At 32.9% G+C, this 57,671-nt stretch carries 59 protein-coding genes, 1 tRNA gene and 1 other annotated feature (2 of these 61 only partly in view); of the genes, 57 read left to right on the top strand and 3 right to left on the bottom strand.

Annotation, left to right across the window (positions count from 1 at the left end; translation table 11 throughout):
* Window positions 1-281 carry the 5' portion of a nitronate monooxygenase gene (locus BCB69_RS02855; protein WP_022514123.1) on the bottom strand. The gene continues 670 nt to the left of window position 1, outside the view, so 281 of the gene's 951 nt are visible here — the first part of the coding sequence; the start codon lies at window positions 279-281; the stop codon falls past the left edge of the window.
* A gap of 290 nt (window positions 282-571) precedes the next feature.
* Here BCB69_RS02855 and BCB69_RS02850 point away from each other — a divergent pair, with 290 nt between their 5' ends.
* From BCB69_RS02850 to dapA, 56 genes are all read left to right on the top strand, one after another.
* Window positions 572-1,609, top strand: coding sequence for a sugar-binding transcriptional regulator (locus tag BCB69_RS02850; RefSeq protein WP_022514122.1), 1,038 nt, complete (start codon window positions 572-574; stop codon window positions 1,607-1,609).
* Window positions 1,610-1,633: 24 nt separating this feature from the next.
* Entirely contained in the window at window positions 1,634-2,650 is a 1,017-nt protein-coding gene (gene gap, locus BCB69_RS02845) for a type I glyceraldehyde-3-phosphate dehydrogenase (protein ID WP_069177387.1), read from the top strand.
* Window positions 2,651-2,654: 4 nt separating this feature from the next.
* Complete coding sequence (locus BCB69_RS02840; protein WP_069177386.1) at window positions 2,655-3,851, top strand: phosphoglycerate kinase; 1,197 nt, start codon at window positions 2,655-2,657, stop codon at window positions 3,849-3,851.
* Complete coding sequence (tpiA, locus tag BCB69_RS02835) at window positions 3,848-4,594, top strand: triose-phosphate isomerase (protein WP_083989992.1); 747 nt, start codon at window positions 3,848-3,850, stop codon at window positions 4,592-4,594. Before BCB69_RS02840 ends, tpiA begins: the two co-directional genes overlap by 4 nt.
* Window positions 4,595-4,605: 11 nt before the next feature.
* Window positions 4,606-5,898, top strand: a complete 1,293-nt coding sequence (gene eno, locus BCB69_RS02830) for a phosphopyruvate hydratase (protein WP_069176961.1) — start codon at window positions 4,606-4,608, stop codon at window positions 5,896-5,898.
* A 105-nt stretch (window positions 5,899-6,003) separates the two neighbouring features.
* The gene (rnmV, locus tag BCB69_RS02825) at window positions 6,004-6,549 is read left to right on the top strand and encodes a ribonuclease M5 (RefSeq protein WP_069176960.1); all 546 of its coding nucleotides are present in this window, start codon (window positions 6,004-6,006) and stop codon (window positions 6,547-6,549) included.
* On the top strand, window positions 6,542-7,405 hold the full coding sequence (rsmA, locus tag BCB69_RS02820) for a 16S rRNA (adenine(1518)-N(6)/adenine(1519)-N(6))-dimethyltransferase RsmA (RefSeq protein WP_069176959.1): 864 nt from the start codon (window positions 6,542-6,544) through the stop codon (window positions 7,403-7,405). The genes rnmV and rsmA overlap by 8 nt, the downstream gene beginning before the upstream one ends.
* 43 nt (window positions 7,406-7,448) lie before the next feature.
* Window positions 7,449-7,637, top strand: a binding site (T-box leader).
* 51 nt (window positions 7,638-7,688) lie between these two features.
* Complete coding sequence (gene serS, locus BCB69_RS02815; RefSeq protein WP_069176958.1) at window positions 7,689-8,993, top strand: serine--tRNA ligase; 1,305 nt, start codon at window positions 7,689-7,691, stop codon at window positions 8,991-8,993.
* 157 nt (window positions 8,994-9,150) lie between these two features.
* A complete protein-coding gene (locus tag BCB69_RS02810; protein ID WP_159049967.1) occupies window positions 9,151-9,693 on the top strand; it encodes a hypothetical protein in 543 nt (180 codons plus the stop codon).
* A 13-nt stretch (window positions 9,694-9,706) separates the two neighbouring features.
* Window positions 9,707-9,976, top strand: a complete 270-nt coding sequence (locus BCB69_RS02805) for a DUF4321 domain-containing protein (protein WP_022514113.1) — start codon at window positions 9,707-9,709, stop codon at window positions 9,974-9,976.
* 128 nt (window positions 9,977-10,104) lie between these two features.
* Window positions 10,105-10,788: a RadC family protein gene (gene radC / locus BCB69_RS02800; RefSeq protein WP_022514112.1), complete on the top strand. Its 684-nt coding sequence runs from the start codon at window positions 10,105-10,107 to the stop codon at window positions 10,786-10,788.
* A gap of 249 nt (window positions 10,789-11,037) precedes the next feature.
* Complete coding sequence (gene pdxS, locus BCB69_RS02795; RefSeq protein ID WP_069176956.1) at window positions 11,038-11,910, top strand: pyridoxal 5'-phosphate synthase lyase subunit PdxS; 873 nt, start codon at window positions 11,038-11,040, stop codon at window positions 11,908-11,910.
* Between the two features lie 185 nt (window positions 11,911-12,095).
* The gene (locus BCB69_RS02790; RefSeq protein WP_022514110.1) at window positions 12,096-13,313 is read left to right on the top strand and encodes an aspartate kinase; all 1,218 of its coding nucleotides are present in this window, start codon (window positions 12,096-12,098) and stop codon (window positions 13,311-13,313) included.
* 71 nt (window positions 13,314-13,384) lie between these two features.
* On the top strand, window positions 13,385-16,312 hold the full coding sequence (locus tag BCB69_RS02785; protein WP_069176955.1) for an insulinase family protein: 2,928 nt from the start codon (window positions 13,385-13,387) through the stop codon (window positions 16,310-16,312).
* Window positions 16,312-17,250 (top strand): glutamate--tRNA ligase, encoded by a 939-nt coding sequence (locus tag BCB69_RS02780; protein WP_022514108.1) that lies wholly within the window; start codon window positions 16,312-16,314, stop codon window positions 17,248-17,250. The genes BCB69_RS02785 and BCB69_RS02780 overlap by 1 nt, the downstream gene beginning before the upstream one ends.
* 160 nt (window positions 17,251-17,410) lie before the next feature.
* Window positions 17,411-17,848 (top strand): division/cell wall cluster transcriptional repressor MraZ, encoded by a 438-nt coding sequence (gene mraZ / locus BCB69_RS02775; protein ID WP_022514107.1) that lies wholly within the window; start codon window positions 17,411-17,413, stop codon window positions 17,846-17,848.
* Between the two features lie 8 nt (window positions 17,849-17,856).
* Window positions 17,857-18,789 (top strand): 16S rRNA (cytosine(1402)-N(4))-methyltransferase RsmH, encoded by a 933-nt coding sequence (gene rsmH / locus BCB69_RS02770; RefSeq protein WP_022514106.1) that lies wholly within the window; start codon window positions 17,857-17,859, stop codon window positions 18,787-18,789.
* Between the two features lie 31 nt (window positions 18,790-18,820).
* Window positions 18,821-19,207 carry an FtsB/FtsL family cell division protein gene (locus tag BCB69_RS02765; RefSeq protein ID WP_022514105.1) on the top strand — a complete coding sequence of 129 codons (387 nt, stop codon included), beginning with the start codon at window positions 18,821-18,823 and terminating at the stop codon, window positions 19,205-19,207.
* 146 nt (window positions 19,208-19,353) lie between these two features.
* Window positions 19,354-20,859 carry a UDP-N-acetylmuramoyl-L-alanyl-D-glutamate--2,6-diaminopimelate ligase gene (locus tag BCB69_RS02760; protein WP_069176954.1) on the top strand — a complete coding sequence of 502 codons (1,506 nt, stop codon included), beginning with the start codon at window positions 19,354-19,356 and terminating at the stop codon, window positions 20,857-20,859.
* Window positions 20,859-22,235, top strand: a complete 1,377-nt coding sequence (locus tag BCB69_RS02755; protein ID WP_022514103.1) for a UDP-N-acetylmuramoyl-tripeptide--D-alanyl-D-alanine ligase — start codon at window positions 20,859-20,861, stop codon at window positions 22,233-22,235. The genes BCB69_RS02760 and BCB69_RS02755 overlap by 1 nt, the downstream gene beginning before the upstream one ends.
* Window positions 22,232-23,206, top strand: coding sequence for a phospho-N-acetylmuramoyl-pentapeptide-transferase (gene mraY, locus BCB69_RS02750; RefSeq protein WP_022514102.1), 975 nt, complete (start codon window positions 22,232-22,234; stop codon window positions 23,204-23,206). The genes BCB69_RS02755 and mraY overlap by 4 nt, the downstream gene beginning before the upstream one ends.
* 56 nt (window positions 23,207-23,262) lie before the next feature.
* The gene (gene murD, locus BCB69_RS02745; RefSeq protein ID WP_069176953.1) at window positions 23,263-24,606 is read left to right on the top strand and encodes a UDP-N-acetylmuramoyl-L-alanine--D-glutamate ligase; all 1,344 of its coding nucleotides are present in this window, start codon (window positions 23,263-23,265) and stop codon (window positions 24,604-24,606) included.
* A gap of 15 nt (window positions 24,607-24,621) precedes the next feature.
* Window positions 24,622-25,743, top strand: a complete 1,122-nt coding sequence (murG, locus tag BCB69_RS02740) for an undecaprenyldiphospho-muramoylpentapeptide beta-N-acetylglucosaminyltransferase (RefSeq protein ID WP_069176952.1) — start codon at window positions 24,622-24,624, stop codon at window positions 25,741-25,743.
* 8 nt (window positions 25,744-25,751) lie between these two features.
* The gene (gene murC, locus BCB69_RS02735; RefSeq protein ID WP_069176951.1) at window positions 25,752-27,152 is read left to right on the top strand and encodes a UDP-N-acetylmuramate--L-alanine ligase; all 1,401 of its coding nucleotides are present in this window, start codon (window positions 25,752-25,754) and stop codon (window positions 27,150-27,152) included.
* A complete protein-coding gene (locus BCB69_RS02730) occupies window positions 27,142-28,080 on the top strand; it encodes a D-alanine--D-alanine ligase (RefSeq protein WP_069176950.1) in 939 nt (312 codons plus the stop codon). The genes murC and BCB69_RS02730 overlap by 11 nt, the downstream gene beginning before the upstream one ends.
* 12 nt (window positions 28,081-28,092) lie before the next feature.
* A complete protein-coding gene (locus tag BCB69_RS02725) occupies window positions 28,093-28,971 on the top strand; it encodes a cell division protein FtsQ/DivIB (protein ID WP_069176949.1) in 879 nt (292 codons plus the stop codon).
* 131 nt (window positions 28,972-29,102) lie between these two features.
* A complete protein-coding gene (gene ftsZ, locus BCB69_RS02720) occupies window positions 29,103-30,122 on the top strand; it encodes a cell division protein FtsZ (RefSeq protein ID WP_022513429.1) in 1,020 nt (339 codons plus the stop codon).
* Window positions 30,123-30,185: 63 nt separating this feature from the next.
* Complete coding sequence (gene nrdR, locus BCB69_RS02715) at window positions 30,186-30,644, top strand: transcriptional regulator NrdR (RefSeq protein WP_022513430.1); 459 nt, start codon at window positions 30,186-30,188, stop codon at window positions 30,642-30,644.
* 25 nt (window positions 30,645-30,669) lie between these two features.
* Entirely contained in the window at window positions 30,670-31,230 is a 561-nt protein-coding gene (gene gmhA / locus BCB69_RS02710; RefSeq protein WP_069176948.1) for a D-sedoheptulose 7-phosphate isomerase, read from the top strand.
* A 1-nt stretch (window position 31,231) separates the two neighbouring features.
* Window positions 31,232-31,774: a D-glycero-alpha-D-manno-heptose-1,7-bisphosphate 7-phosphatase gene (locus BCB69_RS02705; RefSeq protein ID WP_069176947.1), complete on the top strand. Its 543-nt coding sequence runs from the start codon at window positions 31,232-31,234 to the stop codon at window positions 31,772-31,774.
* Window positions 31,767-32,765, top strand: a complete 999-nt coding sequence (locus BCB69_RS02700; protein WP_069176946.1) for a glycosyltransferase family 9 protein — start codon at window positions 31,767-31,769, stop codon at window positions 32,763-32,765. Before BCB69_RS02705 ends, BCB69_RS02700 begins: the two co-directional genes overlap by 8 nt.
* A 21-nt stretch (window positions 32,766-32,786) precedes the next feature.
* Entirely contained in the window at window positions 32,787-33,578 is a 792-nt protein-coding gene (locus tag BCB69_RS02695) for a TrmH family RNA methyltransferase (RefSeq protein ID WP_069176945.1), read from the top strand.
* A gap of 37 nt (window positions 33,579-33,615) precedes the next feature.
* Complete coding sequence (locus BCB69_RS02690) at window positions 33,616-34,470, top strand: ChbG/HpnK family deacetylase (protein ID WP_069176944.1); 855 nt, start codon at window positions 33,616-33,618, stop codon at window positions 34,468-34,470.
* Between the two features lies 1 nt (window position 34,471).
* On the top strand, window positions 34,472-34,927 hold the full coding sequence (locus BCB69_RS02685; protein WP_022513405.1) for an ACT domain-containing protein: 456 nt from the start codon (window positions 34,472-34,474) through the stop codon (window positions 34,925-34,927).
* 82 nt (window positions 34,928-35,009) lie between these two features.
* Window positions 35,010-35,086: transfer RNA gene (locus BCB69_RS02680), tRNA-Pro, on the top strand.
* Between the two features lie 32 nt (window positions 35,087-35,118).
* The gene (locus tag BCB69_RS02675) at window positions 35,119-35,979 is read left to right on the top strand and encodes a zinc metalloprotease HtpX (protein ID WP_069176943.1); all 861 of its coding nucleotides are present in this window, start codon (window positions 35,119-35,121) and stop codon (window positions 35,977-35,979) included.
* A 13-nt stretch (window positions 35,980-35,992) separates the two neighbouring features.
* Window positions 35,993-36,409: a nucleoside-diphosphate kinase gene (ndk, locus tag BCB69_RS02670; RefSeq protein WP_022513406.1), complete on the top strand. Its 417-nt coding sequence runs from the start codon at window positions 35,993-35,995 to the stop codon at window positions 36,407-36,409.
* A gap of 117 nt (window positions 36,410-36,526) precedes the next feature.
* Window positions 36,527-38,944, top strand: a complete 2,418-nt coding sequence (locus BCB69_RS02665; RefSeq protein ID WP_069176942.1) for a U32 family peptidase — start codon at window positions 36,527-36,529, stop codon at window positions 38,942-38,944.
* Window positions 38,944-41,304, top strand: a complete 2,361-nt coding sequence (locus tag BCB69_RS02660; RefSeq protein ID WP_069176941.1) for an endonuclease MutS2 — start codon at window positions 38,944-38,946, stop codon at window positions 41,302-41,304. Before BCB69_RS02665 ends, BCB69_RS02660 begins: the two co-directional genes overlap by 1 nt.
* A 140-nt stretch (window positions 41,305-41,444) precedes the next feature.
* Window positions 41,445-42,275 (top strand): DegV family protein, encoded by an 831-nt coding sequence (locus BCB69_RS02655; RefSeq protein WP_022513409.1) that lies wholly within the window; start codon window positions 41,445-41,447, stop codon window positions 42,273-42,275.
* 15 nt (window positions 42,276-42,290) lie between these two features.
* Window positions 42,291-43,895, top strand: coding sequence for a DAK2 domain-containing protein (locus BCB69_RS02650; RefSeq protein WP_069176940.1), 1,605 nt, complete (start codon window positions 42,291-42,293; stop codon window positions 43,893-43,895).
* 58 nt (window positions 43,896-43,953) lie between these two features.
* Window positions 43,954-44,565, top strand: a complete 612-nt coding sequence (locus BCB69_RS02645) for a histidine phosphatase family protein (protein WP_022513411.1) — start codon at window positions 43,954-43,956, stop codon at window positions 44,563-44,565.
* 67 nt (window positions 44,566-44,632) lie between these two features.
* Window positions 44,633-45,688 (top strand): M24 family metallopeptidase, encoded by a 1,056-nt coding sequence (locus BCB69_RS02640; protein WP_069176939.1) that lies wholly within the window; start codon window positions 44,633-44,635, stop codon window positions 45,686-45,688.
* Between the two features lie 21 nt (window positions 45,689-45,709).
* Window positions 45,710-46,270, top strand: a complete 561-nt coding sequence (gene efp, locus BCB69_RS02635; protein ID WP_022513413.1) for an elongation factor P — start codon at window positions 45,710-45,712, stop codon at window positions 46,268-46,270.
* A 20-nt stretch (window positions 46,271-46,290) separates the two neighbouring features.
* Window positions 46,291-46,668 (top strand): Asp23/Gls24 family envelope stress response protein, encoded by a 378-nt coding sequence (locus BCB69_RS02630; RefSeq protein WP_022513414.1) that lies wholly within the window; start codon window positions 46,291-46,293, stop codon window positions 46,666-46,668.
* Window positions 46,661-47,014, top strand: a complete 354-nt coding sequence (locus BCB69_RS02625; protein ID WP_022513415.1) for an Asp23/Gls24 family envelope stress response protein — start codon at window positions 46,661-46,663, stop codon at window positions 47,012-47,014. The genes BCB69_RS02630 and BCB69_RS02625 overlap by 8 nt, the downstream gene beginning before the upstream one ends.
* A 17-nt stretch (window positions 47,015-47,031) precedes the next feature.
* Window positions 47,032-47,439, top strand: a complete 408-nt coding sequence (nusB, locus tag BCB69_RS02620; RefSeq protein ID WP_069176938.1) for a transcription antitermination factor NusB — start codon at window positions 47,032-47,034, stop codon at window positions 47,437-47,439.
* Complete coding sequence (locus tag BCB69_RS02615) at window positions 47,432-48,394, top strand: tRNA (adenosine(37)-N6)-threonylcarbamoyltransferase complex transferase subunit TsaD (protein WP_022513417.1); 963 nt, start codon at window positions 47,432-47,434, stop codon at window positions 48,392-48,394. Before nusB ends, BCB69_RS02615 begins: the two co-directional genes overlap by 8 nt.
* A 4-nt stretch (window positions 48,395-48,398) precedes the next feature.
* Entirely contained in the window at window positions 48,399-49,280 is an 882-nt protein-coding gene (locus BCB69_RS02610) for a polyprenyl synthetase family protein (RefSeq protein ID WP_173644814.1), read from the top strand.
* Between the two features lie 17 nt (window positions 49,281-49,297).
* Complete coding sequence (locus BCB69_RS02605) at window positions 49,298-50,173, top strand: TlyA family RNA methyltransferase (RefSeq protein WP_083989989.1); 876 nt, start codon at window positions 49,298-49,300, stop codon at window positions 50,171-50,173.
* Between the two features lie 5 nt (window positions 50,174-50,178).
* Entirely contained in the window at window positions 50,179-51,060 is an 882-nt protein-coding gene (locus BCB69_RS02600; protein ID WP_069176937.1) for an NAD(+)/NADH kinase, read from the top strand.
* Window positions 51,061-51,080: 20 nt separating this feature from the next.
* Window positions 51,081-51,530, top strand: a complete 450-nt coding sequence (gene argR / locus BCB69_RS02595; protein ID WP_022513421.1) for an arginine repressor — start codon at window positions 51,081-51,083, stop codon at window positions 51,528-51,530.
* A gap of 14 nt (window positions 51,531-51,544) precedes the next feature.
* Complete coding sequence (gene recN / locus BCB69_RS02590; RefSeq protein WP_069176936.1) at window positions 51,545-53,212, top strand: DNA repair protein RecN; 1,668 nt, start codon at window positions 51,545-51,547, stop codon at window positions 53,210-53,212.
* Between the two features lie 28 nt (window positions 53,213-53,240).
* Window positions 53,241-54,032 (top strand): 4-hydroxy-tetrahydrodipicolinate reductase, encoded by a 792-nt coding sequence (gene dapB / locus BCB69_RS02585; RefSeq protein ID WP_069176935.1) that lies wholly within the window; start codon window positions 53,241-53,243, stop codon window positions 54,030-54,032.
* A gap of 6 nt (window positions 54,033-54,038) precedes the next feature.
* Window positions 54,039-55,088 carry an aspartate-semialdehyde dehydrogenase gene (locus tag BCB69_RS02580; protein WP_069176934.1) on the top strand — a complete coding sequence of 350 codons (1,050 nt, stop codon included), beginning with the start codon at window positions 54,039-54,041 and terminating at the stop codon, window positions 55,086-55,088.
* A gap of 1 nt (window position 55,089) precedes the next feature.
* Window positions 55,090-55,980, top strand: coding sequence for a 4-hydroxy-tetrahydrodipicolinate synthase (gene dapA, locus BCB69_RS02575; protein WP_022513425.1), 891 nt, complete (start codon window positions 55,090-55,092; stop codon window positions 55,978-55,980).
* A gap of 34 nt (window positions 55,981-56,014) precedes the next feature.
* Here dapA and lexA read toward each other — a convergent pair whose 3' ends face one another.
* Entirely contained in the window at window positions 56,015-56,650 is a 636-nt protein-coding gene (gene lexA / locus BCB69_RS02570; RefSeq protein ID WP_022513426.1) for a transcriptional repressor LexA, read from the bottom strand.
* A 231-nt stretch (window positions 56,651-56,881) separates the two neighbouring features.
* On the opposite strand from lexA, the gene BCB69_RS02565 reads away from it, so the two are divergent.
* Complete coding sequence (locus BCB69_RS02565) at window positions 56,882-57,163, top strand: LysM peptidoglycan-binding domain-containing protein (RefSeq protein ID WP_022513427.1); 282 nt, start codon at window positions 56,882-56,884, stop codon at window positions 57,161-57,163.
* Window positions 57,164-57,186: 23 nt separating this feature from the next.
* On the opposite strand, the gene BCB69_RS02560 is transcribed toward BCB69_RS02565, so the two are convergent.
* Window positions 57,187-57,671: the 3' portion of a site-specific integrase gene (locus tag BCB69_RS02560; protein WP_083990055.1), read on the bottom strand. Its footprint extends 442 nt past the window's final position; only the last 485 of its 927 coding nucleotides appear in the window; its start codon lies off the right edge, out of view — the gene reads right to left on this strand; it ends in the stop codon at window positions 57,187-57,189.

Below are 57,671 nucleotides of genomic sequence, written 5' to 3'. Positions count from 1 at the left end.
AAAGGGACTTTTTCATCACATACTAATTGTGCAATGTCATCTTTGTTTGGTGATTGAAGCATTAAATTTACTCCAAATACAGCTTGTTTTCCGCACATATCACGTACTTCATGTATATATCGTTGTACTTCGTCTACAGAAAATCCGCCACTGGCAATAACACCGGTTCCACCTTCATGACAAATAGATGCTACGAGTTGTGATTCGGAAATATAAGCCATGGCACCTAAAATAATTGGGTATTTAATTCCTAATAGTTCTGTGATTCTCGTTTTCCACATTATTTAAAACTCCTTATAATTTTTATATATACTTTTATTATTTTCTATTTTAAACGAACATTTTTATTATATATTTTTTTATATATAGTATGCAAGTAAGGTTAATTTATTATAAAGAATTGGTAATTATAAACAATTGAATTCAGTCACTTACATAGATAGTATTGATATAGAGTATACTTATTTTTTATAAGATATACTGTTGTTGAGTTACTATATAGTCTGTGCTATACTATTGACAGGATTTTTATTTATTATATCAGGGCTAAGTAACTGTATAGAGGTAGATTATGCGTGACGATTATTTGCTTTTGATACTGGTGCCGGAGTTAATACAAGTTGCACAAGAAAGATATTCTATTCTGCAACAAATTTCAGAGTTAAAACCGGTGGGACGGCATTTGTTGGCAGTATCTACTAAGTTATCAGAAATTACTATACGTACACACTTAACTATTATGAAAGAACAAGGACTTATAGAAATACACCCTAGTGGAATTACATTATCACGTAAGGGCGAAACACTTCTTCTGTCCTTTTTTGATGCCTTGTATAAAGATCCTACTGTTGAAGAAATGGAAGAAGAATTAACAAAAATACTTTCTATGGAAAAGGTTATTGTTATAAAAGGAGATTCAAATTCTTCCAAGGATACACAGAAAAATATAGGATATCAGATGGCTTATGAGTTAACACGTGCTATTCGTGATGATAGCATTGTTGCCGTAGGTGGAGGTCCTATACTTTCTAGAATGACAGAATTACTTCCGCAATTAGCTGATTCCAGCTCAATGAAGGTTACAGTTGTGCCTGTTAGAGGCGGATTTGGAGCGGAAATAGGTTATCAAGCTAATATGATTGCAGCTAAAACAGCAAAAAAGTTAGGAGGTAACTATAAACTTCTTCATGTGCCTGATGGAATTAGTCCGAATTTGATTAGGCGAATTAGAGAGGAAGTTCCGGATACTGCAGAAGTGGAGTCCTTAATTCATCGTGCAGATGTATTAGCAATTAGTATAGAAAATGCACGAGATATGGCAAAGATTCATAAGTTACCATTACATGTCTGTGAACGATTGCATGATGAGGGGGTATGTGGAGAGACTCTTGGGTTATATGCAGATATTAATGGAAAAATAAGGTATCAAATGTATAATTTAGGTCTTTCTTCAGATGATTTACAGTCTGTTTCACATGTTTTAATTGCAGCCGGAGGTAAAAATAAAGGAGAAGCTATTTTAGCTATGGCAAGAGCAGGTGTTCGAGGGGTTCTAATTACAGATGAAGGTGCTGGAAAGCAGATTTTATCGTTGGTAAAGAAACAATAATTACAAATGGGAGATTAGATGATTATGACTAAAACAAAAATTGGTATCAACGGATTTGGTAGAATCGGTAGATTAGTATTTCGTGCTATGTTAGATAGAGATGACATGGATATTGTAGCCATTAATAATCCAAGTGGTGCTGAAACAGCGGCTTATTTGCTTAAGTATGATACTATTCATGGTCGCTTAGATCGTGAAGTAATTGTTGATGGAGATTCTTTACTTATTGATGGAAAACGAATTGTAGTATTTCATGATCGTGATCCTGCTAATTTAGATTGGTCTTCTTTAGGAATTCAAATTATTGTTGAATCTACCGGCAAAATTAAAGATAAAGAAAGTGCATCAAAGCATATTAAAGGAACAGTAAAAAAAGTAATTATTACTGCACCGGCTAAGAATGAAGATGCTACTATTGTTATGGGGGTTAATGAAGAAATATATAATCCTAAAACAGATCACATTTTATCTAATGCATCCTGTACAACGAATTGTTTAGCACCTGTAGTTAAAGTATTGAATAATGCATTTGGGATTAAGAGAGGGCTTATGACAACGGTCCATTCTTATACTAATGACCAAGCTATCTTAGAAAAAGCACATAAGAAAGACCCTAGAAGAGGTCGTGCAGCAGCAGAAAACATGATTCCAACAAGCACAGGTGCCGCTAAAGCTATTGGTTTAGTTATTCCTGCAATGAAAGGTAAATTGAATGGGCTTTCTATTCGTGTACCTACTCCAGATGTATCTTTAGTTGATTTAGTATGTGAATTAAATCAAAAAGAAGTTACAAAAGAAGAAATTAACACTGTTTTAAAGCAAGCTAGTGAAAATGAATTAAAAGGTATACTTGCATATACAGATGAGCCGCTTGTATCTAGTGATTTTAAGGGAACCAGTGTTTCCTCTACTATTGATTCTACGTTAACGATGGTTATGGAAAAGAATATGGTTAAAGTTATCGTTTGGTATGACAATGAATGGGGTTATTCAGAAAGAACCGTTGATTTAGTAGCTTATGTTGCAGCGAAAGGACTTTAATATTATGGATAAAAAGACCATATATGATATCTCAGTACAAGGGAAAAAAGTATATGTTAGAGTTGACTATAATGTGCCCCATGATGAAAAGGGAAATATTCTTGATGATAGAAGAATAAAATCTACTATTCCTACCTTGGAATATCTTTTAAATCAAGGTGCTTCGCTTATTATTGCCAGCCACATGGGACGTCCTAAAGGCGAAATTAAGTCTGATTTGTCTTTAACGATTGTAGCAGAACGTTTATCACAGCTTTTAAATAAACCTGTTAAGTTTGCCAACTGTTGTATTGGAGAAGAGACACAAAGAATGAAAGAAAGTCTTCTTCCAGGAGAAATTCTTTTATTAGAAAATGTACGTTTTCATAAAGGGGAAGAGAAGAATGAAGATGCCTTTGCTGACCAATTGGCACAAGGTTGTGATATAGCTGTTAATGATGCTTTTGGTGCTTCTCATCGTTCACATGCATCTATTGTGGGGGTTGGAAGACGCTTACCTATGGTAGCCGGATTTTTAATGAAAAAAGAAATTGAGTTTCTTAACGGTGTAATAGATCATCCGGTTCGACCTTTTGCAGCTATTATTGGTGGGGCTAAAATTAGTGATAAAATTCATGTTATTGCTAATTTAATGGAAAAAGCGAATGTCATTTTAATTGGTGGTGGTATGGCAAATACTTTTGTTGCAGCAGAAGGTTATGATATGGGAAAATCTTTGCAAGATAAAGATCGTTTTAATTTAGCCAGAGAATTAAAAGAGAGAGCAAAAAAAATTGGTTCTCGTATAATTCTTCCTGTTGATTTTATGGCTGGTGATGCATTCTCAGAAAAAGCCCAAACAAAAGTATTAACTGCTGAAGAATTTAGTGATCCATGGATGGCATTGGATATTGGACCTAAGACTATTGAGTTATATGTTGAAACTTTAAAGAAGATGAAAACTGTGGTCTGGAACGGACCGATGGGTGTATTCGAGATGAAACCTTTTGCTAAAGGTACTCATGCCATAGCTAATGCAGTTGCTAATCTTGATGCAACAACTGTTGTTGGCGGTGGTGAGTCAGCAGCGGTGGTAGATCAAATGGGAATTGGAGATAAATTCTCACATGTGTCTACCGGTGGAGGTGCATCTCTTGAAATGTTAGAAGGAATGATTTTACCGGGAGTAACAATTCTTTCTGATAAGGAGGAAATTCATTGAGAAAGCCTTTGATTGCAGGAAATTGGAAGATGAATCTGATACCGGAAGAAGCCGGCTTCATTTTAGATAAATTGATGACTGTGAAAGAAAAAGAGGTAGAATTATTAATTTGTCCTTCTTTTATTGCTCTTCCACTTGCAAGTGAAAAATTAAAAAATAGCTTTATTAAGCTAGGTGCTCAAAATATGTATCCTGAGATTAAAGGAGCTTTTACAGGTGAAATTTCACCGAATATGTTAAAAGCATTACGTTGTGAATATGTTATTTGTGGGCATTCTGAAAGAAGAACTCTTTTAGGCGAATCCAATGATTTTATCCGACGTAAAGTAAGTTGTGCATTATCACATAATATAATACCTATTCTTTGTGTAGGAGAATCACAAAAAGACCGTACAGAAGGAATGACAGAGGAGTGTATTCGAAAGCAGATTTTTACAGCACTTTCTGATTTAAAGAGAAAAGAACTTTCTAGAATTGTTGTTGCATATGAACCTATCTGGGCTATTGGTACCGGCATATCCGCGACTGCAACAGATGCTGAAAAAGTGGCTAAATTTATAAGAAATGAATTAACATGTGCATTTGGGAAACAAGTAGCAGAAGAGATACGTATCCTATATGGAGGGAGCGTAAATATTACTAATATTACTGATTTTATGCATTGTTCTAATATTGATGGTGCTTTAATTGGTGGAGCTAGTTTAAAACCTACTGAGTTTATTGAAATTTATAATAAAATTTAAGGAGTGTAATTATGGCAATCATTACTGATGTTTGTGCAAGAGAGATTCTTGATTCACGTGGAAACCCAACCATAGAAGTGGATTTAATATTAGAAGATGGTACTTTTGCAAGAGCTGCCGTTCCTTCCGGTGCATCTACCGGTAAGTATGAGGCAACTGAATTGCGTGATGGAGATATATCTCGTTACAATGGCAAGGGAGTTTTGAAAGCTATTCAAAATGTAAATAATGAAATTGCATCTCATTTGATTGGTATGGAGGCTACGGATCAAAGGGGTATTGATGAAATGATGATTGCACTCGATGGAACAAAAAATAAGAGTAGACTCGGTGCCAATGCTATTTTAGGTGTGTCTTTGGCAGTAGCTCAAGCAGCAGCTCAATCTTCCGGATTACCTTTATACCAATATTTGGGTGGAACTAATGCGCATGTACTTCCTCTTCCCATGATGAATATTATGAATGGTGGTGCACATGCTGACAATAATGTAGATATTCAAGAATGTATGATTATGCCTGTTGGAGCGGATACTTTCACTGAAGGGCTTCGCATGTGTGCAGAAGTGTATCATTCTTTGAAGAATGTTTTGGATAGCAAAGGGCTTAGTACGGCGGTTGGGGATGAAGGTGGATTTGCACCGGATTTACCATCTAACGAAGCTGCTTTGGAAGTTATTTGTGAAGCAGTGGAAAAAATCGGCTATAAATTAGGTACAGATATTGTTTTGGCACTGGATGTTGCAGCATCTGAACTGTATAAAGATGATGGAAAATATCATATGACAGGCGATAATAAAGTACGAACTTCAGAAGAAATGGTAGCTTACTATGAATACTTAATCAATAATTATCCAATTGTATCTATTGAAGATGGGTTGGATGAAGAAGATTGGGAAGGTTGGCAAAAATTTACTACTGTTTTAGGGGCAAAGATTCAAATTGTAGGAGATGATCTTTTTGTAACGAATACAGAACGTTTGGCAAAAGGAATTTCTGCTCATGTAGGTAATTCTATTTTGATTAAAGTGAATCAAATAGGTACATTAACAGAAACATTTGATGCTATTGCTTTGGCACATCGTGCGGGATATACTGCTGTTGTATCACATCGTTCCGGTGAAACGGAAGATACGACTATTGCAGATATTGCAGTGGCTGTTAATGCAGGACAAATTAAAACCGGTGCACCGGCACGTACAGAGCGTGTAGCTAAATATAACCAACTTCTTCGTATTGAAGAAGATCTTGGAAATCATGCAATGTTTGGTAGTTGTAAGATTAATAAATTGGTTGCAGATAAGTAGGATATTATAAAAAGAAGGAAGATTTTCCATAGGAATTCTTCCTTCTTTTGTTTTTATATGCTATGATTATACGATTATAAAATAAATGCAGTTGTGAGGTATGTAATGATAAAAGAAGTTATTATAGTAGAAGGAAAGTCTGATATAGCAAGAGTAAAATTGGCTGTAGATGCGGATATGATTGCAACAGGTGGCTTAGGACTTTCACGTGATACTATACATGAAATAGAATGTGCTTATCATACAAGAGGGATCATAATTTTCACGGATCCGGATGGACCGGGGAATCGTATACGAAAGAAATTAACTCACTTATTTCCCCATGCACTTCATGCATTTATACCAAAGTCGGAAGCTTCATCAATATCCGGAGTAGGAATAGAAGAAGCTTCTCCTCATGCAATTAAGCAAGCTTTAGAAAATGTACAAACAACACAATTTAATCCATCAAAAGAATTTAATATGTCGGATTTATTAAAAGCAAAAATGGTAGGAGATGTATCTGCTGCCAAACGACGTGAAAAAGCAGGCGCATTATTGCATATAGGTTATGGAAATGCTAAAACATTTTTAAAAAAATTAAATCACTTTAGTATATCGCGTGAAGAGTGGGATAAAGTAATAGCTGCTATGGAGGAAATTCATGTTTGAAGTAGAACTTGCAGATAAAAAGGTAATTTCATATATTTTAAAACGTTTTAACATTCATGCTAAACATAGACTGGGGCAAAATTTTTTAGTAAGAGCGGATGTTGTTAAGGCTATTGCAGAAGCAGCAGAGCTTACGGAAGAAAGTTGTGTTTTAGAAATTGGACCGGGTATTGGTATATTAACACAAGCCCTAGCTAGAACCGGAGCAGCTGTTACTGCAGTAGAAATAGATAAAAGTTTAGAAAAAGTTCTTTTGCATACATTAGAACCTTATGAAAATATAAATATTATTTATGAAGATATTTTAAAATTGAATTTATATGAATTAATGCAAGGGAAAATTTGGAAAATAGCGGCTAATTTACCGTATTATATTACTACACCGATACTCATCTATTTAATACAGACAGAACTTCCTATTTCTCTTTTTGTATTTATGATACAAAAAGAGGTGGCTGCACGTATTATGGCATCACCAGGAACAAAAGATTATGGTGCATTAACATTGGCGATTCAATTTTATTGTACAGCTGAAATTGTTATGGATGTACCTCCTTCTTCCTTTATCCCGAAACCGGCTGTTATGTCAACTGTATTAAAATTAAAAAAACGGAAAGAACCGGCGGTTAAAGTAAAAGATAAGAAATTATTTTTTAGTATGGTAAAAATAGCTTTTGGACAACGTAGAAAAGTGTTTACCAATGCTTTGAAAGCAGGTGGTATTAATAAAACTATGATTGATGAGATTTTAAGACGGACTCAAATAGATGGTACGCGACGTGGTGAAACATTTTCTATGCAAGAGTTTGGGCTATTAGCTGATGCATGGTATGACCTTATTCATGAAAAATCGTAAATTACATTATCTTTACAAAAGCAAAGAAGAAGTGTATAATTTTTTTAATACAATGATTGAGACTAATCTATTTAAATTATAAGCAGAGAGTAAACGGTTGGTGTAAGTTTACATGATTTAATAGAGTTCCACTCAGGAGTAGTCGATGAAGAATCGAACGGGGTACCCGTTATAGTACACAGAGCTGGCTTTATGCAATTTGGGTGGTACCGCGATTGACTTCGTCCCATGGGGATAGAAGTCTTTTTTATTTTTAATTATATTGTTTTAAGAGGTGATTTTAATGTTAGATATTAAATTTATTAGAGAACATGTAGACAAAGTAAAACAAAATTTAATTCACAGACATAATTCTTTTGACTTGGATAAAGTTATTGAATTAGATCAAAAACGTAGAGCACTTTTAGCACAGACAGAATTACTTAAAAGTGAAAAAAATGCAACTTCTAAAAAAATTGCAGAAGCTAAGAAAAATGGCAAAGATGTGCAAATAGTTATAAAAGAAATGAAAGAATTAGGAGAAAAGATTTCTGAAATAGATTACACGTTAAAACAAGTTGAAGAAGAATTAAACATAGATTTACTTCATTTACCCAATATGATTGATAGTAGTGTTCCATTAGGTAAAGATGATAGCGAAAATCCGGAAGTACGCAAATGGGGAACACCTAGAACTTTTAATTTTCCGATAAAAGCTCATTATGAATTAGGGAATGATTTAGGTATACTTGATTCTGAACGCGCAGGGAAAGTATCCGGAGCACGTTTCTGCTTTTATTTAGATATGGCAGCAAAACTTGAACGCGCTGTATATAGCTTAATGCTGGATATGCATACAGAAGAAAGTGATTATACAGAAGTAATATCTCCATATCTTATTAATGCATCTTCTATGCAAGGTACAGGGCAATTACCTAAATTTGCAGATGATATGTATAAAGTGGAAGGTGAAGATATGTACATGACACCTACTGCTGAAGTTCCTTTAACTAATTATTTTGCAGATGAGATATTAGATGCGAATATATTACCTGTACATATGGCGGCACTGACACCTTGTTTTAGAAAAGAAGCAGGATCTGCTGGCAAAGATACAAGAGGACTTATTCGTCAACATCAATTTCATAAGGTGGAAATGGTTAAATATTGTATACCGGAAGAAAGTTGGGATGAGCTAGAATCTTTAACAGCGGAAGCAGAACGTGTATTACAACGATTAGAATTACCATATCGTGTTGTTTGCCTTTGTTCCGGAGATATAGGCTTTTCTTCTGCTAAAACTTATGATATTGAAGTTTGGATGCCTGCACAGGACAAATATAGAGAAATTTCATCTTGTTCAAACTGTTTAGATTTCCAAGCTCGTAGAGCTAATATAAGATTCCGTCGTGAAAATGGTGCAAAGCCTGAGTTCGTTCATACACTTAATGGTTCCGGGTTGGCAGTTGGACGTACTGTAGCAGCTATTTTAGAAAACTATCAGCAGTCAGATGGCACTATTTTAATTCCTAAAGCTTTACAACCATATATGAATGGTAAAACTATTATTGAAAAAAGAAAATATTTTAAAAGCTCTACATGTGAATAGTTAATAATGTGAGAATCTCTTTCTATTTTATAGTATATTCATTATAAAACAGAAAAAGGACTTTTGCTTATAACAGGAGATATTATTTAGAATAAAATATTATAAATTTAATAGGTAATATAAAATGAACGTAAAAAATATAATATATTCGTTATTTATGGTATTTACCATTATATTAGCTGTGACAGGATGTGCTAATGAACGAATAGAAGATCAATTTGTATTTGGAAAAAGTAGAGTTCATTGTGCTAATACAACTATTACGGTAAATAGTCCTTTTGAGTTGGCTGTAAAGGGGAAACAGGCTGATATTGGAGACTTAATGTCTACAAAAGTGGTAGCTAGTGGATATAACAAGCATATTCAAATTAATGTAAATGGAGATCTATCTGATACAGAGCATACGGTTGATTCTTTAAAGAAAGAAACTTTAAAAATTATAGAGAATGATGCAGCGGTTTCTAACTTACAAGTAGAGGAAAAAACGGGAAAAGTAGGAAATATAACCACAGAAATATTAAAAATTGAGTTTATTGAAAATAATAAAGGAAAAAATATTGGAATAACAATTACTGAATACATTTTTGAGTATAATCACGTAATTTGGCGAGTTATTTATCAATACCGTACAGAGGATACAGTAGGTAAAGCTTTATCAGATAGATTAGCAGGACAAATTATTCCGGGAACTGTACTATAAAGGAGAAATATTTATGCGTATAGGTGGTTCTAGAGGGGTTATTTCTTTGATACTATTTTTGATTGTGGGGGCTTTTCTGGGATCTATCATAGGCGGTATCTTGGAATCCAGTTCTATCGAAGGAATTATGCCTTATTTAGTAACAAGTTATCAAGTCTTTGATTTAAAAGATATTATGGTTAATCTAGGAATTATAAAATTCCATTTTGGAATTCAATTTGCTCCCAGTTTAATCAGTATTTTAGGAATTTTTATTGCTGCTTGGATTTTTAATCGTATCTAATAAAAAGAGTATATTTATATACTCTTTTTTTATTATGAATATAAAGTATCTTTTTGGCAATTTATTATACATAAAAATGATATAATATACATTTAAAAGGGGAAGGTTATATAACGGGAGGGGATTTGATGTTAATAAAAGAAATGAGACCGGAAGAAAAACCTAGAGAAAAATTTATGCATTCACCGGATACAGTAGATTTGATTGATTTAATAGCTATTTTAATCCGGACAGGGAGAAAGAATCATTCAGTAAAAGATGTGGCTAGGGACGTAGTTAATTTTTTTGAAGAACAATATGGAAATACAGGTATGGATGAACCGTATTGGAAAGATTTAACAATCATACCGGGGATAGGGACAGATAAAGCAGTTACTATATGCGCAGCTATTGAGTTAGGTCGCAGATTGTCAGGACGGTTTTATAAAAGAAATTTACCGGATTTTAACTCTCCGCATAAAGTGGCAAATTATTTTATGGAAATGCTTAGGCATGAGAGTCAGGAACATTTGTATGCTTGTTATTTAAATACTAAGTATAAACTTATAGGGAAAAAAGAGATTAGTAGGGGGAATTTAAATACAGCACCTGCCGATATCAAAGAAATTATGCGATGGGGGATTCGTATGAAAGCAAAGGCTTTGATATTGGTCCATAATCATCCAAGTGGGTTTGCTGATCCTTCAGAGTCGGATAAGATTCTTACCTATAAGGTTTTTAAAGCTGGAAAATTAATTGATGTAACACTATTAGATCATATTATTATTGGTGATGGAATATTTGTTAGTTTAAAAGAAAAAGGACTCTTTTGATAAATGATTGTTTTTGGACTTCTATTTTGGTATTAAAATAGGCAGTATTTTGTGCGTTTTAATTAAAAAACAGGTTTTTGGTTATATAAAATATTGAAAAATTGATTATTTATATATATCCAAAAATGAGGTACTCTATATAAGAACAGTGTGCGCAACTGAAATAATATGGAACTACAGATATATTTATAAGTATTATTTATTGTTAAGAATTTATCTAAAGTATCTTTTGGAGAGAGGATAATAATTATGAGTAACCATTTAGCTGAAAATATCAAATTAACACAGTCTTTAATAGGTGGAGTAATTATGGATGTTACCACGCCTGAACAGGCAAAAATTGCTGAGGCAGCAGGTGCTTCTGCAGTTATGGCATTAGAAAGAATTCCTGCTGATATTCGTGTAGCAGGTGGTGTATCTCGTATGAGTGATCCGGAAATGATTAAAGGTATTCAGGACGCAGTATCCATTCCGGTTATGGCAAAATGTCGTATTGGTCATTTTGCAGAAGCACAGATTTTAGAAGCTATTGGCATTGATTATATTGATGAAAGTGAAGTGTTATCTCCGGCAGATAATATTTATCATATAGATAAAGCACAGTTTAAGGCACCTTTTGTATGTGGTGCAAGAAATTTAGGAGAAGCTCTTCGTCGTGTGGCAGAAGGTGCGTGCATGATTCGTACTAAAGGCGAAGCCGGTACCGGTGATGTTGTGCAAGCTGTTAGTCATATGAGAGCAATGAATAAAGATATCAGAAGAATTCAGACATTGAGAGAAGATGAGTTGTATGAAGCTGCTAAGGAAATGCAAGTACCTTATAATCTGCTTCAATATGTTCATGAACATGGTAAATTACCGGTAGTAAATTTTGCAGCTGGTGGTGTAGCAACGCCTGCTGATGCTTCTTTGATGATGCAACTTGGTGCAGAAGGTGTATTTGTGGGATCCGGTATTTTTAAATCTGGAGACCCGCAGAAGAGAGCAGTAGCTATCGTTGAAGCAGTACGTAATTATAAAGATGCTAAGAAATTAGCAGAAGTATCTGCCGGTTTAGGTGAAGCAATGGTTGGGATTAATGAAGACGAAATTGCAGTTCTTATGGCAGAAAGAGGCAAATAAGATTTAACTGTTAACTAAAAAGTGTTACTTTAATTGAAGGTATAATTAAAGTAACACTTTTAAATTTAATCATTCATTTTATTCGTAAAATGCTGATAAATCTTTACATCCATATTTGTCCATGATAAAATTTTAATAGTTATTTTTACATTTTTTATGAAGTTAAAGAACTATAGGATGGAAATATGGCATTATATGTAAAAAAATTTGGTGGTAGTTCTGTTGCTACTTTAGAAAAAATGCGCCATATTGTTTCGCGTGTATTGAATGATAAAAAAGAAGAAGATCAAATTATAATTGTAGTTTCTGCTATGGGAAATACTACTGATGATTTACTTCATCTTGCATCCAAAGTAGAAAATAATCCTTTTAATCGAGAAATGGATATGTTAATTTCTACGGGAGAACAAGTTTCTATTTCACTTATGGCTATGATATTTAACTCGATGGGAACACCTGCTATTTCTTTAACTGGTGCTCAAGCCGGTATTATTGCTGAGGGTGTTTTTGGAAAAGGCAATATTGTAGATATAAAACCTGAAAGAGTGTTTAAAGCTTTAAATGAAGGGAAAGTAGTTATAGTAGCCGGATTCCAAGGTATTACTCCTCAAGGGGATATTATAACTTTAGGTAGAGGAGGTAGTGATACTACGGCTGTAGCATTAGCAGGAGCTATGGAAGCTGATATTTGTGAAATATATACAGATGTAAAAGGTGTATATTCTGCAGATCCTCGTATAGTACCTAATGCAATTAAGATGAAAGAAATAACTAATGCGGAAATGTTGGAATTAGCAAGACTTGGAGCAGGTGTAATGCACCCACAAAGTGTAGCTATGGGAAAACGCTATCATGTACCGATTCATGTAAGATCTACTTTTACACATGAATCGGGGACTATTATTAAAGATTCGTATTCTAAACAAATGGAATCCAATTTAATTTGTGGGGTTGCACAAGATGACAATGTAGCCAGAATAGCTGTACTGGGTCTTGAAAATATGCCGGGAACAGCAGGAATGCTATTTTCTGAATTGGCTAGCAACGAAGTGCCTGTAGATATGATTGTTCAAAGTGCTCGTAAATTGGATGATAAGACCATTGATATTATTTTTACTGTTGCCAGTACGGATTTACATCAAGCAAAATTTGTTTTAGAGCAGATGAAGAAACAAGGAAAAATTAATAAAGTTATGTATGATGATAATTGCGCTAAGGTTTCTATTGTAGGACCTGAAATGCTTGGAACCCCAGGGGTGGCTGCACGTATTTTTGGTTCATTAGGAAAAGATAATATTAATATTGATATTGTAAGTACTTCAAAAAACAGCATATCTTGTTTAATACCAAGAACCTATATAAATAAAGCAATATGTGCAATTCATGACGAATTTTTTAAATGATTTTTATAGGACTGATTGCCCTTTTATAGGATAATTGGTCCTGTTTTCTTTATAAGAAGGAGAGTTTTTATATGAAATGGAATATAAATGATGTGATACATGGTTTTAAAGTAAAAAAAATGGAATATATACATGAAGTGGTTTCTGATGCGTATGAATTGGAACATATACAATCTGGAGCTAAATTATTGTATTTAGATAATAGTGATGATAATAAAGTTTTTTATATTTGCTTTAGAACTACACCGGATAACTCAAAAGGAACTCCACATATTATGGAGCATTCTACGTTATGTGGATCCAGAAAATTTCCTCTTAAAGAACCTTTTGTAGAGCTTATTAAAGGTTCTTTAAATACATTTTTAAATGCGATGACTTGGCCGGATAAAACCATGTATCCCGTAGCAAGTAGAAACAATCAAGATTTTCATAATTTAATGGATGTTTATTTAGATGCTGTATTTTATCCTAATTGTATTAAAGATCCTAAAATTTTAATGCAAGAAGGATGGCATTATGAAATGGAGAATAAAGAAGGTCCATTAACTTACAATGGTGTTGTTTACAATGAAATGAAAGGAGCGTTATCTTCTCCGGAAGCATTATTGCAAAATGTGGCAATGGAGGCATTGTTTCCGGATGTTACTTATGCAGTGGAATCCGGTGGAGATCCTGAGGTTATTCCAAGTCTTTCTTTTAAAGAATTCACAGAATTTCATAGAAAATTTTATCACCCTTCAAATAGTTATTTATATCTTTATGGGGATATGGATATTGAATCCACTCTTCAATTTATAGATGAAGAATATTTATCATCTTTTAAAAAACAAGTGGTAGATACAGAAGTAAAAACACAAAGTACATTTTCAGTGCGAAAAGAATGTGTAGGGAAATTTGGAATTACTGATGAGGAAAATGAAACTAATAAATCTATTCACGCACTCTTTACTGCCTGTGATGACCATATGTCAACCGCCAATTTGTTAGCATTAAAAATACTTAATTATACATTAATTGACATGGAAGGAGCTCCCTTAAAGAAGGCTCTTATTGATGCAGGTATTTGTAATGATGTATCAGGTGCTTTAGAAACAAGTCTTAAACAACCTGTATGGACTATTGAGATTACAGGGTCTAATCCTGATGATAAAGAAAAATTCGCCAATATCGTTGATACGACTATAAGAAAATTAACGCTTGGCGGAATTGATAAAGAAATGCTTACTGCAGCATTGAATAGAGCCGAGTTTATTTTACGTGAAAGTGATTTTCAAGGAAAACCTAAAGGACTTTATTATGGAATTCATATCATGCAAATGTGGCTTTATGATAGAGAACCGTTGCAAGCGCTTCGATATGAAGAAAATTTAAAGATTCTTAGAAATGGCATTGATGAAGGATATTTTGAAGCTTTACTATTAAAGTATTTTGTACAAAATGAACATCAGGTGCTTGTGACTATGAATCCGGAGAAAGGATTGACAGAAAAGAAAAATTTTGCTATAGCAGAACAATTAGAAGATTTTAAACAAAGCCTCTCTGATGAGCAATTGAATCATATTATTGAAACAACTAAAGCGTTAAAAGTCAGACAAGCAAGTAGAGATACAGAAGAAGCTCTAAAGACAATACCTTTACTTTCCAGAACTGATTTGAATAAAAAAATAGAGATATTTACACAGACGGAAAGTGAAATATGTGGCATTACTCGTTTATCATATGATGATAATACATCTGGAATCACTTATTTAAATTTATTTTTTAATCTGAACAATTTAGACTCTTCTGAGGTTTCGTATGCATATTTATTGATGATGGTATTAGAATCTATGAATACTGTTAAGTATACATATGAAGATATAACACGTATATCCAATATGTATACGGGTGGGCTGAGTTTTACTGTATCCTGCTATGGTCATAAATCAAATAATGAAAAATATGTTCCTGTGGTGGTTGTTCGAGGAAAATCTCTTACAACTAATGTTGATAAAATGATGGAATTATTAGGTCAAATTCTTAATCATACTGATTATAGGGATACTAATAGATTAAAAGAACTTTTAATGGAAGAAAAAGCTGCATGGGATATGTCTTTATTTGAACGTGGGCATTCTTTAGTTATGCAACGTTTAATGTCTTATTATTCGAAAGTGGCTAAGTTTAAAGAACAAGGAAGTTTATCTTACTATTACTTTTTGAATGAATTGGTGGCTACATTTGATGAAAATTCTTCAATTATTATTGATAAATTAAAACAAGTAGCATCCAAGATTTTTGTAAAAAATAATCTTACTATACAAGAGGTTGGCGGTATAGAAGAAAGAGCTGCGGTTTCTAAACATATCCACTTATTAATAGATGATATGCTTGAAGGAGTACCTTGCAATAGTACTTATTTTGTTTTTGAAGATTCGGTTGTAAATGAAGGCTTTTTGTCATCAGGAAAAGTTCAATATGTAGCTAGAGGAGGAAATTTCCGTCAGCATGGATTTTCTTATACCGGTGTACTTCGTGTATTAGAAACTATTGTTAGATTTGATTATCTATGGAAGAATGTGCGAGTTCTAGGTGGAGCATATGGCGCGTTTACACAGTTTGCTACTAATGGTGATTCTTTCCTGTGCTCTTATAGAGATCCTAATTTATCAGAAACATTGAATGTTTATAAAAATATGCCTGAATACATTAAAAATTTTAATGTTTCTGAAAGAGAGATGACAAAATATGTAATTGGAACTATGGCATCTTCTGAAGTACAACTAACACCTCTTATGAAGGCAGAACGTGCAATGGTTATGCGTTATAGTGGAATGACAAATGAAGAACGACAACATATACGTGAAGAGATTATTAATTGTTCCGTTGAAGACATCCGAAATACGGCAGATCTTGTGAATTGTATTGTAAACGCTCCTTATTTCTGTGTGTTGGGGAGTGAAGAGAAAATTAAAGCTGAACATACATTATTTAATAAAGTTCGTTCTCTTAGGAAATAATGAAAATACGTACAAGATTTGCCCCAAGTCCTACCGGATATTTGCATATAGGGAATATATGGGTAGCCTTTCTTAATTGGTTATTTACTCGGCAAAATAGAGGCTCTATAATATTGAGGATTGAAGATATAGATGGAGAGCGTTCTAAATTAGAATATATAAAAGCATTAAAAGAAGATTTAGAATGGTTAGGTCTTGATTGGGATGAAGGCCCCGGTTTTACTTATTCATATGGAAGCACTATTCAATCTGAACGTTTAGGACTTTATAAATCTCTTATACATAAATGGGGGAATAATGGGGATGCGTATCCGTGTTATTGTACGCGTGCACGCATCCATAAAATTGCATCAGCACCACATCGTGGGGAGCAATTACCTATTTATGATGGATATTGTCGTAATACCTTAACAACTATAGATGAAAAACATAAAATTAAACCATCATGGCGCTTTAAAATAAAAGAAAAAGAAACCGTTTCTTTTTCGGATATATTCCATAAAAAACAATATTACAATCTTATGCCAAATCGTGATGATTTTGTTATTATGAGGACAGATGGAATGGTTGCTTATCAATTAGCTGTATCTTATGATGATGGTGCTATGGATATTACTCATGTATTTAGAGGAGAAGATTTATTATCCTCAACTTTTTATCAGATAAAGTTATTAAAAGAATTAGGATATCAACTTCCTGTTTATGGACATCTTCCATTGTTAGTAGATAAAGAAGGGATTCGATTATCTAAACGGCAAAAAGGAATTACTATTCGTTCACTTAGAAATAGTGGGATAACTGTAAACGATATTATTGGAAAATTATTGTTTTGGGCAGGAGCTATTTCTAAACCGGAAAAAATTTCACTACGTTATGCAAAAAATAATATTTCTTTTAATGAATGTCATAATCTTACAAAGAAAACCATAAGTATTTAAAAAAGAAGGATATCGTATGAAACGATATCCTTCTTTTTTATTGCCTAAAACATTACAAAATAATAAATTTTTCATTATTTTTTATAAAATAATAGTTTTTAGTGACAAAAGGTGGTGAATTATGGTAGAATGTGGGTAAATGTGGAGGGAGGGAAGAATTATGTTTATGAATGAATATAACCATACGATTGATGCTAAAGGTCGTATGATTCTTCCTGCTAAGTTTAGAGAAGGTTTAGGTAACCGATTTGTTCTTTCTCGGGGAATTGATCAATGTTTAACTATATATCCTTTAGAAAATTGGGAAAAATTGGCAAGTAGTCTTCAAAAACTCTCTTTCACAAAAAGTAGTGTACGTACATTGAGGCGCTTTCTTATTGGAAGTAGTACAGAAGTTGAATGTGATAAACAAGGGAGAGTACTTATTCCCTCACATCTTCGTGAATATGCAGGAATAAAAAAAGAAGCATTGGTAATTGGAACCGGTGCGACTATTGAAATTTGGAGTCCAGAAATTTTACAACTAACTAATAGCAAAGAAGAGTCTATTGGGGAATTGGCGGAATCTTTAGATGTACCTATGGATTTTGAAATATGAGGTAAATTGTGGCCTTTAAACATAAAACAGTACTACTTGATGAAATGATAAATAATATACTAACTAATCCGGAAGGTATATATGTTGACTGTACTCTTGGTGGTGGAGGACATTCTTGTGCTTTGGCACAAAGGTTAGCTGATACTGCTTTGCTTATTGGAATCGATCAAGATGAGCAGGCAATTAAAGCTGCAAGAGAACGATTAAAGTCTATTAAATGTAATTATTTAACTATACGAAATAATTTTTCATTTGTAGATGAGAATTTAGATAGCGTACATATTGATAAGGTGGATGGATTTATCTTTGATTTGGGAGTATCTTCACCACAACTTGATGATGGAAATAGAGGATTCTCTTATATGAATAATGGTGATCTGGACATGAGAATGGATCAAAGAAATACTTTAACTGCTTATGAAGTAGTTAATACTTATTCCTCGGAAATGTTAGAAAAAATTCTTTTTGAGTATGGAGAAGAACGTTGGGGGAAAAGAATTGTTCAGTTTATTTTAAAAGCTAGAAAAGAAAATCCGATTAAAACAACTAATGAATTGGTACATATCATAAAAGCGGCTATTCCACAAGCCGTTAGAAGAGAAGGCTCACATCCGGCAAAACGTACTTTTCAAGCTATAAGGATTGAAGTTAATAATGAATTAAAAATATTAGAACAAACTATGAAGGATTGTGTAAGAAGATTAAAGCCGGGTGGAAGATTAGGTGTTATTACTTTTCAATCTTTAGAAGATAGGATTATAAAAAATGTATTTAAATTGATGGAAACTGCGTGTGTGTGTCCACCTGAGTTTCCTGTTTGTATGTGTCATCATACAAAAGAAGTGAAACAGATTGTAAAAGCACAAAGACCGACAGAAATAGAAATAAAAGAAAATCCTAGAGCAAGAAGTGCTATCTTGCGTGTGGTTGAAAAAATATAACTGTATGTTGGGTGTAAATTGGAGGAAGTCTATGTCATCTCAAGAGTATTTGGTGGAATCGTATCAATCAATAGTTACTACTACTTCTGCTAGAAAACAAGTTCAAGTAAAAACCGGTGTATATGCTAAAAGCTTTAAAAAAGTATTGGAAATTATTATGTTTGCTGCAAGTATTGTCGGTACTATTTACTTTTTCAATGGCGCAATTATTCAAAAGGAATATCAAATGTCCAGTATCAGAGCGGAAGTAATGACTCTTGAGCGTGAAAATGAGAGTAGGCGTATGGAAGTGGCTAGATTGGAATCACCTTCTCGTATAGAAAATATTGCAGAAACTACTTTAGGGATGGTAGTTCCGGAAAGTGCTGTATATGGAAGTAGCGATAATTTGGCACATACCGGTATAGTAAGAGATTAATTAATAAGAAAGATCGCTTATCCGGGTAGGAATAAGGGAAATACAATAGCGACTCCGGAAGGAGTCGCTATTGTATTCATTATATATTTAATATATGATAAATAGTAATGCTTTTTGAAGATACGCAATAAAATTGAGGTGAGAAAGTGAAAACTCTGGAAAGATTAATTGCTTGCACAGAAGTAAAATCTATAATTGGAAATGTTAACAGTGAAGTTTCTGACATTACAGCAGATTCACGCGAAGTAAAAAAAGGAAGCCTTTTTATTTGTCTTGAAGGGGTTCATGTGGATGGACATGATTATGCTACTGTAGCAGCAGATAGAGGTGCTTCAGTTATTATTGCTTCTAAAGAAATAAATGTATCCGATTTAATAACTGTTGTTTATGTAGAAGATACCAGAAAAGCTATGGAAGATATAACTCCTTATTTTTTTGATTATCCTTCAAAAAAAATGAGGATGATAGCTGTAACAGGAACAAATGGAAAAACGACAACTACACATATCATTGCACATATTTTAAGACAACAGGGATATAAAGTGGGTGTTATAGGAACTCTTCATTGGCTTATTAATGAAGAAGCATATCCGATAAGAAATACAACACCTGATGTTATTACTTTGCAGAAGATTCTTTATAGGATGGAAAAAGCAGGGGTTACACATGTATCTATGGAAGTATCTTCGCATGCATTATCTTTAAACCGTATAGCAGGTTGTGAATTTGATACGGCTATATTTACTAATCTTACACAAGATCATCTTGATTACCATAAAACTATGGAAAGTTATGCAGAAACTAAAGCGAGATTATTTTCTTTGGTTTCTGCCGATAAACATAGCAAACCATTAAAATCCGGAATTATTAATATAGATGATTCTTATGCAACTATTATGAAAAGTTTTGTAAATAAGAAAACTTTTTGTCCGGTATTTACTTATGGGATTGAAAATGAGGCGGATTTACAAGCTATAAATATTAAATTTTCTAGACAGGCTTTATCATTTGATTTAAAGATGGATGATATTACTTACTCTGTACATACAAAGTTAGTAGGACGTTTTAATGTATATAATACACTGGCTGCGATTGGTGCTGCACTTTCGGAAGGCATACGTATTGATCAAATTATTTCAGCGTTATCGACCTTTACTACTGTCCCGGGACGATTTGAAATTGTAGATGAAGGACAACCATTTACTGTTATAGTTGATTATGCACATACACCCGATGGACTTGAAAATATTTTAAAAACAACAAGAGAATTTACAAAAGGACGCATAATTACTGTATTTGGGTGTGGTGGAGATCGAGATAGAAAAAAACGTCCGATTATGGGAGAAATAGCAGCATTATATAGTGATATTATAATTATTACGAGTGATAATCCTCGTTCAGAAGAGCCTGCCTTTATTATTAGTGAAATAGAAGACGGGGTACGTAAAGCTATTAATAATGGATATGTTTTCAGTTATGAAGTGCTAATTGATAGAAGAGATGCTATTAGTCATGCTATTCAAATAGGGAAATCAGGGGATACGATTCTTATTGCGGGTAAAGGGCATGAAACTTATCAAATTATTAAAGATAAAATTATTCATTTTGATGATAGAGAAGAAGCTCGGAATATAATTAGGAAGTGTAGATAATGGCAACATTTACGATTGAAGAATTAAATAAAGCATTAAATGGTGCTTTAATACAGAAAGGTGTAACTTCTTTATTTAGTGGGATTAGTACCGATACACGAACCATTAAGAAGGGTGATGTATTTATTGCTTTGCTCGGAGAAAATTTTGATGGACATGAGTTTATCGATAATGCTATTAATAAAGGCGCAGCGGGTATTATTATTAGCAATAAAAATTGTTTACATAAAGTACCGAAACAAATATCTATATTTTATGTAAACGATACTAAAGTTGCATTAGAAAATTGTGCCTATTTTCATAGAAACCGTTTTTTAATTCCTGTTATTGGAGTTACAGGTTCTAATGGAAAAACAACAACCAAAGATATGATTTTCACGATACTTAATCAAGTTTTTTCTGTTTGTAGTACTGTTAAAAATAATAATAATGAAATCGGAATGTGCCAGACTTTACTCTCTTTAAAGAAGAGCGATAATGTATGTATTGTGGAAATGGGAATGCGTGGAATCGGGCAAATAAAAGAATTATGCACATTTACTAAACCGACTATAGGTGTTGTTACGAATGTAGGGACATCGCATATAGGTATTTTAGGAAGTAAGAGAAACATAGCTAAAGCTAAAAGTGAATTAATAGAGTCGTTAGGAGAAACAGGGATTGCAGTTCTTAACCAAGATGATCCTTTAGTTATAGGTATGCAAGAAAACTTTAGAGGAAAAGTACTTACTTATGGAATTAAAAAAGGCGATGTTCATGCGGAAAATATTTCTTACGGTATAACAAGTACCAGTTTTGATTGTCATATTAAAGAACATGTATTTTCGATTGAATTGCCTGTGTTAGGGGTACACAATGTCTATAATGCACTAGCATCCATAGCTGTAGGGTATCTAATGGGTGTGGAAACTTCATATATCCAAAGGGCATTTCAACAGTATAAACCGGCAGAGCAAAGGCAGCATATTGTAAATATGTATGGAGTACAAATAATGGATGACTCTTATAATGCTAATCCGTTATCTATGGAAATGGCTTTTCAGGCATTAAAACAACTCAATGGAGTGCATCAAATTCTTGTTTTAGGTGATATGCTTGAACTTGGAGAAAAGGAGAAAACATATCATTATGAAACTGGTAAAAGAGCTGCTGAAATAGGAGTTGATACAGTTATAACTGTAGGGGAATTAGGTAAATTTATTGCCTTAGGAGCTAAAGAGCATGGATGCAAACAAGTAATTTCTTGTAACACTTTGGAAGAAGCAGCTCAAGTACTCGAATCTATTATGAAAAAAGGAGACACCGTATTATTAAAAGCATCACATTCTATGCATATGGAAAAAATATTACAACTATTAGGGGGAGACGGTAAATGATTTTTATGCCATACCTCTTATATATAATAATAGCTGTTATTACAACGATTATTTTAGGAGCTGTTGGAATTCCAATGGCAAAAAAATATAAAGCTCATCAATCTATTCGCGAAGAAGGACCTAAATCTCACCGTTGTAAATCAGGGACACCGACAATGGGTGGTTTGTTTATGGTATTAGCTGCAGTAATTGTTACTGTATTTAGTCAAGCACATTCTTGGGCAGTCATTTGTTTGTTAGTTCTTACTGTAGGATATTGCATTCTTGGATTTCTTGATGATTTTATTAAGGCGGAAAAGAAAAGAAATTTGGGATTAACTGCTAAACAGAAATTAATGGGGCAAATTATATTAGCAGTTATATTTTGTTATGGAACTTCTACCGCATTAAATCTTTCACATGCAATTCTTGTTCCGTTTACTTCTTGGGAATTGTCTATTGGATATTTATATTATCCTTTTGTTGTGATAGTTATAGTGGGAGCATCTAATGCTGTTAATCTAACTGATGGATTAGACGGATTAGCTGCAGGATGTTGTTTTATAACTTTTATGGCATATGCTCTATATAGCTTATGGGTAGGATTAACTGATGTAGCAGCATTTTCTTGTATTATGGCAGGATGTTGTGCAGGCTTTTTGTTTTATAATTATCATCCTGCTAAAATTTTTATGGGAGATACAGGTTCGCTTGCTTTAGGAGGCGCTATAGCAGGTATTTCTGTGGTAACACATTCGGAATTACTTTTAGTCTTTTTAGGAGTAATTTTTGTAGCAGAAGCATTATCTGTTATTTTACAAGTAGCATCTTTTCAATTATGGGGAAAAAGAATCTTTAAAATGAGTCCGCTTCATCATCATTTTGAGTTGTCCGGGTGGAGTGAAACACAAGTAGTATGGTTTTTTTGGTTTACTGAAATGTTGGCAGCAGCAGGAGTTTTATTATTAGTTTCTATATGTGAGATGATATAAAAGAAAATATAGTTTAAAAGAAATGTAGGTATTTTCTGAAATTAGGAGCCTTATAAATGAAAAATGTTTTAGTTTTAGGTGCAGGTATAAGTGGACTTGGTGCAGCACAAGTTTTAGCAAAAAGAGGATTTAATGTAGTTCTTTCTGATTTAGCAGATCGTATTGGCGATAAAAAAAAGAAACTCATTGAAGCCGGAGTTATCTTTTGTTTTGGGCCACAAAGTGATTTGTTATTAGAAGGTATGGATACAGTAGTACTTTCTCCTGCTGTGCCTTCAGAAAATCCTATTGTTAGAGGAGCAATTAAACGGGGAATTTCTGTAATCAGCGAAGTGGAGTTAGGGTATTTAATAACTAAAGCACCTATATTAGGCATTACGGGTACCAATGGAAAAACAACAACTACTACATTGTTAGGAAAAATGATTAAGGAAGAGTCTATTCCTTGTGCAGTAGCAGGTAATATAGGTGTTTCTTTAAGTGTAGAAGTTGAAAATGTACCACAAACAGGCTTGATTGCTGCTGAGTTATCCAGTTTCCAACTTGAATTTATTGATACTTTTAAACCTAAAGCTGCTGTGATTTTAAACATTACTCCTGATCATATGGAAAGGCATCATACAATGGATGCATATGTTGCTGCTAAATCTAGAATTTTTGAAAACATGGATAAAGAAAGTTATTTACTTTTAAATGAGCAAGATCCATATACCCCTAAATTGTTGGAAGAAGCTGAAAAGCATACTTCAGTATATTTGTTAAATGTTTCTACAGAGGTAGACAGAGGAGCTTGCATTGTTAATAATAAATTGGTTCTAAAAGTTAATAAACAACAAATAATAATTTGTGATATTTCGGAATTGCAAATTAAAGGAGCACAAAATCATGAGGATTGTTTAGCAGCTGCTTTTCTTGCGTATATTGGAGGTGTTTCTATAGAATCCATTCGTAAAGTACTACTCTCGTTTAAAGGATTGGCACATCGAGTCGAATTCGTAAGAACTTTACATGGAGTGAGTTATTTTAATGATTCAAAAGCAACGAATGTAGATGCTGCGTTAAAAGGAATGAGTTCTTTTAATAAACCACTTATATTGATTGTTGGTGGGCATGATAAAGGAACTCCTTTACATGATTTTATGGAATATGTAAAAATACATGCAAAGTATATAATATTAATTGGAGAATCTTCAGAACGTTTTTATGAAGAAGCTAAGCGTGCTGGAATTCATACTATTGAGAAAGCAGTTAATATGGAAGAAGCAATAAAAAAAGCACAGAACATAGCAACTATCGGTGATGTGGTAATGCTTTCTCCTGCTTGTTCAAGCTTTGATATGTATTCTTGTTACGAAGAGCGAGGAGATATTTTTAAAGATATCGTTAATCATTTAAATTAATATGGATAACTGGCTATGAAAAAAATTATTTTATCAGGCGGTGGAACAGGGGGGCATATTTATCCTGCTGTTACTATTGCAAAAGCATTACAGGAAAAAGAACCTGTAGAAATATTATTTGTAGGAACACCTAATGGGATGGAATCAATGATTATTCCTCGAGAAGGATATTCGTTTGTTTCTATGCCTATGTCCGGACTGAAACGAAAATTTACTTTTCAAAATATTTCGATTTTATTTAAAACATTTGGTAGTCTTTGGAAAGCAAGAACTATTTTAAAAAATTTTAAACCGGATGTGGTTATTGGTACCGGTGGTTATGTTTGCGGTCCCATTTTACTAATGGCGGCTTTAGCTCATATTCCTACTATTATCCAGGAACAAAATGTAATTCCCGGATTCACTAACAAGATTCTTAGTTATTTTGTTGACAGAATAGCATTGGGATATAAGGAAGCACAAAACTACTTTCCTATAAAGAATAAATGTGTATATACAGGGAACCCTATTCGTAGTGATATTATAAAAATTAGTAAAAAAGAAGCAAGAATAAAGCTTGGAATACCGGAAAATTTTTTTATGATATTAGTAGCCGGAGGAAGTAGAGGCGCACATAATATTAATAAAGCTATGATAGGAGTTCATAAATATTTTGCAAATAAAACAGATATTTATATTTATCATATAACCGGTACGAAAGAATTTACCTATGTACAAGATACATTACAAAAAAATATGCCTGATAAAAAAGAGATTAATAACTCACAAATTGTAGACTATCAACAGGATATGCCAACTGCAATAGCAGCTGCTGATGTTATTATTTATCGTGCAGGTGCTATTGGACTTGCTGAAATAGCAGCTAAAAATTTACCGGCGATCTTAATACCATACCCTTATGCAGCAGAAGATCATCAAACATTTAATGCACAAGTTTTTGTTGATGCAGGTGCAGCAACGATGGTTTTGGATAAAGAATTAACAGCAGAGTCTTTAATTTCCAATATTGAAGAACTTTATAATGATATGGGGAAAAGAAAACGTATGTCTGATTCTGCAAATAAATTAAAAATGGTAGATGCAGGTGCCCATATTGCAAGCATGGCACTAAAAATGGCCGATGAAAAAAGGAGATAAACTGTTTTATGCATTTAGATACATATCAAAAGTTTCATTTTATAGGAATAGGTGGTATGGGCATGCGTGCCTTAGCCAATATTTTGATTCATATGGGAGTAAATGTTTCCGGTTCAGATGTAGTAGATTCTACTATTTTACATAAATTTAGAGAACAAGGAGCTACTATTTATCTAGGGCATAAAGCAGAAAATATAGAGAATGCAGATGTTGTTGTTATTTCTTCAGCGATTTCACCAGAGAATCCTGAATTGCAAGAAGCAAAAAATCGAAATATTCCTATATTTCATCGATCAGATGTATTAGCAGCTATGTTTATGTGGGGGAAAGGAATTGCTGTTGCCGGTGCTCACGGAAAATCAACAACCTCTGCTATGGTGGGACAAATATTTAAGTATGCAAATGTAGATCCAACTATTGTTTTAGGAGGAGCTACTGATTATTTAAAAGGAAACTCTTGCTATGGTAAAGGAGAATACGTTATTGCAGAGGCCGATGAAAGTGATGGAACTTTTCTTAAATTTTCACCATTTCTGTCTATAATTACAAATATTGAAGATGACCATTTAGATTATTATGGAACTTTTGAAAATATAAAAAAAGCATTTATAGAATTTATTGAACGTATTTCAGATGAAAATGGCGTAGCAGTTGTTTGTATTGATAATGCAGGTATACGTAGTATTTTATCTCAAGTAAAAAAGAAAGTTATTACCTATGGATTTAATATAGAGGCAGATTATCAAGCTGTTAATAAGAGATACGAGAAAAATCTTTTATTGTTTGATGTTTTACATAAAGGACATATTTTGGGTACGATACAATTACACTTACCTGGAGAGCATAATGTTCTTAATGCATTAGCTGCTATAGTTACTGCACTTTATTGTGGAATATCTTTTGAATCTATTCAAGAAGCTCTTTCTTTATTTTGTGGGGTGCATCGTCGGTTTGAGACTAAAGCATTTCATCATGGAATTTGGATTGTAGATGATTATGCACACCATCCCACAGAGATAGAAGCTACATTAAAAGCAGCAAAAGAAATTAGTGGATATAGAGTTATTTGTGCATTTCAACCACATCGTTATTCTCGGACTAAACTTTTATGTGATGAATTTGCAGTTGCGTTTGATATGGCGGATATTCTTTATTTTACGGATATTTATGCTGCAAGTGAAAAGCCATTATCCGGAGTAGATGGGAAATTAATTCCTCTATTAGTACAAAAAAACAATTTATCAAAAGAGGTACATTATGTTTGTACTTTAGAAAATTTGGTTGAAAGTTTATATCATATAGCAAGGCCGGGTGATATGATAATTACTATGGGGGCCGGGAATATTTATACGGTAGGACAAAAATTAGCTCAATTATTAGATGAAGAAGGAATATATAATGATAACTAAAAATAATGTCGTGGGAGTATTAATGGGTGGAGTTTCTGGTGAAGCTGCCATATCTCGAGCTACAGGTACAGCAATTACTGAAGCTTTAAATGGTTTAGGATATCATGCAATAGCTATTGAATATAATCCACGTAATGTTATAAGCCAACTTAAAGAGAATAATGTAGAAGTGGTTTTTATCGCTTTACACGGAAAATATGGGGAAGATGGAACCATTCAAAGTGTTTTAGAGCTGGAAGGGATTCCCTATACAGGCTCCGGTGTTTCTTCCAGTGCCATTACTATGGATAAAATTTTTTCAAGTCGTTTATTCAAACAAGCTGGTATACGTATGGCAAATTCTCTTCCTGTATATTTTTCTGATGGAATTGAAAATGTAGCCAGCTCCATTAATTCTTATTTTAATAAGTTTCCTGTAGTATTGAAACCGGCTTGTGAAGGTTCTACTATCGGAATAGAAATTGTTCATACTAACGAAGAGCTTATTCCGGCTTTAGAGCGAGCGTTTGCTGTAGAAAAACGACTACTTGCAGAAGCTTATTTAGATGGGGATGAATTTACTATTCCTGTTTTTAATGGGAAAGCTTTTCCCATTATTAAAATTTGCCCTTATTCCGGAACTTATGATTTTCACTCTAAATATACAAAAGGAGCTACTGAATATTTAGTTCCTGCACCTATTAGTGATACTTTAGCTAAAGAAATGGAAGAAATGGCTGTAAAGGGGTATAAAGCTGCAGAATGTAGTGGAGTAGTTCGTTTTGATATACGTACATCGGCAGATGGAACCCCCTATATGTTAGAAGCAAATTCTATTCCAGGAATGACATCTACTAGCTTAGTACCTAAATCTGCAGCTGTATTAGGTATAGATTTTCCTCAATTATGTGAAAAAATTCTTCTTGGAGCTACTATAAGAAAGGTATAAGGGTTATTTCTAATGGGTAAATTTAAAAGTTTTGATGATTTTCAACGTACGATTCATAAAGGATTGGATAGACAAGAAAATCATAAAGAAACAAATTTTATCTCAAATGTAAATAATGATTCAACTGAATTACCTTTAGAACTGTCAAACAAAAATATTAAAAAGAAAAGAAGAAAAATACGAATTAAAAAGAAATGGAAAACAAGATTTATGATGGGATGTGCTGTCTTTTTTATAATTTTGTTGAGTTTTCTTTTTTTACCACTCCCTTTTGGAGATATTCGTGTTACCGGAAGCGCTGTAGTAACTAGAAGTGATATTATTTTTGAAGGTAAGATTAAACATCCCGTTAATGTATTACAAATTAATATTTCAAATGTAAAACAGCGACTATTACATGATATTAGAGTTTCTTCAATAGATATAAAAAGATCCTTTCCTTTTTATATAGATGTTATTGTTCATGATAGGACTCCTTATGCTATTGTACAAGGAGATTACGTATATGCTGTTCTTGATAAAAATGGAAGAGTAATGGATACACAAACTTCGATTAGTGGATTAGATCTTCCTATTATTACGGGAAAGAAATTGGGAAATCTTTTATTAGAAGATATAGTACAAGAAGAGTCTATTAATAAAGCACTTCAATTTATCAGTTCTCTTAGTCAAGATGGATTTAAACAATTTTCTGAGGTAAATATAGGACAACCAAATAATATTATTGCCTATACCAGAGATGGTATTGCAGTGCATTTAGGTTCCGGGGAACATATTGATAAGCAAGCTGTTATGGCAGAAAATATGGTTGGAGATATTATGGCAAGAGGATTATCTGTTGAATATATAGAAGTAAATTTGACATCTCCCTTTATAAAACTTAAAAAGTAAATATCTTTTGGGTAGGATAGTATATACCTATAGATAATTTGTTTAAAATATTGTAAAATAAATGAAAATAGTATGAATATATTCTCATAAAAGTAATTTATGTAACCAAGAAGCATCGAAGGAGGATAAAAATGAGTGATTTAGCAAATATCAAAGTAATTGGCGTTGGTGGTGGCGGAAACAATGCTGTTAATCGAATGATAGACGCTAAAGTACAAGGTGTTGAATTTATTGCAGTAAATACAGAATTGCAAGTTTTAGATAAATCCAATGCTGATGTAAAAATTCAAATCGGAGAAAAAGTTACACGTGGATTAGGTGCAGGTGCTAAGCCCGAAGTTGGTGGAAATGCAGCAGAAGAATCTCGTGATGAAATAATAAAAGCCCTGACCGGTGCAGATATGGTATTTGTAACTGCCGGAATGGGTGGCGGTACAGGTACTGGTGCAGCACCTGTTGTAGCACAATGTGCTAAAGAATTAGGAGCTTTGACCGTAGCTGTAGTAACTAAACCATTTTCCATTGAAGGTAAAATTCGTATGAATAATGCTTTTTCTGGAATTGAAAAGTTAAAGCAAAATGTAGATGCTATATTAGTAGTTCCTAATGATAAGTTATTAGGAATTATTGATAAAAAAACATCTGTAAAGGATGCTTTTAGATTGGCAGATGATGTCCTTCGTCAAGGGATTCAAGGGATTTCAGACTTAATTACTGTTCCGGGAGTAATTAATCTCGATTTTGCTGATGTAAAAACTATCATGAGCGATCAAGGTGAAGCACTTATGGGAATTGGTATTGGTTCTGGAGAAAGTCGTGCGAGTGATGCTGCTAAACAGGCTATTTCAAGTCCATTATTGGAACGTAGTATTGAAGGTGCTAAAGGTATTATTATCAGTATTACCGGTAATGAAGATTTGGGATTGTTTGAAATTAATGAAGCTTCTCAAATTATTACTGAAGCTGCTGATCCGGATGCAAATATTATTTGGGGAACAGCTATTGATCCGGATATGGATGATACCGTTAAGATTACTGTTATTGCTACAGGATTTGCTGATGGTAAGAAAATATCTTCTATGGGAACAACTACCTTTGGTGGGGGTGCTCGTTCATCTACTATAGCGGTACCAGATTTCCTGAAAAAATAATAATGATTATCAGGGCCACACCGCATTTGCAGTGTGGTCTTTTGGTTTAATAGGAGATTATATATGAAATGTCCTTTTTGTGATAATCCAAATACTAAAGTAACGGATTCTCGTGATACGGATGATGGAGCTTCTATACGTCGAAGAAGACAATGTTTATCTTGTGATAAACGCTTTACTACTTATGAAACCATAGAACAAGGTGTACTTCGTGTTATGAAAAAAGATGGTACACGTGAAATGTTTGATAGAAATAAAGTGCGAAGCGGAATAGTCAGGGCTTGTGAAAAACGAAATATCAGTTCCGAACAAATTGAACGCATGGTAAACTCTATTGAACATCATGTTAGAAGTGATCCTTGTCAAGAAGTAACTACTGAAAGTATTGGGAATTTTGTTATGGATGAATTAAAAAAAATAGATCAAGTAGCCTATGTTCGTTTTGCTTCGGTTTATCGAGAATTTAAGGATATTAGCAGTTTTATGACAGAATTAAAAACGTTGATGGAAAGTAAGAAATAAAACCATTATATGAAGAGGTATAACAATGGATATTATTAAGAACGGATTTATTAACCATCATAAAGTGTTAGAAGATACTATGGATTTAATTCCTGTTGTACAAAAGATGGCAGAAATATGTCTTAACTCTTTAAGAAATGGGAATAAGATTTTAATTTGTGGTAATGGCGGTAGTGCTGCAGATGCACAACATATAGCTGCTGAACTTATAGGTAGATTTTGTAATGAAAGAATTTCTCTTCCCTCCATTGCTTTAACCGTTGATACTTCTATCCTTACTTCTATTGCAAATGACTATAATTATGATATGGTTTTTTCGAGACAGGTAGAAGGATTAGGTGTGCAGGGCGATGTCTTTTGGGGAATTACTACCAGTGGGAATAGTACTAATGTAATTGCTGCTACAGAAACAGCAAAAGAACTTGGATTAACTACTATTATTTCTACAGGAAAAGATGGTGGAATGATTAAAAATGTAGCAGATGTTTCACTGATTATCCCATCCAATAATACTGCACGTATACAAGAGATGCATATGTTATGTGCACATTTAATATGTGAAATAATAGATCAAGAAAATTGGTAAAATGAAATCATTACATAAAAATAAAGCGGTTTTTTTAGACCGAGACGGCGTTCTTAATGTTGATAAACATTATTTATATAAAATATCTGATTTAGAGTGGATTCCCGGTGCTATAGAAGCAGTTGTACAATTATCTCAATTGGGATGGAAAATAATTGTTGTTACGAATCAAAGTGGTATTGCAAGAGGATATTATACAGAAGATGATGTAATGACATTACATCATTATATGGCAATGATAATTAACAATGCCGGAGGAAAGATTGACAAATTTATATATTGTCCTTATCTAAAAGGTGCAAAAATAAGTAAGTATGATAAAGATTCTATAGATAGAAAACCTGCGCCGGGAATGATTTTAAAAGGGATCAAAGCATATGACTTAGAACCTACAAAATGCTTTTTAATAGGGGATAAGAATAGCGATATGGAGGCAGCAGAACGTGCAGGAATGCCTGGATTTTTATTTAAAGGTGGACGACTTGATACATTTGTACTTCATTGTCTTACTTTATTAAAAGATAAGAAGGATTTTCATGTATAAAAATATTTTAATTATAAAAATGAGCTCATTAGGGGATGTTATACATACACTTCCCTCTCTTTTTGTTTTGAGAAAAACATATCCAAATGCAAAAATTACTTGGGCTGTTCATTCTGCATTTGCCGAAGTACTACCTGGAAAACCATGGATTGATGAAGTTTATATTATTGATAGGAATAAAATAAAAAATTTAAGCTATCTCAATCAAGTACGAAAAGAACTACATGCACATCATTTTGATTTGGTAATTGATTTTCAAATGATTGCTAAAAGTGCAATTATTTCATTTCTTTCCGGAGGGAAAAAACATATCGGATATTGGGATGCTAGAGAAGGTAGTTGGCTTGTTAATCAACCTATTAAAGGTTTACATAAAACAGGGCATATTATTGAACAATTATTAGATGTTACTCGATATTTAGGTTGTAAAGTAACTTCTATAGAATTCCCTTTTGCAGATATCACAAAAGCTACTAAATCTGCAACACGCAAGTTACAACAAGCGGGTTTACAGGGGAATTATATTGTTCTAGTTCCGGGAACTAGAGGAGAATCGAAGAAATGGCCTATTGATTGTTGGGGAGAACTGACAAATCGATTATCAAATAAAGGGATTTACACTGTACTTTTAGGCACACAAGAAGAAATTTATTTACAAGAAAAAATTCTAAGTATAACTAATTCCTCATTCGTACTTCCTTTAATGGGTCAAACTTCTTTATTAGAGCTAGTTGCAATAGAAAAAATGGCTAAGGTTCATGTTTCTTCTGATACAGGACCATTACATATTGCCAATGCAATGAAAACATCTATGGTAGCATTATTTGGACCTACACTTCCTAAGCGAAGTGGTCCTTATGGAAATTTATTATATACAGTTATATTGGCAGATCATGCAGGGGAACAAAATTCAGATATGAATACCATTTCTGTAGACCAAGTGTATGAGGCTGTTATAAAAAGATATAAAGAACAAATTGCATATATTTAATATGGAAAGGGCTGTAATTGTATGCAACTAATTACTAGCAGATCAAATAGGTGGGTTAAACTTGCAGAACAGTTAAAACATAGAAAATTTAGAGATAAATATGCTCAATTTCTTATGGAAGGGATTCGTTCCACAGAAGATATTCAAAAACAACAGATTTCAGATGTAATTTGTTTTTTTACTGATAATGCAACTCAAAATGATAGAGTTAAGAAAATTATAAAAAAGGGTGATTCGTTACATTGGGTTTTATTGTGTGTAACTGAATCGATTATGAAAGCTATTACAGGAACAGAAAATACACAAGGACTTCTTTCTATTGTAAATAAAAAAATATATCCACATCATGAAATTAGAACATTGAAAGGACATTATGTACTTTTAGATAGGATACAAGATCCTGGTAATATGGGAACCATTATTCGTACTGCAGCTGCTGCAGGATGCAAAGGAATATTACTTACCTCTGGATGTACAGATGCTTATTCAGAAAAAGCAGTGAGAAGTTCTATGGGAAGCATTCTTCGTTTACCTATTTATGAAGATGTAAAAATGGAAGAACTTTTAGAATTGAAGACAAGAAAAGATTTCACAATTATTGGAACTTCTTTTACTAATGCTAAATCTTATAGAGAATATACTCCATTTGCAAATGGTATTATTGCATTTGGTAATGAAGGAAATGGAATATCTGAAGAAATATTAAAACTTTGTGATTATTCTTTATACATTCCGTTACATAATAATGTAGAGTCTTTAAATGTTACTGCAGCTGCTGCTATTATCTTATTTCATACAGAACATATAAATTAAAGTATAGCAATATCTTTTATAATTAATCGGGGAATATATGAAAAAAAGGCTAATTGTAAATGCGGATGATTTTGGAATTCATGGTGTAGTCAATGAAGCTATTTATCAAGCACATACAAAGGGAATACTTACCAGTGCTTCTTTAATGGCAGGATCTGATGCATTTGATGAAGCAGTGAAGATGATAAAGTCTTTACCTACATTAGGAGTTGGAATTCATTTAACACTTGTGGGAAACATTAAAACGGTTTTACCGGCGAAAGCAGTTTCTTCACTTACATGGGAAAGTGATGTATTATGTAAAGATTATATAGAACTTATAAAGCGTGATATAAAAGGGCTTATTAATTTGCAAGATGTATATGATGAGTGGGATGCACAAATTAACAAAATATTAAAAGCTGGCATTCAAATTACTCATTTTGATAGTCATCAACATATGCACATGTGGCCATCTTTTTTTAAAGTGGCTGTAGAACTAGCTAAAAAGTATAATATTTTAAAAATCAGAGTTCCTAATGAATCATTATTGTTTGGGATAACAGAAGGAAATTTAATGAGATGGATTTCCAAAAATGGATTGACACTGCTTTCTAATAAAAATCAAAGATATTTACGTAAACATAATTTTATAACTAATGATAACTTTCGGGGAATGCTTTATGGGGGAGCTTTATATGAAGAGCGTCTTATTCGATGCATTTCACATATGGATAAAGGATTGACTGAAATTATGTGTCACCCTTCTACTGATAATCAAGCTATGGAAGAAATTTTTCATTGGGGATATCATGGTGAAGAAGAATTGCAAGGACTTTTATCCGAACATGTTAAAGAATGGATTCAAAAAAAGGATATTATATTAACTTCGTATCAAGAAATTAGGAATTAAAATGGCAAAAAACACATCAAGAGAATTTTATTTGGTAGACTTTCAAATTCTATCAGAAGCAATTAAGAAAACTATTAGAACAAAACAATTATTAAAAGAAGGTACCGTATTAACGATTAATGAAGCGGTTAAGCGGACAGGAATCAGTCGTAGTGCTTACTATAAGTATAAAGATCATGTAGCACCTGCTGTAGATGTAAAAGATGAAAAAGTATATTCTCTTGTGATTACTGTAGCAGAAGACATAGCAATTTCTTCAAGAATCATAAGAAAAATTGCTAAAGGGAAAAATCAAATTATTACCATTCATAGGAGTCTACCTGTCAATAAATTTACTATGCTTAATGTTGTGTTTGAGTCATTAGAATTAAAAAGTAGTGTAATAAAATTGATTGATGTCATAAAAAACATGAAAGGCGTAAAAAAAGTAGACCTTATAGGAAGAGATAAGTTATAAAGTGATATCAAATTAAGTTATTCAGTTTGTTATATTTGCTTGACAAACAATAATGAGCTGTGTATTCTTGTAATGTAGTTGTCGGGACGTAGCTCAGTTTGGTAGAGCGCTACCTTGGGGTGGTAGAGGTCGCATGTTCAAATCATGTCGTTCCGACCATTTTTATGTGTTTTTATTGTGAGGTCATCCATATGAATAAAATTAAATCTGTGATGCTCTTAACGTTATTGAGCATAATTTTGATGGCCATTGGTGGAGTGGTTGGCGGTCGTCAAGGTGCCTTATGTATGTTGGCAGTTTCATTTGTTATTAATTTTATTAGTTATTGGAATTGTGATAAAATTGCATTAATGCAATATAATGCACAACCTATTACAAAAGAAGAAGCTCCTGAACTTCATCAATTAGTCAGACGACTATCTGATAATGCTTCTATTGCTATGCCTAAATTATATGTTATACCAACAGATGTTCCCAATGCATTTGCAACGGGGAGAGATGATAAACATGCAGCAGTAGCTATAACACAAGGATTATTAAATCTTCTAAATAAAGATGAATTGGCGGGTGTTATCAGTCATGAATTATCACATATTAAGCATCGGGATACTTTAATTATGACTTTAGCCGCTTCTATCGCGACAGCTATTAGCTACATTGCAAATATAGCCCAATGGAGTGCGATATTTGGCGGTCGCCGTGATGAAAATGGAAGCAGTAGTATTATTGGGCTTTTGGCTACTATAATAGTGGCACCTATTGCTGCTTCTATTATTCAATTAGCACTTTCTCGTTCTAGGGAATATATGGCAGATGCTTCGGGTGCTGAAATTAGTGGTAAACCGTTAGCTTTAGCAAGTGCATTGCAGAAATTAGATAATTATGCACATCATAAAGTTATACCGGGTGCTAAACCTTCCACATCCGGGTTATTTATTATTAATCCTTTATGTGGGGTACGCGGTATTCAAAATTTGTTTTCAACGCATCCTTCTACGGAAGAGCGTATTGAAAAGTTGCAAAATATAGCAGCTGATATGAATTTATTTTAAGGAGGATTTACTCATGGCAGTAGAGAAGACTTTAGTTTTGGTGAAACCGGATGGAGTAAAAAAGCATATTTGTGGAGAAGTGATTTCTCGTTTTGAAAGAAAAGGATTAGCTCTTCATGCTATTAAATTAATTGAGGTATCCATGGAGTTAGCTAAAAGACATTATGGTGAACATGAAGGGAAACCATTTTTTCAAGGTTTAATTGATTTTATTACTTCTGGAAAAGTATTAGCAATGGTAGTAGAAGGTGAAAATGCTATTGCAGCTGTTCGCCAAATTAATGGTGCTACCGATCCGCTTAAAGCAGTACCAGGGTCCATTCGTGGCGATTTTGCAACTTCTATTGACGAAAATATTGTACATGCATCAGATGCACCGGAAACAGCTGCAAGAGAAATTGGTCTCTGGTTCCCGGAATTGTCCAATTAATTAATTTAAAGAGAATTTTTTGAACATAACATAAAGATAAATAAAATAAAAAAGGGACATTCTGCATGGAATGCCCTTTTTCTATTTTTGTATCGATAATACATGGGGGAATAAATCATGGAAATCTTGGCACCGGCAGGTTCACCTGAGTTGCTTTATGCAGCTATTGCAGCAGGAGCAGATGCCGTTTATTTAGGGGGAGAATTTTTTAGTGCAAGAAAATTTGCAGGAAACTTTGATAATCTTCAAATGAAAGAAGCTGTTCATTTGTGCCACTCCCGAGGAATTGCCGTTTATGTAACTTTAAATACTTTAATTTCAGATAATGAAATAGATAAAGTTAAAGAATATCTTAGATTTCTTGATTCTATTTATATTGATGGATTATTGATACAGGATTTAGGAATTGCTTATTTAGCAAATAAAATAACACCTAATATTCCACTTCATGCAAGTACACAGATGACGGTTAGTAATCTTGCGGGTGTTCAATTTCTTGAATCCCTTAATTTTAAAAGAGTGGTTCTCTCACGTGAATTATCTTTGGATGAAATTGAATATATAGCAAACAACTGTAGAGCTGAAATAGAAATTTTTGTACATGGAGCTTTATGCGTATCCTATTCAGGACAATGCTTGATGAGTAGTTTTATAGGTGGAAGAAGTGGTAATAGAGGTGCTTGCGCACAACCATGTCGTATGCCATATCATTTAACAGATGATATGGGACGACCTATAAAAAAAGAAAGTGGACGATATATTATCAGTTTAAAAGATATGTCCGGGATTCAAGACATAGAAAGAATAAAAAAATCTAAGGTTGTGTCTCTAAAAATAGAAGGGCGCATGAAAAGTCCTGAATATGTTTATGATGTAGTATCCTCTTATAGAAAAGCATTAGACCAAGATTGTTGTACCGGAATGGAAGAAACTTCTCAGTTACAGAAAAAGCTTGAAAAACGTTTTTATAGAGGCTTTACTTCTGCTTATTATCATGATGATATTGGAGCGGATATGATGACATCAATAATTCCCGGTAATCGTGGAATTATGGCAGGTACGATAGAAAAAATTAATCAATATAGTTTTTTATTTAAAAATATAGTCAATATTTCACAAGAACATATTACAGGAGTTTCTTATGTAACTTCAGATTATAAAATAGCCTTTATTTCAGAAAAGAATATAAATAAAGTTAACGGAAATATATATCAATGTTTAATGCAAAAGAAACCTCTTGATAAAAGTCATATTTATTGGCATATAAAAGAACGAAAATATAATATAAATCGCGAAAAATTGCAAGGGAAAACAATTATAGATTTTTCTGTTTTTGCAGCAGTGGGCAGTCCTCTTACTTTAATAGCTTCTGATAGAAATAATCACTCTATTACGATTCGTTCTTCTTATCAATGTGAGAAAGCTAATAAACATGTAGCATCTTTAAAAGATGTAAAAGAACAGCTTATGCGTTTAGGCGGAACTCCTTTCTTATTAGGCGATTTGAAACTTAAAAATAAAGAGTGTATGATACCGAAAAGTATTCTAAATACTTTACGAAAAGAAGCTGTTCATCATTTAAGCAATTGTATTGAAAAAGATTTTGTAAAATCTACACATAACTTTTCAGATAAAATAATACCGCTACCTAATATACAAACAACCACATTTTCTATGAAACCTGAAATAAGTATTCGTACAGAACAGATAGAACAAGTTAAAAGTGCTTTAAAGGCTGGTTGCAAAGAAATTATATTTGGTGGAGATTCTTATCACCACCAAGTACTTTCTGTTTCAAAATATAAAGAGGCGCTTGAATTAGTGAAAAATGCAAATGGTCGGATTATTTTTGCAACACCTAGAGTTTTAAGAGAAAAACATAGTAAGGAATATCTTCTTTTGCTATCTGATATAGCTAAGTTAAAACCGGATGCTATTGAAGTATCTTTTTTAGGAATATTAAACTGGTATAATAAGTATATAAAAGATATACCTCTTGTAGGTGGTTCCTCTCTTAATATTTTTAATAAAGAAGGATTAAATACGATTGCTAGGCTAGGCATGTCAGGGGTAATGCTTTCACCTGAACTTACAATTAAACAAATAGCATATATGACTACAAATACAACTATTCCTATTGGTATTACAGCTTTTGGTAGATCAGAAATGATGATATCTGACTATTGTGTCATCGAATCTGTAATTACCGGAGATAAAAAGAAAAAATGTCCGGGTATATGCTTACACCATCACTATAATCTTAAAGATGAACAAGGGCGATTATTTCCGATACGGACTGATGAATGGTGTAGAATGCATATATTGAATAGTAAAGTTTTAGATATGCGACCTTATATGAATAAACTAATACAAGCAGGTGTTCATCGAATCCATATAGATGCTAGAGCTATAGAAGGAGATATCTATAAAATTACTCGTTCTTTTGTAGATATTCTCTCAGGTGATGCACCATTACCGAAAGTCGATAGTAATGCTACTATTACACGAGGCCATTTTTTTAGAGGAGTTTTATAATGAACAGCCATGTTCTACATACACTTGAATTCAATCAAATACAAAAAATGTTAGTTGATAGAGCCGGTTCTACTTTATCCAAAGAAATGGCTATGAAATGGTGTCCTTCCAGTGAATATGAAATAATCCAAAATTGGTTAAATGAAACAGATGAAGCTTTTCGATGTTTACACAAAGAAGTTTCTATGCCATTAGGACAAACTCATGATATAAGAACTGTGTTATCTAAGGCAGAAAAAGATATATGTATAATGCCGAATGAATTTACCGATTTATTGACAACACTTCTAACATATGAGAAAATGCACCATTATTTTGAGGGAGAGCGTCATCTTATATATCCTACATTAGAATCACTGTCACAGAGAATGATATCTATGGAAGGATTAGTATTAAAATTAAATCGTGTTTTTGATGATACCGGAAAAATAAAGGATAATGCATCATCAAAGTTATCACGAATTCGTACGACAATAGTAGCTTTAAAATCTAGAATTCGTCGTGCTTTACAGCATATTATTAACGATAAAGAACAAGCTGTTTTTTTTCGAGATGCTATTATTACACAAAGAAATGATCGTTATGTAGTACCTATAAAAGAAGAGTATCGCTATAGATTTGATGGTATTGTTCACGACAGATCTTCTACCGGACAAACCCTATATATGGAACCGATGATTTCTGTACAGTTAAATAATGATTTAACTGAAGCCTATGCAGAAGAAAAATCGGAAATTCGGAACATTTTATTGTCTTTAACAAAAGAAGTCTATAAAAATTCTAAAGAAATATATTTAAATTGTGAATTAGCAACACAAATGGAGTTTGTGTTTGCACGAGGACAATTAGCCTTGGATATGCAAGGAATAAGAGCTGTATGCTCTAAAAATGAAGTGTATCTTAAAGAAGCTCGGCATCCATTAATAGATGTAAAAAAAGTCGTTCCTATTTCTTTGCCTTTAGGAAAAGATTATAAAGTATTAGTTGTTACCGGTTCTAATGCCGGGGGGAAAACTATTGCAATAAAAACATTAGGCATTTTAGCATTAATGAATCAAGCCGGATTATTTATTCCTGCACAGGAAGGATCTTTATTGCCTATTTACGAAAATATTTATGCAATTATTGGTGATGATCAAAGTATTCAATATAATTTATCAACATTTTCAAGCTATATTACACAATTGAGTTCTTTTTTAGATAAATGCACATCTTCTGATTTGGTTTTATTGGATGAATTGGGATCTGGAACAGATCCAATCGAAGGTGCGGCCTTAGCAGAATCTGTTACTGAATTTTTATGCCAAAAACAAGTATCTACTATTATTACTTCTCACTTTAGTGAAATGAAAAAAATGGCTTATGAATCAGAAGGAATTGAAAATGCCTTTGTAGAGTTTGATTTAAAAACATTAATGCCTACTTACCGTTTAATTATTGGTGTAGCAGGTAATAGTAATGCATTTAATATTTGTAGACGTTTACATTTAACAGATGAAGTAATTAATAAAGCGATTAAGTTAAAACAAAATTCTCCATATAACAATATGGAATCGATTATGTCCAACCTTAATGAGCAAATGCAACAGATTCAAAAAGATAAACTTCTTATAGAAAAAACATTATATGAATCTCAACTGCTAAGAGATGAACTTAAGAAAGAAAGAGATTTATTGTTTGCTAAACGTAAACAAATATTAGAAAAAACACGAGAAGAGTCCGAAGCTATTAAACGCAATCTTCGTGTAGAATCAGAACTTATTATAAAAGAATTAAAGAAAAAAGTTTCTTCAATGAATAGAGAGACTTTAAATTTACATGTAGCGCATATTCGAGATAAGATAGATGGACTGCGTCTGCCTAATAATAAACTGGAAATACAAAGAAAGTATCCTAAAACATTAGCTGTAGGGGATATGGTGTTTATCGACACGTTAGGCAGTAATGGAACTATTACGGCGATATCAGGAAAGAAAATTACAATTGCTTGTGGAACTATTAATGTAACAGTAGATAAAAAACATTGCTTTATTCCAGAAAAAAGTAATATTTCATCCAGTGTAAAGGTTACTCCTAAAATTCGTGTTTCTAAAAATTATAGAGAAACAGCAATTTCTAAAGTTAGTACAACTCTTAATATTATTGGAAAAACTGTTGATGAATCTATTTTTGAAGTGGATAAGTTTTTAAATGATGCATTTATGGCAGGTATTTCACCGGTTCAAATTATTCACGGGAAAGGCACAGGAAGTTTACGCAAAGGAATTCATACACATTTACGAACTTTACCTTTTATAAAAGAATTTCATCTTGCAGATGCTAGAAATGGAGGTGCTGGGGTTACAGAAGTATATTTGTGACTTTAAAACTTGACCAAATAGAGCTGGAACGATATATTTAAAAAGTGAAGTAATCATTTTACTTTTTATTTGGGAAATAATTTTTATATAAATATTAAAAAATACATTTGTAATGTATTTAGAGAAGGGATGCTGATTTAATGATTCACATTGTGACAGATAGTACCGCAACTATTCTGCCGGAAATACTTGCTAAACATTCTAATATTCATATGGTTTCACTTACTCTTTGCATAGATGGGGAATATGTAGAAGAAAGTAAAACTACCATTGATGATGTAATTGCATACTCTGAAAGAGAAAAGAAATCCATTCCTACCAGTCAACCGTCTACTGGTGATTTTTTGAGTGTATTCAATTCTATTCCTAAAGAAGATAGTATTATTTGTATTAATCTTACTTCAGCGGTAAGTGGAACTGTTAATGGCGCCAGACTAGCTGCTAAACAATGCAATAATAAAAATGTAGCTGTTATTGACTCTCATACTACTGCTATTGGAATATGCCATATGGTACAGGATGCATTAGAGTTTATTGATGCAGGTATGGAATTTAATGACATTGTCGAGAAGTTAAATCAAGTTTCTTTAAAAATGAGATCTGAATTTACTATTCCTACATTAGACTATTTAAGACGTGGAGGGCGTTTAGGTAAAGCGGCGGGTCTTATTGGAAGTATTTTAAAAATTAAACCGATTATTTATGTAGATGAAACTAACCAATTAGATTCTCTAGATAAAGTTCGTACAGAGAAAAAAGCTATATCAAGTATGATTAAATATTTGGAAGAAAACTCTCCATGCAAGAGAATTGGAGTTGTACATCTTCAAAATGAAGAGAAAGCAAAATTACTAAAAAATACACTTCAAGAGCTTTATCCGAACATAGAAATTACGGTATCTACAGGTACTCCTGTATTAGCAGCCTATCTGGGACCGGGGTTATTGGGAATTATTTTTGAAAGTTTATAAATGAGTGAGGAATATATGTATACAGTAATTGATGGAAAACTGTTCAAAAAAATGTTAATTGGTTCTTATCAGCTTATGAATGAAAAGTGTGAGATTATAAACCAATTAAATGTATTCCCTGTTCCGGACGGAGATACAGGCAATAATATGTTGCATACACTTCGATCTATGTATAGCATGATTGCAGAAATGAATGATTCTGAACCGGTAGGGATTATTGCAGAAAAAGCATCTACCGGGGCTATTATGGGAGCACGAGGAAACTCAGGTGTTATTTTATCTCAAATTATCCATGGGATTTCTAAAGGATTACATGGAAAGAAAACGGCTACTTGTAGACAAATGAGTAAAGCCTTTCAGTATGGGATTTTGTATGCATATCGTGCTATTACTACACCGATAGAAGGAACCATTCTTTCTGTAGCCCGTGGCATTGCCAAAGGGACAAGAGATGTTATTCGTGAAGAACCGGATTTCAGTAAAATTCTTATTGCAGCTATTCACTCCGGAGAAAAAGCACTTGCTAAGACACCGACACAACTAAAAATTTTAGCAGATGCAAATGTAGTAGATGCCGGAGGACAGGGACTTATTTTCTTTTTAATGGGATGTTTAAATGGCTTAACCGGACAAATAACAGAGATTAATGTAACGCCTGTTCAACCGCTTATTAAAAGAATGGAAGCTAAAGGAGAATCTTTTTCTATTGAATATCCATATTGCACGGAATTTATTATCAGTCCATGTAAAATTGGAGCAAAGAAAGTTCGTGAGGCATTAATGTCATGGGGCGAATCCATGATTGTAGCAGAAGGTGACAACTTAATTAAAGTACACATTCATGCTCGTAATCCTGGGAGAGTTTTAGATATAGCAAGCTCTTGGGGGATATTACATGATATTAAATGTGATAATATGATTGATCAATTCCATAAGAATAAGTTAAAGCAAGAACAGCATGTAAAAAAAGAACTGGGGATTCTTACAGTTGTATCTGGAAAAGGTTGGGAAAATATTTATCGTAAATTGGGATGTGATATAGTTTCCGGGGGACAATCCATGAATCCTTCTGTACAGGAGCTTTCAGATGCCATGGAAAATGGACAGTATGACAACTATATTATCCTTCCTAATAATAAAAACATTATTTTAGCTGCTAAACAATTAAAGAAATGGGTTGGGGATAAGATTCAGATTGTAGAATCTAAAGATCCTATGCAAGGACTGGCAGCTGCTATGGCATTTTCTGCTACCAATACAATTAAAGATAATGTAGAAGAAATGACAGAACGAATGAAAGAAATTTCTACAGGTGTAGTTACCAGAGCCGTTCGTGATAGTCGCTTAGGGGAAACTATTATTCGAAAAGATGATTTTATGGCAATGACACCTAATCATACTGTAAAGACTAGTAGAGATTTAAAAACTGCATTTTTTAATTTATTAGAAACATTGATTACAGATGATATGGAAATTATTTCTGTTTATTATGGAGAAGGTTTAGATTCAAAATCTTGTCAACAATTTGTTGATGAGGCAACGGTTGTATATCCTGATGTTGAATTTGAAATGTATGAAGGAAACCAACCTTTATATCCGTTATTTATATCAGCAGAATAGAAAAAACATCTGTTTTCTGTAGAAAACAGATGTTTTTTCTATTTTAAGGAATATGGCGATGAATATCTTATATTTTGTAAGACATGGAGAAACTTCGTGGAATAAAAGTAAAATATATCAAGGGTCTACAGACATTCCTCTTAATAGTACAGGTTTACAACAAGCTAAACTGGTATCTTCTTATTTTAAAGATATTTCTATAGATGATATTTTTACCAGTCCATTAAAAAGAGCATCTGTAACTGCAGAAATTATAGCTAAGCCACATTGTATATCTGTAAAAGAAAATAGGAATTTAATGGAAATGAATTTTGGTCAATGGGAAGGCAAATGTTTATCTGAAATTAATAATGATTGGCCTGGAATGATAGAAGAAATGTATATCAATCCGGATAAAGTAAAAATTCCTGATAGTGAATCTTTTCAAGATGTACAAAAAAGAACCATGCGATTTATCAATGATTTATTAGATAAAAGTCTACAGAAAACTTATGTAATTGTCAGTCATGGCGCAGCCATTCGAACTATGCTTTGTGGGCTGTTAGATATTCCTTTAGAAAAAGGTTGGTGGCTGGGGCAATCGAATGCGAATATTACTTGTATTTATCAACTAAGTTCCGGTCGTAATATTTTACATAAATTAAATTCCACTATACATCTCATGAAATAGACTACTAATCATGGACAAAATAGACCTAATCTTGTATCATTATAAAAGATGAAAAGTGGTGTTTTATATGATACAACAAAAGAAAATTGTCGATTTTCTAAGAAATAATAATCTAGATGGAGTATTTATTTCTAAAAATGAAAACTGCAGATATATAACAAATTTTACCGGTTCTGATAGTTTTTTATTTTTAACAAAAGAACAAATATATCTCATTACAGATAGTAGATATACAGAGCAAGCTAAACAAGAATTAACTTCTGTGGAAATTATTGAGCATAAAGGTCTTATAGCAAATACAATAAAAAAACTTTCAGAAAAGCACAAAATAGACAAGTTAGGCGTAGAAGCAGAGCTTACTTATAAAATGTATCTTTCTTTACATAAAGAAATGTCTTCTGTACAAATAATTGTTTGTTATCCGGATGTTTTCAGAGAAATAAAAACACAGGACGAATTAGAAAAACTAGCTAAAGCTTGTAGTATTTCGGACGAAGGATTTAGGTGTATTGTTCCATACATCAAAGAAGGAAAAACAGAGAATGAACTTCGATGTATGTTGGAATGTGCGATGCTTGAGTTAGGATCAGAAGGAAAATCTTTTGATACCATTGTTGCATCTGGTGTCCGTTCTGCTATGCCACATGGAATTGCAACCGATAAAGTTATTAATAAAGGTGAACTGGTAACTTTTGATTTTGGTGCAATTTATCAAGGATATCATTCTGATATTACAAGAACAGTTGCTATTGGAGATATTTCAGAACAACTTCGCTATATATATGATAGTGTATTAGGTTGTAATGAATATATTGAATCTATACTTAAGGCAGGGCAAAAAGCTTCTGATATAGATGCTAAAGCTCGGAGTTATTTGAAAGAACGAGATTTAGATAAATATTTTAAACATTCATTAGGACACAGCGTTGGACTTGAAATTCATGAAAAACCAGCATTGTCGCCTAAAGATCATACCTTATTAAAATGTGGAATGACGCAAACTGTAGAACCGGGAGTTTATATACCGGGAATTGGTGGTGTCCGTATTGAAGATACGGTTGTTATAGAAGATAATGGTATTTCTATTTTAACTACATATCCAAAAACGTTTTTACAAATGTAAATATTAGGAGGAGTATTAATAATGATTTCTAGCAATGATTTTCGTCCAGGAGTAACTATTGAAATTGACGGTAACGTTTGGCAAGTTATTGAATTTCAACATGTAAAACCGGGAAAGGGTGCCGCTTTCGTTAGAAGTAAGTTAAGAAATTTACAAACAGGATCTGTAGTTGAACGTACATTTAATGCAGGTGTAAAGTTCCCGGCTGCACAAGTTGAACACAAACAAATGCAATATTTATATGAAACCGATGGTTCTTATTACTTTATGGATGTAGAGACTTATGACCAAATCATGCTGAATAAAGAACAGTTGGGAAATGCACTTAATTTCTTAAAAGCAGAAATGGAAGCAAAAGTATTATTCTTTAACGGAACAGTAATTGGGGTTGAAATTCCAAATTCTGTAGAACTAGCTGTTATTGAAACAGAACCTGGAATTCGAGGAAATACTGCAACCGGTGCTACTAAACCCGCTACTGTTGAAACCGGATATATTGTAAGAGTTCCTTTATTTATCAATGAAGGGGATGTTCTTCGTATTGATACAAGAACCGGTGAATATTTAGAACGTGCAAAATAGACATAGTTTGAGGTGATTGGATGGAGACAGCTGAATTTACTACATCTACCGGGACTATACGAATCGCAGTAAGAGTTATTGCAGATATAGCAAATAAAGCCGTATTGGCTGTACCGGGGGTAGCAGGTATAGAAGTGGGTTTATCTGATGCAATTACACAAGCCATTAATATGGAACGTACTGGTGGTGTCAATGTATCGATTAATGAAAAAGGTGTTTCCATTAATCTTTATATTTTAGTTAAACATGGAATCAGAGTACCAGACTTAGCACTTACTGTACAAGGTCGTGTTAAGGAAGCTGTACAAAATCAAACAAATGTAATTGCAGAAGCTGTGAATGTACATATTCAAGGAATTGTATTTGATACTATGAAAGTAGGAGATTTGCATGTCTAATACTTTTATTACTGAAGATGAATTCGAAAATAAAAAAATGCAAGTTATAGAAAAATTGGAAAAAATGTTGTCTTTAGAGGAAAATGTAGCGGAGTTAACTTATAAAGGCATTCAACGTTTTGTTTCAGGTATATCACAAGCATTTGGTAAAACATTTCATAAAGGTGTTTGGCTTCATCGAGAAGAAAGTAAACTTGTAGCGGATATTTCAATAGCTGTAAAACCGAATGTCGATGTATATCAAACTGCATTACACATTCAAGAAAAAGTTAAGACAATTGTTTTACAAAATATGCATGTTTCTGTTTGTGATGTGAATGTAATTATTACTGGAATTACAGAGTAAAGAGGTAATCATAAATAATGAGTAGATCAAGTGCAAGAGCTTATGTTTTGAAGTATTTATATGCAAAAGAAGTTCATCCGGAAGGAATGGATGATTTTTCTTTTATTGTAAATGATACTCCAAAAGAAAATGATTTAGCTTTTGCTGATGCTATTATCCAAAGCGTAGCTGACCATCATGAGGCTATTGATCAATTAATTTCTTCACATTTAAAAAAGTGGTCATTAATGCAAATGAACATAGTAGATAAAAATATACTTCGTATGTCTATTGCTGAATGTGTTTATTTGCAAAAAAAGGATAAATCCGATTTTGCATTAGTAATTGATGAAGCAATTAAGTTGGCAAAAACATATGGTGGAGATAGTTCTTATCGCTTTATTAACGGTATTTTAGATACAATTTTTAAAGAATATCATGGCTAGATTTATAGGAATAGATACGAGTTGTTACACAACTTCTGTCGCTATTTTTGACAGTCAAGAAGGTATTGTAACAGAAGAAAGATTACTATTGTGTGTAAAAGAAGGACATAGAGGACTTGCTCAATCAGAAATGGTGTATCAGCATGTACGAAACCTTCCTTATTTGTTTGATAAAATAAAAAATGAAATGCATTCTATCCAAGGTATTGGAGTGTCTGCGTTTCCTAGAAGGCGGGCAGATTCTTATATGCCCGCTTTTCTGGTAGGAAAAGGAGCTGCCGAGATATTAACTATGGCATATCACGTTCCTATTTTTTATTTTAGTCATCAAGAAAATCATGCATTGGCAGCTATGATAAATGCACCGCATCTTTGGTTGCAACCATTTTATATGATGCATTTATCCGGTGGTACACAAGATATATTGTCTGTTACATGGCAGCAAAATGTAATGAATATTTCAGAGCTCATGACATCTATAGATATTACTGCAGGACAATTAATTGATAGAGTAGGGGTTAAATTAGGATTACCATTTCCGGCAGGAAAACATTTAGAACAATTAGCTAAAAATTCTACTTTTCCTTGTATTTTTCCTGTTGCCAAAATTAAAAATGCATTTAGTTTTTCCGGGGTAGAAACTTCTATTCAGAATACTATATTAAAACAAGAAGCGGCTCCTGCTGATATAGCAAAGGGTGTGCTGGTATGTATAGCTGAAGCATTGAAAAAACAATTATTAGCTTATAGATTTGAAAAATCACGTACTTTAATTGCTATTGGTGGCGTTATGGCAAATACCTATTTACGCAATGTTATAACAGAGATTTGTAAAGAAAAGGGTTTAAATTTATTATTAGCAGATAATCAATATAGCTCAGATAATGCTACAGGGAATGCATTTGGTGCTTATATGCAATTAAAAAACTCTAATATTCATATAGAGAGGGATTAATTTCATGATAATGATTAAATATTTAAACCATAAGCAACAATTAATTAATAAACGACTATCTTCTTTATTGGTTCCTACGACAAGTAAACACAAAACCCTATATGATTCTATGAATTACAGTCTTCTTTTAGAAGGAAAAAGAATACGTCCTGCCTTATTTCTAATTATATTAGAGATGCTAGGTGTTGAGGCGGAATTATATATGGATGTAGCTTGTGCAATAGAATGCATTCATACTTATTCATTAATTCACGATGATTTACCTTGTATGGATAATGATGATTATAGAAGAGGGAAACCGACTAATCATAAAATATTCGGAGAAGCTATAGCTGTATTAGCAGGAGATGGACTTTTGACATATGCATTCCAATTGTTGGTTGAAAACCAACAGCTAAATGCTAGTAAAAAAGCTCAACTTGTATATTTGTTATCTAAAGCTGCCGGTCCTTCCGGTATGGTAGGAGGACAGGCACAAGATATAGAAGCAGAAGAAAAAAATCAATCGTTAAAAGATTTACAAATAATGGATACATGTAAGACCGGGAAACTTCTTACCGTAGCTGTAGATATGGCATCTTATTTAGCAGGAAGTGATATATTATTACAACAAACTCTTCATGAGTTTAGTATTCATCTTGGTATTTTATTTCAAATCACTGACGATTTATTAGATATTAATAGTACACTTGTTTCTATGGGAAAAGATGCTAATAGAGATACACTACTTAATAAATCAACATATGTAACGGAGTTAGGTGTAGAGGGTGCACAAAAGATGGCTAATCAAGAAGCTGAATTAGCTCTTAACTCATTAAGTAAAATTAATGCAGACACAAGCCTTTTAAAACAACTGGTACATTATATTTTAAACCGTAAAGAATAAATGGAATGAGAAATTTTATGTTTGATTATAATATATTGAATCCTGAAAAAGAAAATAAAACTAAAAAAACAAAAGATAAGAAAAAAGAACGATTAGATGTACTTCTTGTTGAAAAAGGATTTTTTAACAGTCGTGAAAGTGCCAAACGACATATTATGACAGGTATTGTATTGGTTGAAAATGTTCCTATAGATAAAGCAGGAACTAAAGTACCTATAAATGCATCTATACGTTTAAAAGGGCAGATTATGCCTTATGTTGGGCGTGGTGGATATAAACTTGAAAAAGCATTGAAGAGTTTTCATATTACACTTAAAGACAAAGTAATGGCAGACTTTGGTGCTTCTACAGGGGGATTTACTGATTGTGCTCTTCAAAACGGAATAAAGAAAGTATTCGCTATTGATGTTGGATATAATCAACTTGATTGGGAATTGAGAAATAATACAAAAGTTGTTAATATGGAGAAAACAAATATAAAAGATATTTCCTTCGATATTTTAAAAGAAAAAGTAGATTTTATCTCTACAGATATTTCTTTTATTTCTGTATTAAAAATCATTCCTGCGGTTAAATCTATACTTAAAGATAATGGAGAGTTAGTAATTTTAATAAAGCCCCAATTTGAAGCAGGACGTGAGAAGGTTGGTAAGGGTGGAATAGTAAAAGATTCTCGTGTACATGAAGAAGTTATTCAAAGGGTAGTAGAAAAATTCTCTGATGAAGGATTTAAAGTTATAGATATTACTTATTCACCGATTAAAGGTGGACAAGGAAATATAGAGTTTTTAGCATATATTCAACGAGAAAAACATGATGATAAACATGTTGTTTTTTCAAAAGATATAATTCATAAAGTTGTTGAAGAGGCACATACATATTTAAAGGAGTGAACCTCATGAAATTTGCTATATTTCCTAATATGGAAAAATCTGTATTTTATAAGCTATTTCCACAATTAGCGGATATATTTAATGAATTAGGCATAGAATATTACCTTCTTGATAAATACAAGAAGAAAGCAGAAGAACATAATTTATTCATTGAAGATAAGCACTATAAATCATTAGAATGGATTACTTCACACGTTTCCTATGTAATGTCTATTGGTGGAGATGGTGCTTATCTTGCAGTAGCTTGTACTATGGCAGATTATCCTGTTGCACAGGTGGGACTTCATATGGGAGATTTTGGATTTCTTAATTTAATTTCTGAAAAAAATTTAAAAGAACGAATGATTCAAATTACGCAAAATGATTATATTTTGGAAAAACGATTTTTTCTTGAATCATATTTAATTCATCAAGATGGTACTAAAAAAATGCTTCCTATTGCATTAAATGATGTAGTAGTTGGACATAGTGCTATTGGTAAAATGGTACGACTTCATTTGCATATCGATAAACAATTTATTCAAACTTATGCAGCTGATGGAATTATTATATCTAGTCCTACGGGGTCTACAGGATATGCTATGTCTTGTGGTGGACCGGTACTACCTTCTGATTCAAAAGATTTTTTAGTAATACCTGTGTGTGTTCATACCGGACTTACTTCTCCCTTAATCATTCCTAATAACGCTGAAGTAAAGATTACTCTTCCGGAGCGAGAAAAAAATGTTCATATTTCATTAGATGGTACTTACACATTTCAAATGGCTCCGACAGATCAATTAATTATTAAAAATTGTCTAAAGCAAATTCGATTTATTCGATTTAAAGATCAAGGTTTTTTTAAAATATTGACTAAAAAATTTGAAAATTATGAAAAGAAAGAATAATTAATAACGGAGGTATTACCATGAAAAGTTCAAGAATTATGAAAATTAAAGAAATTATTCAAAATCAAGTTATTGAAACACAAGAAGAATTAGCAGAGGCATTAAAAGCAGAAGGAATTAATGTAACACAAGCTACAGTATCTAGAGATATAAAGGAACTTAGGCTTGTAAAAGTTCCTTATAAAGATGGTAAATATCGTTATGCAGCTAATTCTGAAAGAATAAAATCAATCCCCAAAAGTCATGCCAGCATTTTATTTCAAGAAGTAGTTACTAAAATTGACCATACAGGAAATTTAGTGGTTATACAAACACTTCCCGGGTCAGCTAACTCTATTGCATCTATTCTTGATCATTTCGAATTTAAAGGAAAATTAGGAACCGTCGCAGGAGATGATACCATTCTTATTATTTTACGTAGTGAGGAAGAATTTCCTGCATTTATGGAGTATCTTGACGAAGTCTTTTAATTGTAGGAGGCATAATGCTCCAAAGTTTAAATATTATCAATTTTGCTATTATTGACGATACTTTACTTGAGTTTGAAGAGGGGGTTGTCGTTTTTACGGGGGAAACTGGTGCCGGGAAATCTATTATTTTCGATGCATTAGCTGTTTTACTTGGACGTAGAGCTTCTGTAAATATGATACGAAGTGGGGCAGAGTTTTTTCGAGTAGAAGGTATATTTTCAATGACGGAAAAACTCGAAGAAGTGCTTAAAAGTCTGGATATTGATATAGATGAAAATCAATTAATTATTAGCCGCAAAATGAATACTAAAGGACGTGGAACTTGCATGATTAACGGTTCTTTATGTACTTTAAAGCAAATACAAAGCATTGGGAATGAATTGTTGATTTTGCACGAGCAGAATGATAACGAAATGCTTTTATCCGCTAATTCTTGCCAAATAATGATTGATGAATCTTCCAAAGAAATTCGTGATTTGTATAAAAATTATAGAAAAGAATATACCTCCTGGTATAATTTACGCAAACAATTATTGGAGTTTGAAACTAAAAAGCAGGAACATGAAAGAAGATTAGATATTTTACAATGGGAAATTAACAGAATTAAAGAAGCGGAAATAAAAAAAGAGGAAGACGAATATATAGATAAACAAATAAAAATCTTATCTAATCAAGAAAAAATTCGTGAAAAAATAGTAGATTCAATTTCTCTTATTCATGCAGAAAATGGTGTAATAGAACTATTATCTAAAGTTTTACGCAATTTAAATAGTATTTCTATGTATGATCAGGAGTTAAATGAAGTTATAGAATCTATACAATCAGCTTATTACACGATTGATGATCGGGGTTCTTTTTTAGAATCTTATCAAAATACTATAGAATACTCAGAAAAAGATTTAAATGAATTACAGTTGCGTGATGAGCTTTTAAATGATTTAAAACATAAATATGGACCTACTTTAGATGATGTTATAGATTATCTTAGAACTAAAGAAAACGAATATGCAGAACTTCATGATATGATTTTTAAGAGTGATTCTTTAAAAGAAAAGTTGAATACTCTTACTTCGCAATTAAAAGATAAAATCAAAAACATAAATGAAATAAGACTTTTATACGGAAATAAGCTATGCAATCAATTAACATCTATACTTCGTCAAATGGGAATGCAGAATGCCACTATTAAATTGTGTTTAATCCCTTCTAAAGAACCGACAGTAACCGGTGTTGATGAAATGGAGCTTTATTTTTCAGCAAATGAAGGAGAACCCCTTTTACCAATGAGAAAAATTGCTTCAGGAGGAGAAATATCTAGAATTGCATTAGCTGTTGAAGTAATTACAGCACCACTTTTTAAGACAAGAACTCTTGTTTTTGATGAAATTGATACAGGTATAAGTGGAGAGGCTGCTCTTCAAGTTGCAAAACAGATAAGTAAATTAGGAGAATCTGTACAAGTTCTTTGTATCACACATTTACCACAAACTGCCAGTATAGGTGACCAATATTATCACATTCAAAAAGAAGTAAAAAATGGACGTACATATACATTACCTACTCAGCGGACACATAAAGAACATCTTATGGATGTGGCACATTTAATTTCCGGAAAAGAAATTACAGAGACGTCTTTAGCCTCTGCCATTGAACTTGAACAATTATTAAAAAATAATAAATAAGCAAACTCTTTTGGAGAGGAGATTTTCTATGATTAAAGTTTTAGTAAATGGTGCTTGTGGACGTATGGGAAGTGAAGTGGTTAGAACACTGGAAGTAGAAAAAGATTTGCAATTAATAGCTGCTGTTGATCCGCAACACGCAGGAGGTAATTTGGGTATGCTTACTCGAACTAATTATAAAGATATACCTATTTATAAAAATCTGAATGAAGCATTAACTATCTGCGTACCAGATGTAGTTATTGATTTTACTACGCCTTCTATTATTAAAGAATCTGCAAAAACAGTTATCTCCAAAGGTATACATATGATAATTGGGACAACCGGATTAACTGTTGAGGACAGGGAAGAGTTATCTAATATGGTTGATATTACCGGAAGCCATGTTTTGATTGCACCTAACTTTTCTTTAGGTGCTGTTCTCTTAATAAAAGTCTCTGCAGAAATTGCAAAATATATGCCTAATACGGAAATTATTGAACTGCATCATAATCATAAGTATGATGCACCATCCGGTACAGCTAAACTTACCGCTGAAAAAATTGCAGAAGCACGTATTTTAACAGCAGAAAAAGATAATACTAAAGAAAGTCTTATCGGGGCTAGGGGTGGCAAATATCATGACATTACTATTCATAGTGTAAGATTGCCCGGATATGTAGCGCATCAAGAAGTGCTCTTTGGTGGACATGGAGAAACTCTTACAATTAAACATGATTCACTAGATAGGAAATCTTTTATGCCGGGAGTTATGTTGGCAGTGAAGAATATTTTTAAACATCCGGGACTCGTCTATGGGCTTGAAAATTATTTGGAGTAAATAAAAATGATACGACCTAATATAGCAATTTTAGGAGCAACAGGGGCTGTTGGTCAGGAATTTATAAAATTAATAGAAGAAAGAAATTTTCCTTTTAACCAATTAAAGTTATTAGCTTCTTCTCGTTCTGCCGGTGCAGAAATTACAGTAAAAGGGCAAAGTTACAAGGTAGAGGAAGCTACTTCAAATTCTTTTACTGATATAGATATTGCATTGTTTGCTGGAGGAAAAATTACTAAAACATTAGCACCTGAAGCGGTAAAACAAGGAGCTATTGTTATTGATAACTCCAGTGCGTTTAGAATGGATAAAAATGTCCCTTTAGTAATACCTGAAATTAATGCAGAAGATATTCATTGGCATAAAGGACTTATTGCAAATCCTAATTGTTCTACTATAATTATGCTTATGGCATTAAAACCTATCTATAATTTATCTCGTATTAATAGAATTATTGTAAGTACGTATCAAGCAGTATCAGGTGCCGGTAAACAAGCTATTGATGAATTAATACACGAATGTCAAGCATATCTTATGGGGGAGCAATATAAGCCACAAATATTGCCAAGTGCGTCTCTCCCCAAACATTACCCTATTGCATTTAATCTTATTCCTCAAATTGATGCATTTGTAGAAGAGGGATATACAAAAGAAGAAATGAAAATGGTAAATGAAACACATAAAATTCTTCATGATTTCCAAATAGGGATTACTGCTACAACTATTCGTGTACCGGTATTACGAAGTCATGCAGAATCTCTATATATAGAAACAGACAACATGCTTTCTATGCAACAAATAAAAGAAGCTTTGCAAAATTTTCCGGGAGTAGCAGTTATGGATAATCCTGAAGAAATGATTTATCCGATGCCAATTGATACCTCGAATAAAGATGAAATTATGGTAGGGCGTATTCGCCCTGATTTATATTGCAAAAATGGAATTAACCTTTGGGTTTCAGGCGATCAAATAAGAAAAGGTGCCGCATTAAATGCACTGCAAATTGCAGAGTATATACTTGCACATAATATGTTAAAAAATAAAAGGAGCATATAAAGTGAAAAAATTGGGGCGTATAATTACAGCTATGGTCACACCATTTAAAGATGATGGAACTATTGATTTTAATGCCATGGTTACTTTGGGAAAATATCTTATTTCACATGGTTCAGAAGGTCTATTAGTAGGTGGTACCACCGGTGAGGGGGCTACACTAAGCAAAGAAGAAAAATTACATTTATATGAATTTATGGTTAATGAATTTAGTTCCCAAGTTCCTATTATTGCTAATACAGGTGGTATTGACACAGTTTCTACTATTGAATTTACAAAAGAAGTGGCTAAGTTAGGGGTAGATGCTGTGTTAGTAATTTGTCCATTTTATGTAAAACCGACTCAAGAGGGGTTATATCAACATTTTAAATCTATTGCAAAAGCAGTAGATATTCCTATTCTTATTTATAATGTACCTGGACGAACTCGATCGGATATTAGCGTATTGACATTAAAACGTTTAGTTGAAGAATGTCCTAATATTATTGGTATAAAAGATGCTACAGGAGATTGGAATAGGGTGTCAGAAGAAAAAAGAGTACTTCCTGACGACTTCTTAATTTATAGTGGGGATGATTCCATGACTCTTCCGATTATTTCTATTGGAGGTGCTGGAGTAATTAGTGTTGCTAGCCATATAATAGGTAATGATTTGTTACAAATGATCGATGCATATCAAAATGGTAATACAGAATTAGCTAAGAAACTTCATCTTAAAATGTTTCCGATAATGGATGGGTTATTTTTTATAACAAGTCCAATTCCTGTAAAAACAGCTTTAAATTTATTGGGATTGCCGGGTGGAAAATTCCGACTTCCAATGGTGGAAGCTAATGAGGAAGAAACCGGTTATATTCGAAAATTGTTACTTGATTATAAATTGCTTTCTGAATAATTAAAAATAGAGAACTCACATGAGTTCTCTATTTTTAATTATAATGTCTATAAAGACCTATTACTTTTCCTAAAATTCTTACTTCTGCAGAACGGATAGGCTCATAATCATCATTTTCAGGCTGCAATCGAATATGATCTGCTTCTCTATAAAAAGTTTTAACGGTAGCTTCTTCTTCTCCTACTAATGCAACCACAATATCTCCATTATTAGCTGTATTTTGTTGTGCCACAACTAATAAATCATTTTCATAAATTCCCACATTAATCATGCTGTCTCCGCGAACAGTAAGAATAAAAGAATTCTGATTACCAATAAGTTCTGCAGGAAGGGGAAGAACCGTTTCAACTCTTTCTTCCGCAATAATAGGTTCTCCTGCACGCACCGCTCCAACAATAGGGGTCGGAATCATTTTCTTTTTCCGCCAAGACATATCTTCTGTAACTTCAATAGCTCTAGAGCTGGAAGGATCACGTTTGATAACACCCAGTTCTTCTAATCGAGCTAAATAACCATGTACTGTAGAAGTAGAACGCAGTCCTACTTCATTACATATTTCACGTACAGTAGGGGGAAATCCGTTTTCTCTGATTTTATTCTTTATACAAGTAAGAATAGACTGTTCTCTAGTAGTAAGAGAACGTTTTGTTCCTAATTTTTTATGTGGCACAACCGATATTCCTTTCAAAGCATAAATAAATTATAGATTTTAATAGATATTGTCTCATATTTTCTTTATTTTATTATAAAAGAAGACTAAAAAAAGTGCAAACACTCGTTCAGGAAAAATATTTTCGCCCTTGGTATTGACCGAACTAGTGTTCTTTTGATAAAATAAAGATATCAAAAGAACACTAGTTCGGGGATTGTATGTTCTAATACATGCAACAGGAGGAATACAATGAAAAAACGAAATCGTAAAATATTACTAACAATATTATGTGTTATATTATTAGCTATGTTTGGATATGCAGTAAATGCAGATATGATTTCTAATGAGCCATTATATACAACTGTAACAGTAGAGTATAATGATACATTATGGACTATTGCAGGAAGGCATATCTCTGATGATACTGACATTAGAAGTTATGTATTTGAGTTAGAAGAAGTTAATAATATTACTAATCCGGCTGCTTTAGTGCCTGGCCAAACCATTCGAGTTCCTATTATTAATAAATAAAAAACGCCATTATATGGTGTTTTTTATTTATTAAATATCATAGCAATAGGATTATTTACAAATAAATTAGCCTCGTTAATATAATGACGTACCATTTCTACAGATTTATGTCTAGTTTGCTTCATTATAATACGTTCTTCAATGCCATGAAGAGCTGCATAAGTTGCAAATCCATGTCGTAAACTGTGAGCACCATATAAATCTGTTTGCAATCCAATACGGCCAACATATTTTTTTACAATAAGATTAATTGATTTATCACTAATTGCAGTATTTCCTAATTTTCCTGATTTTAGTATTCTTCTAAATAAAGGACCAGAGGTATGCTTTATTTCTTGTAGCCATTTTTTTACTGCAAGTATAGCACACATATTGGTATCTTTAAGATATGGAATTCCTACTTTTTGCCCTTCGCCCATTTGATCAGTTTTTGATTGTTCGATGGTAACGATCATCCCTTGTGGATAAAAAGACAAGTCTTCTATTTGTAAATTTGATAATTCACTAC

The organism is Dialister pneumosintes, assembly GCF_001717505.1.
Classification (GTDB): Bacteria; Bacillota; Negativicutes; order Veillonellales; family Dialisteraceae; genus Allisonella; species Allisonella pneumosinta.
This window is presented reverse-complemented; position numbering and strand designations above follow the sequence as displayed.

Coding starts and splice junctions, on each gene's coding strand:
- BCB69_RS02850 (WP_022514122.1), top strand. CDS start 572: ATGCGTGACGATTATTTGCTTTTGATACTGGTGCCGGAGTTAATACAA.
- gap (WP_069177387.1), top strand. CDS start 1,634: ATGACTAAAACAAAAATTGGTATCAACGGATTTGGTAGAATCGGTAGA.
- BCB69_RS02840 (WP_069177386.1), top strand. CDS start 2,655: ATGGATAAAAAGACCATATATGATATCTCAGTACAAGGGAAAAAAGTA.
- eno (WP_069176961.1), top strand. CDS start 4,606: ATGGCAATCATTACTGATGTTTGTGCAAGAGAGATTCTTGATTCACGT.
- rnmV (WP_069176960.1), top strand. CDS start 6,004: ATGATAAAAGAAGTTATTATAGTAGAAGGAAAGTCTGATATAGCAAGA.
- rsmA (WP_069176959.1), top strand. CDS start 6,542: ATGTTTGAAGTAGAACTTGCAGATAAAAAGGTAATTTCATATATTTTA.
- serS (WP_069176958.1), top strand. CDS start 7,689: ATGTTAGATATTAAATTTATTAGAGAACATGTAGACAAAGTAAAACAA.
- BCB69_RS02810 (WP_159049967.1), top strand. CDS start 9,151: ATGGTATTTACCATTATATTAGCTGTGACAGGATGTGCTAATGAACGA.
- BCB69_RS02805 (WP_022514113.1), top strand. CDS start 9,707: ATGCGTATAGGTGGTTCTAGAGGGGTTATTTCTTTGATACTATTTTTG.
- radC (WP_022514112.1), top strand. CDS start 10,105: ATGTTAATAAAAGAAATGAGACCGGAAGAAAAACCTAGAGAAAAATTT.
- pdxS (WP_069176956.1), top strand. CDS start 11,038: ATGAGTAACCATTTAGCTGAAAATATCAAATTAACACAGTCTTTAATA.
- BCB69_RS02790 (WP_022514110.1), top strand. CDS start 12,096: ATGGCATTATATGTAAAAAAATTTGGTGGTAGTTCTGTTGCTACTTTA.
- BCB69_RS02785 (WP_069176955.1), top strand. CDS start 13,385: ATGAAATGGAATATAAATGATGTGATACATGGTTTTAAAGTAAAAAAA.
- BCB69_RS02780 (WP_022514108.1), top strand. CDS start 16,312: ATGAAAATACGTACAAGATTTGCCCCAAGTCCTACCGGATATTTGCAT.
- mraZ (WP_022514107.1), top strand. CDS start 17,411: ATGTTTATGAATGAATATAACCATACGATTGATGCTAAAGGTCGTATG.
- BCB69_RS02765 (WP_022514105.1), top strand. CDS start 18,821: ATGTCATCTCAAGAGTATTTGGTGGAATCGTATCAATCAATAGTTACT.
- BCB69_RS02755 (WP_022514103.1), top strand. CDS start 20,859: ATGGCAACATTTACGATTGAAGAATTAAATAAAGCATTAAATGGTGCT.
- mraY (WP_022514102.1), top strand. CDS start 22,232: ATGATTTTTATGCCATACCTCTTATATATAATAATAGCTGTTATTACA.
- murD (WP_069176953.1), top strand. CDS start 23,263: ATGAAAAATGTTTTAGTTTTAGGTGCAGGTATAAGTGGACTTGGTGCA.
- murG (WP_069176952.1), top strand. CDS start 24,622: ATGAAAAAAATTATTTTATCAGGCGGTGGAACAGGGGGGCATATTTAT.
- murC (WP_069176951.1), top strand. CDS start 25,752: ATGCATTTAGATACATATCAAAAGTTTCATTTTATAGGAATAGGTGGT.
- BCB69_RS02730 (WP_069176950.1), top strand. CDS start 27,142: ATGATAACTAAAAATAATGTCGTGGGAGTATTAATGGGTGGAGTTTCT.
- BCB69_RS02725 (WP_069176949.1), top strand. CDS start 28,093: ATGGGTAAATTTAAAAGTTTTGATGATTTTCAACGTACGATTCATAAA.
- ftsZ (WP_022513429.1), top strand. CDS start 29,103: ATGAGTGATTTAGCAAATATCAAAGTAATTGGCGTTGGTGGTGGCGGA.
- nrdR (WP_022513430.1), top strand. CDS start 30,186: ATGAAATGTCCTTTTTGTGATAATCCAAATACTAAAGTAACGGATTCT.
- gmhA (WP_069176948.1), top strand. CDS start 30,670: ATGGATATTATTAAGAACGGATTTATTAACCATCATAAAGTGTTAGAA.
- BCB69_RS02705 (WP_069176947.1), top strand. CDS start 31,232: ATGAAATCATTACATAAAAATAAAGCGGTTTTTTTAGACCGAGACGGC.
- BCB69_RS02700 (WP_069176946.1), top strand. CDS start 31,767: ATGTATAAAAATATTTTAATTATAAAAATGAGCTCATTAGGGGATGTT.
- BCB69_RS02695 (WP_069176945.1), top strand. CDS start 32,787: ATGCAACTAATTACTAGCAGATCAAATAGGTGGGTTAAACTTGCAGAA.
- BCB69_RS02690 (WP_069176944.1), top strand. CDS start 33,616: ATGAAAAAAAGGCTAATTGTAAATGCGGATGATTTTGGAATTCATGGT.
- BCB69_RS02685 (WP_022513405.1), top strand. CDS start 34,472: ATGGCAAAAAACACATCAAGAGAATTTTATTTGGTAGACTTTCAAATT.
- BCB69_RS02675 (WP_069176943.1), top strand. CDS start 35,119: ATGAATAAAATTAAATCTGTGATGCTCTTAACGTTATTGAGCATAATT.
- ndk (WP_022513406.1), top strand. CDS start 35,993: ATGGCAGTAGAGAAGACTTTAGTTTTGGTGAAACCGGATGGAGTAAAA.
- BCB69_RS02665 (WP_069176942.1), top strand. CDS start 36,527: ATGGAAATCTTGGCACCGGCAGGTTCACCTGAGTTGCTTTATGCAGCT.
- BCB69_RS02660 (WP_069176941.1), top strand. CDS start 38,944: ATGAACAGCCATGTTCTACATACACTTGAATTCAATCAAATACAAAAA.
- BCB69_RS02655 (WP_022513409.1), top strand. CDS start 41,445: ATGATTCACATTGTGACAGATAGTACCGCAACTATTCTGCCGGAAATA.
- BCB69_RS02650 (WP_069176940.1), top strand. CDS start 42,291: ATGTATACAGTAATTGATGGAAAACTGTTCAAAAAAATGTTAATTGGT.
- BCB69_RS02645 (WP_022513411.1), top strand. CDS start 43,954: ATGAATATCTTATATTTTGTAAGACATGGAGAAACTTCGTGGAATAAA.
- BCB69_RS02640 (WP_069176939.1), top strand. CDS start 44,633: ATGATACAACAAAAGAAAATTGTCGATTTTCTAAGAAATAATAATCTA.
- efp (WP_022513413.1), top strand. CDS start 45,710: ATGATTTCTAGCAATGATTTTCGTCCAGGAGTAACTATTGAAATTGAC.
- BCB69_RS02630 (WP_022513414.1), top strand. CDS start 46,291: ATGGAGACAGCTGAATTTACTACATCTACCGGGACTATACGAATCGCA.
- BCB69_RS02625 (WP_022513415.1), top strand. CDS start 46,661: ATGTCTAATACTTTTATTACTGAAGATGAATTCGAAAATAAAAAAATG.
- nusB (WP_069176938.1), top strand. CDS start 47,032: ATGAGTAGATCAAGTGCAAGAGCTTATGTTTTGAAGTATTTATATGCA.
- BCB69_RS02615 (WP_022513417.1), top strand. CDS start 47,432: ATGGCTAGATTTATAGGAATAGATACGAGTTGTTACACAACTTCTGTC.
- BCB69_RS02610 (WP_173644814.1), top strand. CDS start 48,399: ATGATAATGATTAAATATTTAAACCATAAGCAACAATTAATTAATAAA.
- BCB69_RS02605 (WP_083989989.1), top strand. CDS start 49,298: ATGTTTGATTATAATATATTGAATCCTGAAAAAGAAAATAAAACTAAA.
- BCB69_RS02600 (WP_069176937.1), top strand. CDS start 50,179: ATGAAATTTGCTATATTTCCTAATATGGAAAAATCTGTATTTTATAAG.
- argR (WP_022513421.1), top strand. CDS start 51,081: ATGAAAAGTTCAAGAATTATGAAAATTAAAGAAATTATTCAAAATCAA.
- recN (WP_069176936.1), top strand. CDS start 51,545: ATGCTCCAAAGTTTAAATATTATCAATTTTGCTATTATTGACGATACT.
- dapB (WP_069176935.1), top strand. CDS start 53,241: ATGATTAAAGTTTTAGTAAATGGTGCTTGTGGACGTATGGGAAGTGAA.
- BCB69_RS02580 (WP_069176934.1), top strand. CDS start 54,039: ATGATACGACCTAATATAGCAATTTTAGGAGCAACAGGGGCTGTTGGT.
- BCB69_RS02565 (WP_022513427.1), top strand. CDS start 56,882: ATGAAAAAACGAAATCGTAAAATATTACTAACAATATTATGTGTTATA.